The 56,768-nt window shown below is 61.1% G+C and carries 50 protein-coding genes and 1 pseudogene (1 of these 51 running past the window's edge); 31 read left to right on the top strand and 20 right to left on the bottom strand.

What is annotated here, in order from left to right; all coding sequences use genetic code 11:
- Nucleotides 1-128 precede the first annotated feature (128 nt).
- Genes NEZ08_RS16720 through NEZ08_RS16730 form a run of 3 tightly spaced genes read right to left on the bottom strand, consistent with a single transcriptional unit; the run spans nt 129 to nt 2,310 of the window.
- Nucleotides 129-1,400 (bottom strand): hypothetical protein, encoded by a 1,272-nt coding sequence (locus NEZ08_RS16720; RefSeq protein ID WP_298109049.1) that lies wholly within the window; start codon nt 1,398-1,400, stop codon nt 129-131.
- Nucleotides 1,397-1,747 carry a hypothetical protein gene (locus NEZ08_RS16725; RefSeq protein WP_298109052.1) on the bottom strand — a complete coding sequence of 117 codons (351 nt, stop codon included), beginning with the start codon at nt 1,745-1,747 and terminating at the stop codon, nt 1,397-1,399. Before NEZ08_RS16725 ends, NEZ08_RS16720 begins: the two co-directional genes overlap by 4 nt.
- A complete protein-coding gene (locus NEZ08_RS16730; RefSeq protein WP_298109054.1) occupies nt 1,747-2,310 on the bottom strand; it encodes a hypothetical protein in 564 nt (187 codons plus the stop codon). Before NEZ08_RS16730 ends, NEZ08_RS16725 begins: the two co-directional genes overlap by 1 nt.
- A 188-nt stretch (nt 2,311-2,498) precedes the next feature.
- Here NEZ08_RS16730 and NEZ08_RS16735 point away from each other — a divergent pair, with 188 nt between their 5' ends.
- The 5 genes from NEZ08_RS16735 to NEZ08_RS16755 all read left to right on the top strand — a co-directional run bounded on the left by NEZ08_RS16735 (nt 2,499) and on the right by NEZ08_RS16755 (nt 9,632).
- Nucleotides 2,499-3,335, top strand: a complete 837-nt coding sequence (locus tag NEZ08_RS16735; protein ID WP_298109337.1) for a DUF6088 family protein — start codon at nt 2,499-2,501, stop codon at nt 3,333-3,335.
- A complete protein-coding gene (locus NEZ08_RS16740) occupies nt 3,332-4,417 on the top strand; it encodes a nucleotidyl transferase AbiEii/AbiGii toxin family protein (protein ID WP_298109056.1) in 1,086 nt (361 codons plus the stop codon). Before NEZ08_RS16735 ends, NEZ08_RS16740 begins: the two co-directional genes overlap by 4 nt.
- 20 nt (nt 4,418-4,437) lie before the next feature.
- Nucleotides 4,438-5,217: a Hachiman antiphage defense system protein HamA gene (locus tag NEZ08_RS16745; protein ID WP_298109061.1), complete on the top strand. Its 780-nt coding sequence runs from the start codon at nt 4,438-4,440 to the stop codon at nt 5,215-5,217.
- The gene (locus NEZ08_RS16750) at nt 5,201-8,719 is read left to right on the top strand and encodes a DEAD/DEAH box helicase (RefSeq protein ID WP_298109064.1); all 3,519 of its coding nucleotides are present in this window, start codon (nt 5,201-5,203) and stop codon (nt 8,717-8,719) included. The genes NEZ08_RS16745 and NEZ08_RS16750 overlap by 17 nt, the downstream gene beginning before the upstream one ends.
- 643 nt (nt 8,720-9,362) lie before the next feature.
- A complete protein-coding gene (locus NEZ08_RS16755; protein ID WP_298109066.1) occupies nt 9,363-9,632 on the top strand; it encodes a hypothetical protein in 270 nt (89 codons plus the stop codon).
- Nucleotides 9,633-9,674: 42 nt separating this feature from the next.
- Here the strand turns inward: NEZ08_RS16755 and NEZ08_RS16760 are convergent, their stop codons facing one another.
- Complete coding sequence (locus NEZ08_RS16760) at nt 9,675-11,159, bottom strand: ATP-binding protein (RefSeq protein ID WP_298109069.1); 1,485 nt, start codon at nt 11,157-11,159, stop codon at nt 9,675-9,677.
- Nucleotides 11,160-11,333: 174 nt separating this feature from the next.
- Between NEZ08_RS16760 and NEZ08_RS16765 the strand changes: the two genes are divergently transcribed.
- Nucleotides 11,334-11,591, top strand: a complete 258-nt coding sequence (locus tag NEZ08_RS16765; RefSeq protein ID WP_298109340.1) for a hypothetical protein — start codon at nt 11,334-11,336, stop codon at nt 11,589-11,591.
- 205 nt (nt 11,592-11,796) lie between these two features.
- Here NEZ08_RS16765 and NEZ08_RS16770 read toward each other — a convergent pair whose 3' ends face one another.
- Both NEZ08_RS16770 and NEZ08_RS16775 read right to left on the bottom strand, forming a co-directional pair.
- Nucleotides 11,797-12,114, bottom strand: coding sequence for a DUF1634 domain-containing protein (locus NEZ08_RS16770; protein WP_298109071.1), 318 nt, complete (start codon nt 12,112-12,114; stop codon nt 11,797-11,799).
- Nucleotides 12,111-12,926, bottom strand: a complete 816-nt coding sequence (locus tag NEZ08_RS16775; protein ID WP_298109074.1) for a sulfite exporter TauE/SafE family protein — start codon at nt 12,924-12,926, stop codon at nt 12,111-12,113. Before NEZ08_RS16775 ends, NEZ08_RS16770 begins: the two co-directional genes overlap by 4 nt.
- Nucleotides 12,927-13,440: 514 nt before the next feature.
- Here NEZ08_RS16775 and NEZ08_RS16780 point away from each other — a divergent pair.
- The 5 genes from NEZ08_RS16780 to glgA all read left to right on the top strand — a co-directional run bounded on the left by NEZ08_RS16780 (nt 13,441) and on the right by glgA (nt 20,135).
- Nucleotides 13,441-13,899, top strand: coding sequence for a c-type cytochrome (locus NEZ08_RS16780; protein ID WP_298109077.1), 459 nt, complete (start codon nt 13,441-13,443; stop codon nt 13,897-13,899).
- 1,346 nt (nt 13,900-15,245) lie between these two features.
- Nucleotides 15,246-16,694, top strand: a complete 1,449-nt coding sequence (gene ltrA, locus NEZ08_RS16785) for a group II intron reverse transcriptase/maturase (RefSeq protein ID WP_367278426.1) — start codon at nt 15,246-15,248, stop codon at nt 16,692-16,694.
- Entirely contained in the window at nt 16,694-17,125 is a 432-nt protein-coding gene (tnpA, locus tag NEZ08_RS16790) for an IS200/IS605 family transposase (RefSeq protein ID WP_298109081.1), read from the top strand. Before ltrA ends, tnpA begins: the two co-directional genes overlap by 1 nt.
- Before the next feature lie 302 nt (nt 17,126-17,427).
- Nucleotides 17,428-18,690 (top strand): glucose-1-phosphate adenylyltransferase, encoded by a 1,263-nt coding sequence (glgC, locus tag NEZ08_RS16795; RefSeq protein ID WP_298109084.1) that lies wholly within the window; start codon nt 17,428-17,430, stop codon nt 18,688-18,690.
- Nucleotides 18,687-20,135, top strand: coding sequence for a glycogen synthase GlgA (gene glgA, locus NEZ08_RS16800; protein WP_298109087.1), 1,449 nt, complete (start codon nt 18,687-18,689; stop codon nt 20,133-20,135). Before glgC ends, glgA begins: the two co-directional genes overlap by 4 nt.
- A 4-nt stretch (nt 20,136-20,139) precedes the next feature.
- Here the strand turns inward: glgA and NEZ08_RS16805 are convergent, their stop codons facing one another.
- From NEZ08_RS16805 to NEZ08_RS16815, 3 genes are all read right to left on the bottom strand, one after another.
- On the bottom strand, nt 20,140-22,641 hold the full coding sequence (locus NEZ08_RS16805) for an ATP-binding cassette domain-containing protein (protein ID WP_298109090.1): 2,502 nt from the start codon (nt 22,639-22,641) through the stop codon (nt 20,140-20,142).
- Entirely contained in the window at nt 22,638-23,507 is an 870-nt protein-coding gene (locus NEZ08_RS16810; protein WP_298109093.1) for a branched-chain amino acid ABC transporter permease, read from the bottom strand. Before NEZ08_RS16810 ends, NEZ08_RS16805 begins: the two co-directional genes overlap by 4 nt.
- 85 nt (nt 23,508-23,592) lie before the next feature.
- Nucleotides 23,593-24,840: an ABC transporter substrate-binding protein gene (locus tag NEZ08_RS16815; protein ID WP_298109097.1), complete on the bottom strand. Its 1,248-nt coding sequence runs from the start codon at nt 24,838-24,840 to the stop codon at nt 23,593-23,595.
- Nucleotides 24,841-25,055: 215 nt separating this feature from the next.
- On the opposite strand from NEZ08_RS16815, the gene NEZ08_RS16820 reads away from it, so the two are divergent.
- Complete coding sequence (locus tag NEZ08_RS16820) at nt 25,056-26,243, top strand: glycoside hydrolase family 88 protein (protein WP_298109100.1); 1,188 nt, start codon at nt 25,056-25,058, stop codon at nt 26,241-26,243.
- Here the strand turns inward: NEZ08_RS16820 and NEZ08_RS16825 are convergent.
- Complete coding sequence (locus tag NEZ08_RS16825; protein WP_298109103.1) at nt 26,230-27,324, bottom strand: LacI family DNA-binding transcriptional regulator; 1,095 nt, start codon at nt 27,322-27,324, stop codon at nt 26,230-26,232. The genes NEZ08_RS16820 and NEZ08_RS16825 overlap by 14 nt on opposite strands.
- A 215-nt stretch (nt 27,325-27,539) precedes the next feature.
- On the opposite strand from NEZ08_RS16825, the gene NEZ08_RS16830 reads away from it, so the two are divergent.
- The 5 genes from NEZ08_RS16830 to NEZ08_RS16850 all read left to right on the top strand — a co-directional run bounded on the left by NEZ08_RS16830 (nt 27,540) and on the right by NEZ08_RS16850 (nt 33,678).
- Nucleotides 27,540-28,736: a CaiB/BaiF CoA-transferase family protein gene (locus NEZ08_RS16830; RefSeq protein WP_298109106.1), complete on the top strand. Its 1,197-nt coding sequence runs from the start codon at nt 27,540-27,542 to the stop codon at nt 28,734-28,736.
- A 37-nt stretch (nt 28,737-28,773) separates the two neighbouring features.
- Entirely contained in the window at nt 28,774-29,229 is a 456-nt protein-coding gene (locus NEZ08_RS16835) for a MaoC/PaaZ C-terminal domain-containing protein (RefSeq protein ID WP_298109109.1), read from the top strand.
- Between the two features lie 111 nt (nt 29,230-29,340).
- Nucleotides 29,341-30,531: a fumarylacetoacetate hydrolase family protein gene (locus tag NEZ08_RS16840; RefSeq protein WP_298109111.1), complete on the top strand. Its 1,191-nt coding sequence runs from the start codon at nt 29,341-29,343 to the stop codon at nt 30,529-30,531.
- A 184-nt stretch (nt 30,532-30,715) separates the two neighbouring features.
- Entirely contained in the window at nt 30,716-31,726 is a 1,011-nt protein-coding gene (locus NEZ08_RS16845) for a TRAP transporter substrate-binding protein (protein WP_298109113.1), read from the top strand.
- A 119-nt stretch (nt 31,727-31,845) separates the two neighbouring features.
- The gene (locus NEZ08_RS16850) at nt 31,846-33,678 is read left to right on the top strand and encodes a TRAP transporter large permease subunit (RefSeq protein ID WP_298109116.1); all 1,833 of its coding nucleotides are present in this window, start codon (nt 31,846-31,848) and stop codon (nt 33,676-33,678) included.
- Nucleotides 33,679-33,885: 207 nt separating this feature from the next.
- Here the strand turns inward: NEZ08_RS16850 and NEZ08_RS16855 are convergent, their stop codons facing one another.
- On the bottom strand, nt 33,886-36,228 hold the full coding sequence (locus tag NEZ08_RS16855) for a molybdopterin guanine dinucleotide-containing S/N-oxide reductase (RefSeq protein WP_298109119.1): 2,343 nt from the start codon (nt 36,226-36,228) through the stop codon (nt 33,886-33,888).
- A 90-nt stretch (nt 36,229-36,318) separates the two neighbouring features.
- Nucleotides 36,319-37,179, bottom strand: coding sequence for a fumarylacetoacetate hydrolase family protein (locus NEZ08_RS16860; RefSeq protein WP_298109122.1), 861 nt, complete (start codon nt 37,177-37,179; stop codon nt 36,319-36,321).
- 190 nt (nt 37,180-37,369) lie between these two features.
- On the opposite strand from NEZ08_RS16860, the gene NEZ08_RS16865 reads away from it, so the two are divergent.
- The 3 genes from NEZ08_RS16865 (at nt 37,370) to NEZ08_RS16875 (ending at nt 39,179) form a co-directional block, all read left to right on the top strand.
- Entirely contained in the window at nt 37,370-37,783 is a 414-nt protein-coding gene (locus NEZ08_RS16865; protein WP_298109125.1) for a hypothetical protein, read from the top strand.
- Nucleotides 37,784-38,163: 380 nt separating this feature from the next.
- Nucleotides 38,164-38,547, top strand: coding sequence for a carboxymuconolactone decarboxylase family protein (locus NEZ08_RS16870; protein WP_298109128.1), 384 nt, complete (start codon nt 38,164-38,166; stop codon nt 38,545-38,547).
- A gap of 341 nt (nt 38,548-38,888) precedes the next feature.
- The gene (locus tag NEZ08_RS16875; RefSeq protein WP_298109131.1) at nt 38,889-39,179 is read left to right on the top strand and encodes a septal ring lytic transglycosylase RlpA family protein; all 291 of its coding nucleotides are present in this window, start codon (nt 38,889-38,891) and stop codon (nt 39,177-39,179) included.
- Nucleotides 39,180-39,204: 25 nt separating this feature from the next.
- Here NEZ08_RS16875 and NEZ08_RS16880 read toward each other — a convergent pair whose 3' ends face one another.
- Nucleotides 39,205-39,999 (bottom strand): DUF72 domain-containing protein, encoded by a 795-nt coding sequence (locus tag NEZ08_RS16880; protein WP_298109133.1) that lies wholly within the window; start codon nt 39,997-39,999, stop codon nt 39,205-39,207.
- A gap of 387 nt (nt 40,000-40,386) precedes the next feature.
- Here NEZ08_RS16880 and NEZ08_RS16885 point away from each other — a divergent pair, with 387 nt between their 5' ends.
- Nucleotides 40,387-40,587, top strand: coding sequence for a hypothetical protein (locus tag NEZ08_RS16885; protein ID WP_298109135.1), 201 nt, complete (start codon nt 40,387-40,389; stop codon nt 40,585-40,587).
- Between the two features lie 95 nt (nt 40,588-40,682).
- On the opposite strand, the gene NEZ08_RS16890 is transcribed toward NEZ08_RS16885, so the two are convergent.
- Nucleotides 40,683-41,132 carry a DUF1810 domain-containing protein gene (locus NEZ08_RS16890; protein WP_298109346.1) on the bottom strand — a complete coding sequence of 150 codons (450 nt, stop codon included), beginning with the start codon at nt 41,130-41,132 and terminating at the stop codon, nt 40,683-40,685.
- A 171-nt stretch (nt 41,133-41,303) separates the two neighbouring features.
- Here NEZ08_RS16890 and NEZ08_RS16895 point away from each other — a divergent pair, with 171 nt between their 5' ends.
- The gene (locus NEZ08_RS16895; protein WP_298109137.1) at nt 41,304-41,696 is read left to right on the top strand and encodes a PRC-barrel domain-containing protein; all 393 of its coding nucleotides are present in this window, start codon (nt 41,304-41,306) and stop codon (nt 41,694-41,696) included.
- 183 nt (nt 41,697-41,879) lie between these two features.
- On the opposite strand, the gene NEZ08_RS16900 is transcribed toward NEZ08_RS16895, so the two are convergent.
- Nucleotides 41,880-42,239, bottom strand: a complete 360-nt coding sequence (locus NEZ08_RS16900) for a hypothetical protein (RefSeq protein WP_298109359.1) — start codon at nt 42,237-42,239, stop codon at nt 41,880-41,882.
- Here NEZ08_RS16900 and NEZ08_RS16905 point away from each other — a divergent pair.
- The 5 genes from NEZ08_RS16905 to NEZ08_RS16925 are packed head-to-tail and all read left to right on the top strand — an operon-like array spanning nt 42,141 to nt 48,245.
- On the top strand, nt 42,141-43,889 hold the full coding sequence (locus NEZ08_RS16905) for a thiamine pyrophosphate-requiring protein (RefSeq protein WP_298109349.1): 1,749 nt from the start codon (nt 42,141-42,143) through the stop codon (nt 43,887-43,889). The genes NEZ08_RS16900 and NEZ08_RS16905 overlap by 99 nt on opposite strands.
- On the top strand, nt 43,882-45,000 hold the full coding sequence (locus tag NEZ08_RS16910) for an enolase C-terminal domain-like protein (RefSeq protein ID WP_298109139.1): 1,119 nt from the start codon (nt 43,882-43,884) through the stop codon (nt 44,998-45,000). The genes NEZ08_RS16905 and NEZ08_RS16910 overlap by 8 nt, the downstream gene beginning before the upstream one ends.
- Complete coding sequence (locus tag NEZ08_RS16915; RefSeq protein WP_298109141.1) at nt 44,997-45,962, top strand: hypothetical protein; 966 nt, start codon at nt 44,997-44,999, stop codon at nt 45,960-45,962. Before NEZ08_RS16910 ends, NEZ08_RS16915 begins: the two co-directional genes overlap by 4 nt.
- Nucleotides 45,959-46,606, top strand: a complete 648-nt coding sequence (locus NEZ08_RS16920; protein WP_298109143.1) for a gluconate 2-dehydrogenase subunit 3 family protein — start codon at nt 45,959-45,961, stop codon at nt 46,604-46,606. Before NEZ08_RS16915 ends, NEZ08_RS16920 begins: the two co-directional genes overlap by 4 nt.
- Nucleotides 46,596-48,245, top strand: a complete 1,650-nt coding sequence (locus NEZ08_RS16925; protein WP_298109145.1) for a GMC family oxidoreductase — start codon at nt 46,596-46,598, stop codon at nt 48,243-48,245. Before NEZ08_RS16920 ends, NEZ08_RS16925 begins: the two co-directional genes overlap by 11 nt.
- A gap of 36 nt (nt 48,246-48,281) precedes the next feature.
- On the opposite strand, the gene NEZ08_RS16930 is transcribed toward NEZ08_RS16925, so the two are convergent.
- Both NEZ08_RS16930 and NEZ08_RS16935 read right to left on the bottom strand, forming a co-directional pair.
- The gene (locus tag NEZ08_RS16930) at nt 48,282-49,292 is read right to left on the bottom strand and encodes an SDR family oxidoreductase (protein WP_298109147.1); all 1,011 of its coding nucleotides are present in this window, start codon (nt 49,290-49,292) and stop codon (nt 48,282-48,284) included.
- A gap of 141 nt (nt 49,293-49,433) precedes the next feature.
- Nucleotides 49,434-49,868, bottom strand: a complete 435-nt coding sequence (locus NEZ08_RS16935; protein ID WP_298109150.1) for a peptidoglycan-binding domain-containing protein — start codon at nt 49,866-49,868, stop codon at nt 49,434-49,436.
- 207 nt (nt 49,869-50,075) lie between these two features.
- Here NEZ08_RS16935 and NEZ08_RS16940 point away from each other — a divergent pair.
- Nucleotides 50,076-50,184: pseudogene (locus NEZ08_RS16940) on the top strand (AsnC family transcriptional regulator); the annotation flags it as partial.
- Nucleotides 50,185-50,273: 89 nt separating this feature from the next.
- The gene (locus tag NEZ08_RS16945) at nt 50,274-51,638 is read left to right on the top strand and encodes an adenylosuccinate lyase family protein (protein WP_298109152.1); all 1,365 of its coding nucleotides are present in this window, start codon (nt 50,274-50,276) and stop codon (nt 51,636-51,638) included.
- Nucleotides 51,639-51,691: 53 nt separating this feature from the next.
- Here NEZ08_RS16945 and cutA read toward each other — a convergent pair whose 3' ends face one another.
- Nucleotides 51,692-52,012 (bottom strand): divalent-cation tolerance protein CutA, encoded by a 321-nt coding sequence (gene cutA, locus NEZ08_RS16950; protein ID WP_298109155.1) that lies wholly within the window; start codon nt 52,010-52,012, stop codon nt 51,692-51,694.
- Nucleotides 52,013-52,289: 277 nt separating this feature from the next.
- Here cutA and NEZ08_RS16955 point away from each other — a divergent pair, with 277 nt between their 5' ends.
- Together NEZ08_RS16955 and NEZ08_RS16960 are read left to right on the top strand one after the other, a co-directional pair.
- Entirely contained in the window at nt 52,290-52,883 is a 594-nt protein-coding gene (locus NEZ08_RS16955; RefSeq protein WP_298109158.1) for an ROK family protein, read from the top strand.
- A 43-nt stretch (nt 52,884-52,926) separates the two neighbouring features.
- Nucleotides 52,927-54,264, top strand: a complete 1,338-nt coding sequence (locus NEZ08_RS16960) for an MFS transporter (protein WP_298109161.1) — start codon at nt 52,927-52,929, stop codon at nt 54,262-54,264.
- A gap of 14 nt (nt 54,265-54,278) precedes the next feature.
- Here the strand turns inward: NEZ08_RS16960 and NEZ08_RS16965 are convergent, their stop codons facing one another.
- Nucleotides 54,279-55,793 carry a DHA2 family efflux MFS transporter permease subunit gene (locus NEZ08_RS16965; protein ID WP_298109351.1) on the bottom strand — a complete coding sequence of 505 codons (1,515 nt, stop codon included), beginning with the start codon at nt 55,791-55,793 and terminating at the stop codon, nt 54,279-54,281.
- A gap of 145 nt (nt 55,794-55,938) precedes the next feature.
- Nucleotides 55,939-56,768 carry the 3' portion of an HlyD family secretion protein gene (locus NEZ08_RS16970; RefSeq protein WP_298109164.1) on the bottom strand. Its footprint extends 385 nt past the window's final position, so 830 of the gene's 1,215 nt are visible here — the last part of the coding sequence; the start codon falls outside the window, past its right edge; the stop codon is at nt 55,939-55,941.

Genomic DNA, 56,768 nt, shown 5'->3' on the forward strand with positions numbered 1-56,768 from the left:
GCCTCGAAGACTCTGGTGCGGCGTTGCGGGTCGCGGCGTCCGACGGCGCCTCGCGGTACGCGCGCAGCACGGGCCACGGTTACGGCATTGGTCAGTTGTTTCGCGCCCTTGCCCATGATGCCGCCGAGCTAAGGTTTCGCAGTGGCGATCACGCGCTGCGGCTCTGGGGCGACGCCCCGAGCCTCACCGGGCAGGTGGAGTTGATGCAAAAGGCCTGGCTGGACGGCCTCTCCATTTGCGTTCGCTGCGCGCCGGATGCGGCGCGACGTCGGACGTAGTCGCACCGGGGGGCTTTCCGATGCCTCATAGGAAGCCCGGACGAGCGCGACATTGTGCGCTAGAAGGTCGTCGATCGGCGCGCCCTTCGGGGTCGGGAATTTCGCCCATTTGAGACGCCCGGACTCGGTCAAATAGGCGCGTCGCCGCCGCATGGTGCGGGAAAACGCTTCAGTCTCGATCAGAGAAACCTTGTCGAAATGGCACCGCAGCACGCCGAGTCTGCGGCCACCGCCCCGGATGACGAGCGCGAGCGGACGATTGACGCGGTCAGCGAGCGCACAGAGCTGGGCAACATGCCAGTCGAACCGCTCGCCGCGGCCGCAGCCCGTCGCGAACTCGAAGGCGAGAATCTCGATCTCGGGACGTTCGGCGATGAGGTTGCCCCAGCGGACGTAATCATGCTGCGTGCGGGCGTTGATGTGCAGCGCAGCCGGCAGGCCTGCCGCACCCATCTCCGTCCAGGCCAGCAGGATCCGCTTCATGCCGTGGAGATTGTCGGTACGCGGCACGTCGGTCAGCACGCTGTAATTCGGCGTGCTGATGAGCGCGACACCGAGCGCCTTCAGCGCGGCGAGAATCGCGCCGCGTTCCTTCAGCTCCCACCAGCGTTCGATCGGGTTATCCTTGTCGACACCCGACACGACGATCGTCGCGCCTTCGGTGAAGCGGAAGCGATCGGCGAGTTCGGCACGGGAGGTAACATGCGGCTTGCCGGTTGCGAGATTGACAAGCTCGTACAGCGACAGCGCGACCACCGCCTCGTCAAGGGCCGCCACACGCCGGTAGCCGTGGTCAACGAAGGGCACGATCATCGGCAGGTCGGGAACGCCGTTCGCCGGAACGCGCGGCGCGTTCTCGAAGCCCAGGCCACGCACTTCGCGCATGCGGGCGACGAAAAGGCTTGGATTGAACCGGCAGACCATGTCGCACTTGCTCTTGTCCTTGCAGGAGCAGAGGTCGCGGCAATCGACGATGCCGGCGTCGGTATGGACGCCGCCACAACGGTCACGCTCGAGGCAGGTCGGGCAGCCCAGCGACTGTGTGTGCTGCGTCGCATCATCCCAAAGCCGCTGCGGTTGCGGGAAACGGCGCGACGGTTCGTGGGGCGGCCGGTCGTTCATTTCACGCTGATCTCCGCGGTATCGCCGAACAGTCCGACGCGCTGGACCACGCCTTCGGCATAGCCGCCGCCGTCTGCGATGGCGGCGGTCATTTCGGACGAGGGATTTGCGATGTGTCCGACCGCGCGAAGGCCGTCACTGACGGTGAGGCCGTCGGGCGCGGTTTGGACGATCAATGTGTCACCCGCTTTGAGACGGCAACTGGCATCGAGCTGGGCGGTCACCGTGCGCGCTGTCTCGGACATGGTGAGTTCGAACAATGTCGGCAATTTCAGGCGGTCGAGACCACCGTTCCAGCGCTTGCGCCATGGCTTGCCAGTCTGCGCACGGATGTAATCGAGGCCCATCAAGCAATCTCCAGGAGGGGACTGAACGACTTGGATTTGCCCTGCTTGCGTTCGACAAGCAGGCCCTTGGATGCGAGCGCGGACAGCCGATTGTTCCAGGCGGTGGGGCCGATTCGCTGGTCGGTGAACCGCGCGGCAAGTTCGGGGGCCGTGATGGTGCCGAGCTCGCGAGCCACATCAAAGGTCGAGCGCTGGGCGGCATCGAGCTCGCCGATCAGCCGTGCGCTGATGACGGTGTCGTCCGCGTCAAGTTCGCAGCTCCAGAGCACGTCTCCGCGGGCGCGCACGAAGAAGTCGAGCTCCTCGGCGACAGCCGGCTGGAGATTGGCGACAACCGGGTAGACATTGCGCAATGACTGCCGGGCGTAGTCGCGAAAACCGATCACGGCTTCGCGCAGGAACGAGGCGGTAGCGACCTCGATTTGAGTGAAGTCGAGGAACGCCGGCGTCGGGGCCTCCGACGAAGGCGTCGCCGCGATCAGGGCACTCAGCAGCTTGCGTCCCGAGGTAGCGCCTGAAAGGACCGTTTGGCCGCCCGTTAGATCGAATAGTCGGTGCCGCAATTCATTATCCTCACTTCACGTAAGTGAAGATGGTGATTGAATCGGAGGCCGTCAAGGGTATCCGGGGGCGCGACTGGGTTTTCCCCAGTTTTCCGGGTGGAGGTATTTGGATGTTTGTCCGAAATTTGTATACGTATTTCGGACAGCCGGCTTGGCCATTGTCCGAAAAATGTCTACAAGTTTCGGACATGAGCGACCAGGCGCCCGACCTCAAAGCTGCCGTCCTGCAGCGCATCCAAAGCGATGTGCCACGCAAGGCGTGGACGCCATCGGACTTCCTCGACCTCGGCTCGCGCGACGCTATCGACAAGGCGCTCCAGCGACTGACTACGGCGGAGCAACTGCGCCGGATCGATCGCGGGCTCTATGATCGGCCCGGCTTCAACAAGCTGACGCAGAAATCCAATCCGCCAGATCCGCGCTCCGTAATCGAGGCGCTCGGCCGCCGCGACCAGGTCCGCATGCTGGTCGATGGCATGACCGCGGCGAATGACCTCGGCCTGACGGATGCCGTACCAGCCAAGATTGTCGTCCACTCCGACGCACGACGCCGCGCGCTGCGACTGGGCAATGTCACCATTAGTTTTCGCCCGACGGCGGCAAGCAAGCTCTTCTGGGCTGGACGGCCTGGGATGCGCGTCGTTCAGGCGCTCCACTGGATGCGCGATTTGCTCTCGCGCGAGGGCGAAGCCAACCGGGTGCGCCGCAAGCTTCGCAAGCTCCTCGATGATCCTGCGGCAGGTCCGCCCCTTAAGGCAGATCTGATTGATGGGCTGACGACGGTCCCGACCTGGATGCAGGTCTTTCTGAAACCCGTGCTCCAGGATGATCAGCATGTATCGGCAAATCCCGCCGCTGCCGACGATGATCATGATGATGACGATGATGATCATCATCGTCGCCGCCGACGTTCGGCGGCCAGTCGCCAGCAGGATCGCGCAGCCAGTCGGTCCCGCTCGAAGGCCGCCATCTCGTCCAGGCCATCGTCAGGACCGCGCTCAACTCGACGGACGCCGAACGCATGAACGCGGCTTTTGACGAGGTTTTCTCTGCAGGCACCGAGGCAATGCTGAGTGCCTTCGATACCACCGCGGCTCGGCTCGGCACGACCTCTCAAAACATCGAGAAGGATTTCTGGGTCTGTTGGACACTGGACGCGCTGTTTCACGGCCTGCCGAAAGGAAGCCCGCGCCTTCTCTTCAAGGGCGGAACATCCTTGTCCAAGGGGTTCGGCTTGATCAACCGCTTCTCCGAAGACGTCGACATCACCGTGTTTCGCGATGACATCGACGCCCCGGCGACGGTCGCCGAACTCGAGGCGCTCAGCGGCAAAAAACGCAAAGCGCGGCTCGATGCGATCAGGGACGCATGCCAAGCCTACATCGCTGGCCCCATGCGCCAGGCGCTGAGCCGGATCCTCTCGAACCGCCTGACCACCGCTGGCCTCACTCCGAATGGCGGGCGCATCGAGCTCGACGACACCGACCCCGACGGCCAGACGCTGTTGATCTGGTATCCCGCAACGACCCCCCATTCGGACTATGTGCGGGCCGCGATCAAGATCGAGGCGGGCGCAAAGTCGGCGCTCGATCCCAACCGCGAAGTGCCGATCAAACCCTACGTCGACGATGATCTGCCGGCGCTCGATTTGACGGTGCCGTCAGTGCGTACCGTCGAGCCCCAGCGCACCTTCTGGGACAAGGTCGCGATCCTCCACGGGTTACGTCGCTGGTTTGACAAGCGCGGTGAGCTCCGTGGTGGCGGACAGCGCGTATCGAGACATTATTATGATCTTCATCTTCTCGCGCAGGCGCCGGTCGGTATGGGGGCAGCGGCAGACACGGACCTCGGCGCTGACTGCGTCGCGCATGCACGAATGTTCTTCAACAGGCCGGACTTCGATCTTGCGAGCGCGGCGCCAGGCAGCTTCGCGCTCTTGCCGCATGACGGCATGGTCGATCAGCTGCGGACCGACTACCGCGCGATGCGCGGGATGATCTTTGGCGAGCCACCGACATTCGAGGATGTGCTTGCGAGCGTGGCAGCGATTGAACAGAAGCTCAACCAGGCACCACCCGGTCATAGCCCAGCCCGTCGGAACTATTGACCCGCAGGAGGGGCGCGCAGGTGGTACAGTTCAACGATTGGTGCGTTTCTGCCGATGGGCAGGTTGGACATCACTTCCGCAGAGTAATGACGGGCGAGGCTGCGAACCTCGCAACGGGCGTTCAGGCGACCGCGGCGGTCATCCCAGGGCACTACGCTTCCGAGGAGCACGTCGCCCGAGCACTCCGCCGGCTTGGAAAGCCCGCAGCCGCGGCCTTGATCGAGGGTAAGCTCCCGACGACGAAGGCCATTCGCTCGGGCGACCTTGGCGAAATTTATGCGACGGAATGGATCGACGGCCATAGTGGTGGTTATCACGCGCCGATTAAACGGCTGCGCTGGAAGGATCATCGCAACATGGCGATGCGCGGCGAAGACGTGATTGGCATTCTTCAAGATCCGCAAACCCAGCTACTGCGCTTCCTGAAGACAGAGGCGAAAAGTCGCGCCACACTCACGGCACAGGTTGTAGCCGAGGCGCGAGCTAACCTCGACAAGGATGGGGGGCTACCGTCGGCGCATGCCCTTTCATATATTTCTGCGCGTCTGCTCGAGCTCGGCAATTTGCCATTGGCGGACGCGATTGACGATGCCCTGCTCAAGCATGGAATTCCGCCTGCGAGTGTACGACACTTGCTATTCACTTTCTCCGGCAATTCACCGGAGGCGATGCTGACGACCTCACTTCAGGCTTACCCAGGTGCTTTCAACCAGTGGGGGATTGGCCTCCGCATCGACGGCCATGCTGCCTTTATCGGCGCTGTCTATGATCAGGTGATCGCCAATGCCAACAACGCCTGAGGCGATAGTCGCAGACATCAATGAAGCCGCAACCGCAGGCTTTCGCGGACGCCTGATCGCTCGCGGCCAGGCGCGAGCGATCATCTGGCGCGACGGCGTTTTGCCGGCGGGAGCTCCAGCGTTTGCACCTCAGCTCAGTCACGATCTGCACTCTTATGGTTATGCGCTTCTCGGGCTTGGCCTGCGCCTCCGCGAACTTGGCGGTGACGCTGCCCAAGCGCGCACCGCCTTCGAGCAAGCCGCCACTGCCCTTGAGGCGGTCATCGCCAAGGGCAACCGCCAGGAGATCGATCGCGACTTCCACTTCGTGATGACGGCCGCGAGCTATCATCTCGCGCATCTTTCCGCGCGCGCCTATTCCTTGCTTTCGATCGTCGAAGCCGATGAGAATTTCTCACCAATCGAACGTGTCCTGGCCCAGTTGATGCGGCGGAACTTCGGGGCTCTTCGCGCCAGCGTGCTCGACTACCGGGCCTCCGGCGAAGGTAGCGATGCTCGAATCGCCACTGCTATCCAGACCAACCTCGATCAGACCGAGGCCGTGGCCAATCCCATCGATAGCGGTAACGACTTCCTCTTCGACGGGCTCGATACTGCGCTGACCGACAGCTTCCTGGCGGCCATGTCGCTGTTTCTCCTAGCTTTGGAACGTGGTGAGCGGCCGCTGCTCGATCAGGCACTGGAGCGGCTTCGTGTGAGCCTCGTCGTTTGCAGCGAGTTGAACATGCTTCCGCAGTGGTGGGCGCATCGCATTGCGATTCATCTCCTGTCCGACCTCTGGTCGAGCACCTTCCACGAGAGGGTGCCGCTGCAACCGGCAGGCGGCGAAGCGGCCGATTGGCCGCGGCTGCGCGAGTTGTTTATCGCACTGCTTCAACGGCGTCCCAAGGCGGAGGTCGACCTCTGGCCATCGCAGATCGAGGCCGCAACCCGCGCTGTCGATCAGTCTGACGATCTGGTGGTTTCGCTGCCGACAAGCGCCGGCAAGACACGCATTGCCGAACTATGCATCCTGCGCTGCCTCGCCGGCGGCAGGCGGGTGGTTTTTGTCACTCCGCTACGTGCCCTCTCGGCTCAGACAGAAACGACCTTGCAGAGGACCTTCGGCCCGCTCGGCAAGACGATCTCGGCGCTCTACGGCAGCATTGGTGTAAGTGGCTTCGACGAGGACGCGATCCGGGAACGGGACATCGTGGTGGCGACGCCGGAGAAGCTCGACTTCGCGCTCCGTAACGACCCATCTCTTCTTGACGACGTCGGTCTTCTAGTCTTCGACGAGGGGCATATGATCGGGCTCAACGAGCGCGAGGTCCGCTACGAAGTGCAGATCCAGCGGCTTCTTCGCCGTCCGGACGCGCTCCAGCGGCGAATTGTGTGCCTTTCAGCGATCTTGCCCGACGGCGATCAGCTCGACGACTTTGCCGCGTGGCTGAGGCGTGATCACCCTGGCGGCCTGATTAAAAATGACTGGCGACCGACCCGGCTGCGGTTCGGCGAGGTGGTGTGGACGTCGCCCTCCGCGCGATTGAACCTCCGGGTGGGCGACGAACGTCCGTGGGTACAGCGTTTTCTCACCGGGGCCGCGCCGCCGAACTGGATTCCGCCAAAGCGCCAACGAAAGCGCCTCTTTCCCGACGACCAGCGCGAACTCTGCCTGGCGACGGCTTGGCGGTTGGTTGAGGATGGGCAGACCGTCCTGGTCTTCTGCCCGGAGCGACGAAGCGTCGAACCCTTCGCCGACGTGATCGTGGATCTTCATGAGCGCGGGGCGCTGCGTTCCCTGCTTGAAGCCGATCCTGCGGTTTTAAGTACCGCGATCGCATTGGGAGAGGAGTGGCTGGGGCCGAATAGCGCAATCCTCAAATGCCTTCGTCTAGGTGTTGCGCTCCACCATGGCGCCCTGCCAACCGCGTACCGCAAGGAGGTGGAACGACTGCTCCGCGACAATGTGCTCAAGGTGACAATCTCCTCGCCGACCTTGGCGCAGGGCCTCAACCTGTCGGCCACGGCCGTCGTCATGCACTCTCTCCACCGCAATGGCGAAAGAATAGAAATCTCCGAGTTCAAGAACGTGATCGGGCGAGCCGGCCGCGCCTATGTCGATGTCGAAGGCATCGTGCTCTTCCCGATGTTCGACGATATCGCAAAGAAGCGGCGTAACTGGGAAGCGCTCATCAACGATCTCGGCGCGCGAAACATGGAAAGCGGGCTGGCGCTTCTGGTTTGGACGCTTTTGTCTCGTATGCATGCACGGATCGGCGGTGACCTAAATCAGCTCGTCGACTATGTCGTCAACAATGCCGCGGCCTGGACTTTCCCGGAGATCGCGAATGAGGAGGCCGAGGATCGCGAGCGCGCTCTTGCCGACTGGGAGCGCCATGTCGCGACGCTCGACACGGCCATCCTCAGCCTGATCGGCGAAAATGACATCCCTGACGAGGGAATCGAGGCCGCGCTGGACGACATCCTTCAATCCTCCCTCTGGCACCGGCGTTTACTGCGTCAGAACGAGCAGGTACAGCAGGCCCTCAAGGCCGGCCTTGTCTCCCGCAGCCGGCTTATCTGGAGCCAATCGACAGCAGCGCGCCGCCGAGGCTACTTCCTGGCTGGGGTTGGACTGACGACCGGACATGCGCTCGATGCGATCGCGGCGGACGCCAATCTTCTCCTGATCCAGGCCAATGGCGCGATTCTTCAAGGTGACGCCGAGGCGGCGATCGCGGCCATCACGGCGCTGGCCGAGCGCGTCTTCACCTTCTACCCCTTCACGCCGGATCCCATGCCCGCAAATTGGCGGGATATCCTGCGTGCCTGGCTTCTTGGCGAGCCTCTTGCCGGCATCGCTGCCGGTCAGGAATCAGAGACGCTGCAGTTCATCGAGGGCGGCCTGGTCTATCGCCTTCCTTGGGCCATAGAGGCGATCCGCGTCCGTGCGGCCGCAAACGGCGATACGGTCGGCGTCTTTGATCTTCTCCTCGAAGACCATCAGCTTGGCCTCGCCGTTCCCGCTGTCGAAACCGGCACGTTGAATCGCTCCGCGTCCATCCTTATCCAAGCCGGCTTCAACTCGAGGCTCGCTGCCATCAAGGCCGTCACCGACACCGGCGCCACCTTCCAAACGGGTCAGGAGCTTCGGCAATGGCTCAACTCGGAAGCTGTCGCGGCATGGAGCGCGCAGGCGGATTGGCCGACAGCGGAAACCAAGGCGATGTGGGCGGACTTCGTCCAGAGCTTCACGCCGCGTGAAAACCGCACCTGGGCGGATCGCCGCTACTGGGCGAACGTGGCATGGCTTGGTGCGCCGCCGCTGCCGGGCACGTCCGTCCAGATTCATCACTGGGCCGGTCAACCGCGTGTCCTCTCGACCGATGGCTCGCCGCTTGGCACCGTTCAGGCCGCACTTAACCCTGGGAGAGCCGGGCTGTTGCGCGCGCAGGTGGCCCAGGACGTCGGCCGGATCAACATCACCTATTTGGGGCCTGCTGACCTGTCTGGTGGCTGAAGCGCGACTAAGGGCCCGCCGATCACGCATGCACCGCCTCCTCGACAAGCGCAGTGCAACTAAGCACTATGATCGTGCGACGAATGCCCATTTTCGGCCGGATAAGGCCGGTGGTGCGACCGGCAAGTCACTGATTGTTCTCAACCCGTGGCTGTCCTTAATCAGCGAGTCGGAGGCTCGAGCCCCGGTACGTCCACCAAGGAAAAATCCCTCTTCCCAATGGCTTCGCGGGATGACCGCTCAGGACAAGACGGGTCTCGTGCGACGTTTTTGTGGTCGGACGTCGCACGCCGCTAAGCAGCGCGGCTAGTGCACTTTGCTACATGAACAAGCGCACGGCCCCCAAGAGCTTCGATGCGGGACGCGCCTAGCATGGGCGCGTCTCTTTGAGGCGCGCTCGGCCATGACATGGTGCAGGTCTGGTCGCCGACCGTGGACAATTATCTCGGGCGCGTCTGCAAGGAACGCTTCCTTGGGCCGTCTGCGAAGGGGTACAGCTCGGAAAATTTGCGTTCAGCGATGCAAAAAGACTTTTTCGACAACATCGGTCAGACTCGGAAAAGCTCGGGCTGAGCAAAACGAGTCCGCATTACCCCCGAGCAGCGGACATAAGTGCAGATTCTGCAGGAAGTCGGCGTCGGGCATGGCGGACCTCAAAGCTCCGGCGTTTGATCCACAGAAGCTCGCGAAGTGCTGGATGATGCTCAGCTCGGGAACGACGCCCCTCGCTTTCCAGCCCTTGGCCTCGGACGACGAGGTGGCCTACATCGGTCATTCCGACGAGGGCTTTTGCTTTGGAATCAAAGATGGAATCAAACGGGCGGGCCGCAATGGAAAAATCCTTGTGTGGCAACGGATTATTGCAGGGTTCGATCCCTCCCGCCCCAGCCAGAGCGTCAGACGCCCAACTTGAGATAATTCCCATCAGGGGCGCTACGTTAGCGAGAATCTTCCACTATAGCGCGCAGCTTTCGCTCAGCGCTTCATCTGCGTTCGGGTCGCCCGGCGCCGTCGTCCAGGGCGGTTCGACAAGCGTCACGGTCCGCCGTCCCATGCCGTCGAGCTGACAAATCACGAGGCCTTGTTCCTCGATATAGGCCAGCGTCCGGCGCGCGCGACGGAGCGAGTGCGTACCGTAAGCGCGGGCAATGGCCGTATCGCTTGGACACGGCAGGTTCTCTCTCGCGGCACGGGCCATCAGCAGGAAGACGCCTTGCATATCCTCCGGCAGGATCCGGGCGTGGAGCGAGACCTTCTGCCATTCGGCGTCGTCCTCCATGCTGCTGGGAAGTCCGGCCCGGGCGCAGGTCAGCATGCGCCGGAACAGGCTGAGGCTTGGCGCCGAAGAACCGAGACCTTCGATCCGGCAGCGGACCACGAATTCCTGATAAAGAATGTCGATGGCGCGAAACCCGGCGTCGGGTTCTGCAAGGATGGCGCCGAGAATCTGGTCCAGTCGTTCGCGCCGCTCCGCCTGTTCTTCCGGCGTGAGGGACGGCTCCATCGCTTCGGAAGGCGTCACCTTCGCCGCCATCAATTCGCTGACGATATCGGCCGCAGGTCTGCGCACCGGCCGGTTCACCTCGGGCGGCGGAGTTGCCAGGATGATGGCGCGTGCGTCGGCTGTTGCCTCCGGGAGAGGCATCAGCCGCGGCGAGGCGTTGCGCGGACACGTCTGCGTAGGGCCGATCTGCACACTCATTGGACGGCGCGACAGTGCGGACCCCAGTGCCATGAACTGTCCTCGCTCGAGGTCACGAAACGCGTCCGCTTGCCGGCGTTCCATGCCAAGAAGATCCGCGGCACGCGCCATATCGATGTCAAGGAAGGTTCGGCCCATCAGGAAATTGGCGGCCTCGGCCGCCACGTTCTTGGCAAGCTTGGCCAGCCGCTGCGTTGCGATGATCCCCGCAAGCCCGCGCTTGCGGCCGCGGCACATCAGGTTGGTCATGGCGCCGAGAGAAAGCTTGCGCGCTTCGTCCGAAACTTCTCCCGCCACCGCGGGCGCAAACAACTGTGCCTCGTCGACGACTACCAGCATCGGGTACCAGTGGTCCCGGGCGACCTCGAAAAGCCCGCCAAGGAACGCCGCAGCCCGCCGCATCTGGTTTTCGGCGTCGAGCCCCTCGAGATTGAGCACGGTCGAAACCCGGTGCAGGCGGACGCGCTCGCCGGCAACCTGAAGGCCGCGCTCGGTGTGTTCCTCGGCGTCGATGACGAGATGGCCGAATTGTTCGGCGAGCGCCACGAAGTCACCTTCGGGATCGATCACTGTCTGCTGCACCCAGGGAACGCTCTGTTCGAGAAGCCGGCGCAGCAGGTGGGATTTGCCTGAGCCGGAATTGCCTTGCACCAAAAGGCGCGTCGCCAGAAGTTCCTCGAGGTCCAGACTGGCCGGGTCACCCGTTGCGGTGCGTCCAATTTCGATGGCAACGGTCATGTCCCGACTCAAATCCCACTTTGGGAGATCGCGTTTATCAATCTGGCCGGGGGCGGTCGAGCGCTCCGGGAGAGGAAACCGTGGAAAGTGAAAAGTTGGTGACAAGCTTGCTGCGGAGGTTGAAATTGGACGCATCACTGCAGCCTGATTGACGGCGTCCACCGTTTGCTTTCGATGACGAACCCCGCAAATTCTCAAACGCCGCTCAGGGCATCATTCAAAATCAGGTTGAATGGCGAGCCGGTGACCATCGAGACCATTGGACAAGCATACCGCTTCATCACCAGCCTCAGCCCGATCGAATGGATGGAGTTTCGATCTCTGCACGCCGAGGCGAAGGTCGCGTTGGAGCAGGCAGACAAGAACGCGATGCTGAGCATTCAGGCGACGCAGGCGTTACGTGTGTTGTTCAGGAGGGCGCGGCTGCTTTGATTTCGATAATCGCTCAATCTCAGCATCGCGAATCGCCGTGCTGCTGTCGAAGCGAAATCGCACGGATGTCGGCTTTCAGGGTGCAGCGGAAGCGGACGGCGATGCCGAATCGCGCGACTTCTACCGTTGCTGATATTGACGCGCAGTTCCACTGCCGTTTGCCAGCGGCCAGTTCTCAGGTCTTGCAGTTGCAGAACGTAACCGGCTATTGGGGGAGCAAAAGACCAACGGCTAGGCTGGCGGCAATAATGGCAAGGACGGCCGCCGTTGCGCCGGCGAAGCGATAATCACGCTCGACCGCGAAGGTCGCAAGCAGCACGGCGAGCCTGAGAACGGGTAGCCCTATCAAAAGTGCAATGCCACCGCTCACCATCCAGAGGCTCCAGTTTGCGTAAAGGCCGGAATTGCCTTTCCACGATAGAAGGAGGCCGAGAGCGATGGCCGTGCAGCCAAGGTAGGAGCCGTAGCGCAGAAGGAAAGCGAGCAAGCGTTCGCGCTGGCGTTCCAGGGCCAGGTCGATCATGCGGGGGCCCGTACGAGGTCAATGCCGAAGGCGCCGAGAAGCATCTGAACGGCAAGAATGAGCAAAACACCAACGAAGAGAAGCCGAAGCTTTTCGCCGGGAATGACCAGGAGGATCCGCGCTCCCAGGATCGCGCCAATGACAGAACCCAAGGCGACCGGCCCGGCCACGGGCACGACGATTTCACCGCGGACGAAATAGGCAATAGCACTTGCGGCCGCGGTAACGCCGATCATGAAGTTTGAGGTAGCCGATGAGACCTTGATCGGAAGCTTCAGGGCCGTGTCCATGGCCGGTATCTTCAGCACGCCGCTGCCGATGCCAAGCAACGCGGAGATAAGACCGGCCCCATACATGAGAGACATGCCTGCGGGGATCCTCTTCACTTCGTAAGCGATGTCCCGCCCGAGCTGCACGTCGGGATAGCTTGAATCGAGCCGCCAGTGAGCCCAGCGTCCGTCTGCCGGAGCGAGGAACTCCCGCCGTCGTGACAGCATCTGGACTGCCGACACCACCAGGATGATCGAGAAGAGAACGAACAGGAAAGGAACCGGAATAATGCCTGTCAAGAGGACACCGGTCAGAGCTCCCAGGGTCGTGGCGATCTCCAGGACGACGGCCAAGCGAACGTTGGTCAAGCGGCTATAGAGATAATCAGCCGCGCTTCCGCAGGAGCACGCAATGACGGACACCAGGCTCGCACCGATCGCGGTGTGAATATTGACGCCGGCTACCATCGTCAGGAGAGGAACGATGAAAATGCCGCTTGCCATGCCAAGCATACCGCCAAGCGCGCTCGCCCCGAGAGCCATGACAAACAACCAGAATTCAAGGCTCGTGCTTATCGCCAAACGCTGTTCTTTCCAAAGCAGAGCTTTTTTTCGTCGTGGGCGCTGCTTCGAATCAGCGCGGGGAGCCTCTGATCGCCAATGTTAGCCAGTTTGCCAGAATAAACGCAGCAAGTCAGCTGTCTCTGTCCGCTCGTTGGCCCGGACCGACGATGGCCGTCTTTCAAGGTTAGGCCAGAACCTCCAGGCCGCGCGCCGAAGACGCACGCAACCGATTCAGATGTGGGCGTCGCGTGCCATCCCCTTGTGTCCGGCCTTTCCTCAAAACCCCGGCTGGCGTCCCCAGGCTGGGCCGAGCCATTTTTTCCGCGCTGAACAGGCCTCGTTTCATTTCCGGATGCTGATCCTTGATCGCCGTCTTTCCGGCAAGCTTCGCTTAAAATCACGCCTCGGAAATATTCTTCCGGGACGACTCATTACATCGGTCCTGACAATCTGATACACCTGTCCCAACAGACCTGATCCGAAAGGATGCAAGATGGGTTCTTTTATAGAGCGCGACCATAAGAAAGTGAGCTTCATAGCGGCGCTTCTATTAAGCTCAGGACTTTGCACTGCAGGCGTTCACCAAGCTGCTGCCACCGAGCCCCACCTGGAAAAAGCCATACGAGACGGGGAAGCGCTGTTTGTTCATGAAACTTTCGGCGGCGCGGGCAACACCTGCCAAACCTGCCACGTTGAGGGCGGCGCGGGGCCCGGCAAATCCAGCAAGGGCGATGCCATTCCGAGTCTTGCTAACGCCGCAACGATCTATCCTCGTTTCAACCCCAAAGCGAACAAGGTTGAGACATTGGAAGACAAGATTGGACACTGCATCGCAGGAGCGCTTAGAGGGAAACCGCCGGCCTATGGCAGCGAGCAAATGACGCAGCTTGTCAGCTACATCACGTCGCTTGCGCAGGGCAAGCCGCTCGATATGGGCGGCAAGCCGCAGTAATTGAGGCGAATCCACAGAGACGAGATAGGCGCGCATTCTTGATTGACCCCGACTCAAAGCCGGGTGCACGTCCTGATAATTGACGCGAACGACGTGAATGGGCTCATAGTTGGCTTGTCGTTCGCCCCGGCTCGTATGTCCGTTCACTCGCGCCCCGAATGACCGCCAACGCCTGCGATCCGCTCTCTCCGCCGTCATTCCGGGATAGTCCGAAGGACCAGGACCGGGATCCATTCCTCCGCACCTTCATGCCTCACGATGGAGGTGCAAAGAGGGGCATCAAAGCTCGCTCACGTCGCAGCGCCCTCGAAGTTCAGTTCGGAAGCTTCCGCTCGTCTCGAAATAGCCGCCGGCCACTGCGCCAAAGATCCAATTTCTTCAGCTCGATCAAACCCGAGTCTACTGTCCACTCATTGACGAAGAAATATTTCGCTTGTGGTGTCGGGCAAATCAGAAGCACTTTGCCGCGTATCCCGTGCCCACCATGAGGGGCGTTTCGCGATCGTCACGGACGTTGGACACGGGAGGCGACGGCCGCGGATGCGCAGCAGACGAATGCGTTTCCGCGGACGACAAAGCCGCGTGGTCTTGACGCCTCGACGCTGGCGTTAAGTTGGCGACAATGCCTTTGCGCCAACGACGGTGACAAAAAAGCCCGATCGCCGGAGAGAGCGTGGAATAAGTCGTCAACCCGTCGTGCAGGGAATGCCGGACTGTCGGCGAACCCGTGGTGACTAACCAAACCTGCTAAGCCCCCGCCTATGGCGGGGCGAAAACCGGAAGTTCGACAACTTCGGGAATAGAGTCATGAAGTCTCCTTGGGGAACCGCCAAGAACCCTCAAGGAGACCATGATGGAAGCAGAGTTCAATCATCTTAATCACGCGACCTGGGAGTGCAAGTATCAGTGCGCCAGGTCAAGCTGGCGCGATCCAGCCGGTGAAAGTCCGGCCCAGGTAAGGCCGTAGCGGGTCGCCTGGCAGCGAGTGTTGCGCGGTCGTCGGTGACGGCGGACGCGAAGCGTACACAGCAGTCATGTGGGGTGTGGGAATGAGCCACGAAAGGCACAACATCGTAGGGGCCGAGACCGTTGGTATAGTCGAAGGCAACATGTGCGGCACCGTTACGCGAGGTGCTGACGCCCTACCGGGGTCGATGGCCACATCACGCACGAAAGGATCGCATCGGAACCTGGGAGATCCCGCGTTTGACCAGCGGCAGTGCTGCCGTGGTCCGCATCGGGAAGGCGAGGAGCCATAGCCGATGATGCACGAACACGGGAAGTCAGCCCCCGCTATAGTAGCTGTGAAGCCGACGAACAGGGCCGGGCGACCGGTTACGGAGCCGGTGGAGCCAAGGGCGGGGACCAAGGGGAATGCGGACCAGCAAAACGCGCGCCGGGCACAGGACCGGGAAAGCGCGTCAAATGCGCTGGACCGCATACGACGAGTCGCAAGGGAAAGGAAGAAGGAACAGTTCACCTCGCTCTTCCACCACATCAGTGTCGAGCTGCTCGAAGAGGCGTTCTATGAACTTGAGAAGAACGCCGCACCCGGTGCGGACGGGTTGACGTGGCAAGAGTACGAGACAGACCTCGAGTGCAATCTCGAGGACTTATACGCTCGACTCCATCGGGGAGCATATCGGGCACTGCCGTCACGGCGTGTATACATACCGAAGCCGGATGGGCGGCAGCGCCCCCTCGCGGTCGCCGCTCTAGAGGACAAAGTCGTCCAACGAACAGCGCTCGCAGTGCTGAACGCGATCTACGAGGAAGATTTCCTCGGGTTCTCGTATGGGTTCCGGCCAGGGCGCGGCACGCATGACGCGCTGGATGCGCTCATCGTCGGAATCAGCACCACAAAGGTGAACTGGATATTCGACGCCGACATCCGAAGCTTTTTCGATTCGGTCAGCTGGGAATGGCTGGTCCGTTTCATTGAGCATCGGATCAGGGACTCGCGGATGATCCGCCTGATTCAGAAATGGCTCAAGGCGGGTGTCCTCGAAGAGGGAGTCGTGACTGTCAGTGATAGGGGGACTGGACAAGGTTCGGTGATCTCACCGCTCCTCGCCAACATCTACCTACACTACACCATCGATCTTTGGGCCGAACGCTGGCGACGGCGCGAGGCCACAGGCGACATGATCATAGTGCGATATGCCGATGACCTAGTCGTGGGCTTTGAGCATGAAAGTGACGCCCGCCGCTTCTGGGACGCAATGCGCGAGCGGTTGCAGGAGTTTTCACTGTCGCTGCATCCGGACAAGACCCGACTGATTGAGTTTGGCCGCCATGCGGCGATCAAGCGAAAGCAGCGTGGACTTGGCAAACCGGAGACCTTCAACTTCTTGGGCTTTACTCTGATCTGCGGCAAAACACGCCGAGGATCCTTCCAGATTCATCGGAAGACCCGACGTGATCGCATGAAGGCGAAACTCAAAGAGGTCAAAGGAGAATTGCGACGGCGTATGCACAGGCCAATCCCCGAACAGGGGAAGTGGCTCAAGCAAGTCATCACGGGCTTCTTTACCTACCATGCAGTGCCGACAAACTTTCGAGCCCTGCTAAGATTCCGCGCTCATACCAAGGATCTTTGGCTGCGAACGCTACGTCGACGCAGCCAGAAGGATCAAACGAACTGGGAGCGGATTACAAAGCTCGCCGATGACTTCCTCCCACAACCTCGGATTCTTCACCCCTGGCCCAATCGGCGATTTGCCGTCACCCACCCGAGGTGGGCGCCGTATGCGGGAAAGCCGCACGTACGGTGTTATGCGGGGGGCGCCCAGTAATGAGCGTCCCTACCGCAATCGTCGTGTTTACGCCGAAGTGGCGCAAGAAGATGCTGTTCGGGAAAATAAAGCGGCATCTAGGCCAGGTGTTTCACGATCTGGCGCGCCGCAAGGAATGCCGGATCGAGGAGGGGCATCTGATGCCCGATCACGTCCATATGTTGATCTCGATCCCTCCCAAATACTCGGTGGCACAGATCATCGGATATATGAAAGGGAAGAGTTCGATCTGGATCGCGCAGAATGTCGAACGCAAGATGCGAAATTTTCTCGGCCACAAATTCTGGGCGCGAGGATATTTTGTCACGACTGTTGGGCGGGATGAGGAGGTGATCCGAGCCTACATCAGAAACCAAGAACTGGCCGACCAGGAATTGGATCAGCTTGAGCTGAAGATCGCAGCCACCCCAAAATCCAGACAATCATCCTAACATCCCTTAAAACCGCCTTTGGCGGTTCCCAATCAAACCTCCAGCTCTGCTGGAGGTTATTGGCTTGTGTGCTTTCTACCTTGCGCACGAGGCTGCGGGTGCGCCTTGCACCCGGCATTCCCTGCGCCCTCTGGCTTTGAGGGACACAAGCAGCTCAAAGCTCGGGCGAAGTTCGTCGCGAGAAAGCGGGAGTGTGTCTAAGGGCGATTTTCCACCTTGCCGATTGGTCCCCGCCATTCCAGCCGCGCAAGTGGAACCACGCGTCGCTGCCCGGAGTTGTGAGCGGGGAGGTAGAGGCCAACATGCGCGAAGACGCAAACGAACCCCTGGCTCGGCACGCCCTTGCCTTCGTTCTTGCAGGCGGCCGGGGCAGCCGGCTTTTGGAGTTGACCGACCGGCGTGCGAAGCCCGCCGTCTATTTCGGCGGCAAGTCGCGGATCATCGACTTTGCGCTTTCGAACGCGCTGAATTCCGGCATCCGCCGCATCGCTGTGGCCACGCAATACAAGGCTCATAGTCTCATTCGCCATCTGCAGATGGGCTGGAATTTCTTCCGCCCCGAGCGGAATGAGAGTTTCGACATCTTGCCCGCCAGCCAGCGCGTCTCCGAAACGATGTGGTATGTCGGGACGGCCGACGCGGTCTACCAGAACATCGACATCATCGAGAGCCATGCAAGCCGCTTCATCGTCCTGCTCGCCGGCGACCACATCTACAAGATGGATTACGAGATCATGCTGAAACAGCATGTTTCGACCGGCGCAGACGTCACGGTCGGCTGTCTGGAAATGCCGCGCGCGGAGTCGAGCGCATTCGGAATCATTCATGTCGACGACAACGACGTCATCCTGTCGTTTCTCGAGAAGCCCGCCGATCCACCTGCCATGCCCGGCAAACCCGACAAGTCGCTCGCCAGCATGGGCATTTATGTCTTCAATACGGAATTTCTTTTCGACCAGTTGAGGCGCGATGCGGCTGATCCGAATTCAGCCCACGATTTCGGCAGGGACATCATTCCTTATATCGTGAAGCACGGCCGCGCGGTGGCCCATCAGTTCAGCCGGTCCTGTGTTCGAGCGGGCACCGATCAGCCCAGCTATTGGCGCGACGCCGGGACGGTGGATGCCTATTGGTCTGCCAATATCGACTTGACGGCCGTGGTGCCGGAACTTGATCTGTATGACCGGTCCTGGCCGATCTGGTCCTACGCCGAGATCACGCCGCCGGCAAAATTCGTGCACGACGAGGACGGAAGGCGCGGCGAAGCTTTCAGTTCTCTCGTGGCCGGTGGCTGCATCGTATCGGGTGCCTCGTTGCGCCGTTCGCTTCTCTTTTCCGGCGTGCACCTGCATTCGCATGCGCAAGTCGAAGGGGCGGTTATCATGCCGGATGTTGACGTCGGGCGGTATTCGAGATTACGAAACGTGGTGATTGATCGCGGCGTGCGGATTCCCGACGGGCTTGTCGTCGGCGAAGACCCCGATTTCGATGCGCGTCGTTTCCGAACCACGTCGCAGGGAATTTCTCTGATCACGCAGCCGATGATCGACAGGCTCAATGCATGAAGCCGATGCGCGTCCTTTCGGTCGTCTCGGAAATCTATCCCATCATCAAGACCGGAGGACTCGCCGATGTAGCCGGCGCATTGCCCGTCGCCCTCAAGGCGGCAGGCGTCGATATCCGGAGCCTCGTACCCGGCTATCCGGCGGTGATGGCCGCCCTCGAACGCGCCGAGTGTCTGCATGAAACGCCGGCCTTTGGTGGTGCGTCTCGTCTCCTGGCGGGATCGGCGGGAACGCTCGATCTGTTCGTGCTGGACGCGCCGCACCTCTTTGCACGGCCGGGCAATCCTTATTTGTCCCCGGAAGGCGTGGATTGGCCGGATAACGGTTTGCGGTTTGCAGCGCTCGCGCGAATGGCTTGGCACATCGGGATTGGTGGGGTGTCATCCTTCGAGCCTGACATCATCCATGCGCACGACTGGCAAGCCGCTCTGACGCCCGCTTATCTTCACTATGGTGGTCAGCGGCGGCCCAAAACTGTGCTGACGGTGCACAATCTGGCCTATCAGGGCATCTTTCCCCGGCAGATCATCGAAGAGATAGGTTTGCCGGCGGAATCCTTCACTATCGATGGGGTCGAATATTACGGGGATGTCAGCTTTCTGAAAGCTGGACTGCAATTTGCGGACGCCATCACGACGGTTTCACCGACTTATGCCAGGGAGATCCAGAGCGATGAGGGCGGGATGGGTCTCGGCGGTCTGCTGCGCGCGAGATCAGGTGTGCTGCGGGGTATTCTCAACGGCATTGATACGGACGTCTGGAATCCGGCAACGGATCCGAGCATCTCTCAACGGTTCAGCTTGCACACGATCGATGATCGGTCGGCGAACAAGATGGCACTGCAACGCCGGTTTGGGTTTGAACCAGACGACAGCGCATTGCTCCTCGGCGTGATCAGCCGCTTAACACCGCAGAAAGGACTGGACCTTTTGCTGGACTGCATTCCCACGCTGCTGAAGGAGGGAATGCAACTCGTTCTGCTCGGCAGCGGGGAGGCCGACCTGCAGGATCGCTTCGAGGCTGCCGCGAAAGCCAATCCGAAGCAGATCGGCGCTACAATCGGATTCGACGAAGCGCTCGCCCATCAGATCCAGGCGGGTGCCGACGCCCTTGTCGTGCCGTCACGGTTCGAGCCCTGCGGCCTGACCCAGCTTTGCGCCCTTCGGTATGGCGCCGTTCCGATCGTCTCCGCGGTCGGCGGATTGCAGGATACCGTCCGTGATGTCGATGAAACAGACCGGGGGCAGGCGACCGGATTCACGTTCAAGCCGGTTACCTCTGCGGAGCTATCGGTTGCTTTGCGCAGAGCGCGTTCCGTGTTTCAGGACAAAGCAGCGTGGCGATGGCTGCAAACGAACGGCATGTCGACCGATGTTTCGTGGCGGGGGCGCGCCCGACAATACGCCGAAGTTTACAGTCAAATTGCGGGCGAGGGTGCTGCTTGAGGATTTATCCGACTCCCAAGAACTTCGTCTGGGTTTCCACGTCATCGCGAAGGGCATGGCTTTCGCCCGTATAAGCGATCTGCCCGTTGACCATCACGTAGGCGCGGTCGGCGAAGTCAAGAACGAGGTCCACCTTATGCTCGACGAGCAGAATGCTGGTCTTGTGGCGCAACTGCTCGATGGCCGCCAGCACTTCGGCGACAACCGAGGGCGCAAGACCCTCGAAAGGTTCGTCCAGCAGAATCAGGCGTTGCGGCGCGCAAAGCGCCCGTGCGATCGCAAGCATCTGCCGCTCGCCGCCGCTGAGGTTTTCGCCCCTGGCATCCCGCCGCATCTTCAGTTTCGGGAACAGTTGATAGATCTCGTCGATGGGCCAGCCGCCCTCGCGCTGGGCAAGCGTCAGATTCTCGGCCACCGTGAGGTTCGGGAAAATGCGCCGCCCTTCCGGCACGATGGCAATGCCGCGCCTGTTGACCTGATCCGGCGAGAGCGAGGCGATATCGTGGCCCGCAAAGGTGATATTGCCGCGGCTCGGCTTCAGCAGCCCCATGATGGTCATCAGCGTCGTGGTCTTTCCGACACCGTTACGGCCGAGCAGAGCGACCACTTCGCCTTCGCGGACTTCCAGATCGACGTTCTGCAGGATGTCGCTGGTATTGTAGCCCGCGCCAATCCCGCTCAGCGTCAGCAGCGGCGGCCGATCGGCCTGTGCTGCGGCTTTGAGCGCCGGCTGCGAACGGCGTGCGCCGTGGCGACCGAGATAGGCTTCGAGCACGGCCGGATCGTTGGCGATCCTGGACGGCTCGCCTTCGGCGATGACATGGCCCTGGTGGAACACCGTGATCTGATCGGACAGCGACAGCACCCGATCGATATCGTGCTCAATCAGCAGCACCGTGTGGTGGCGGGACAGGTTGCGGATCAGCGTTCCGATGCGTTCGCGGTCTGCATCGCCAAGACCGGCGAGCGGTTCGTCGAGCAGAAGCAGTTCGGGATTGGTGGCCAGCGCAACAGCGATCTCGAGCAGACGTTGCTCGCCATGGGCGAGATTGGAGCAGCGCTCGCGGGCGCGATCGACGAGGCCGACGGTGGCCAGCAGCGCCCAGGCTTTCTCGCAAACGTCGGGCAACCGATAGGCGTCACGCCACAACGATGCGCGGTACGGCGAGCGCGCCTGCGCGGCGATCCGCACCGTCTCGAACACGGTCAGATGCCTGAACACGCTGACGATCTGGAACGATCGCGCCAGGCCGCTGTCGATGCGCTTGTGGGCGGCCATGTGGGTAATGTCGCGGCCAACAAAGCTGACCGTGCCGCCGTGAAACGGCATCAGGCCGGTGAGAATGTTGAAGAATGTGGTCTTGCCGGCGCCGTTCGGGCCGATGATGGTGTGCAGCGTGCGCGCCTTTACCGTCAGATCGATCCGGTCCGCCACGACGAGTGAACCGAACCGCTTCGACAGGCCACGCACCTCGAGCACCGGCGCAAGGGCCTCGACGGAGGCCACCGATTCGACATCGAGCAGGCTCGTGAACTTGCCGGCGGGCGGAATTTCCTCGTCGGTGAGCGTCCAGCGATCACCGCGGCCCCTCAGGCGCATCCAGATGCCCGACACGCCTTCCGGCGACAGCAGGATGAAGGCGATTAGGATCAGACCGAACACCAGCCACCAGTGCTCGGTATAGGAGCTGAGCTTGTCGCTGAGCGTCAGAAAGATCACCGCGCCCCAGCTCGAGCCAAGGAAATGGTGGATACCGCCCAGGATCGTCATCATCACGGGATCGCCGGCGTGCTGCCAGTTGAGGTTATCCGCGTAGACGCTCTGGATCATGAAGGTGAGCAGGCTTCCGCCGAGCCCGATGAAGGTCGCCGACAGCACGAAGGCGATCAGCTTGAAACGCTTGGTGTCGTAGCCGAGGCAACGGACGCGCTGCTCGTTGTCGCGGATGGCCTGCAGGACACGGCCGAACGGCGAATGGACGATGCGCCATATCGCATACATGCCGCACAACACCATTGCGACGACGAAGTAATGGTAGGCGAGGGGAGAAAGGAGGCTGTTGCGGGAGATGCCTTGCAGGCCATTCTCGCCGCCGGTCACGTCCGTCCACTTGAACGCGATTTCGTAGAACAGCTGGGTGAAGGCGAGCGTCAGCAGCGAAAAGTAGATGCCGCGGCGGCGCAGGATGAGCAAGCCGATGATGAGGCCGAGCACGGCAGCGGCTACGGTGCCAACGAGGATCGACAGGTAGATGTTGTCGAAGAAGTGAACCATCGACAGGCCGGCCGCGTAGCTCGCGGCGCCGAAGAAGGCGGATGCGCCGAAGGAGACGAGCCCGGTGTAGCCGAGCAGCAGATTGAAGCCGAGCCCGTAGAGCGCATAGATCGCGATCTCGGTGGCGAGACTGGCAGAAGAGCCGATTAGCGGCAGAACGAGGGGCAGCACGGCGAAAACGACGCCGGCCACCAGGATCGGATGCAGCAGGACCTTGGAGGCGGACTTCATTCGAACCGCTCCCAGCTTTCGCCGAGCAGGCCGCGCGGTCGGACGAGAAGGATCAGGATCATCAGCGCGTACATCACCGCAGTGGATGCCGCCGGCCAGAACTGGATCGACAGCGCAACCGAAATGCCGACGAGAAGGCCACTGATGACGGCGCCGCCGAAGCTGCCGAGACCGCCGATGGTAACGACGACGAATGCCGGCATGATCGCGGATTCCGACATCGACGGCACCACGCTCCAGAGCGGCGCGGCGAGCACACCGGCAATGCCGGCGACCGCCGTTCCTAACCCGAAGACGGCGGTAAACACCCGCTTGAGATTAATGCCGAGCATGCTGACCATCTCAGGGTCGCGGCTGCCGGCGCGAATGATGCGGCCATAGCGCGTGCCGTGCAGGAACAGCCAAAGCGCAAGCAGGATCAGCACCGTCACGACGAGCACGAAGAGGCGATATTTCGTTACCAGCACCGGTCCCCAGATGATGAAGCCGGACAGCCAGGCCGGTGCGTTGAAGGGATGGCCGGTTGCGCCCCAGATCGTGCGAATGAGTTCTTCGACGAACAGCGCGATGCCGAAGGTCATAAACAGACCAAGCAGCGGCTCCTTGCCATAGAGCGGCCGCATCAGGGTCATCTCGATCAGGATGCCGACGATGCCGACCCCGACCGGCGCGAGAAAGATGGACCAGGGGCCGAGACTGTCGTGCAGCGTCAGTGCGAAATAGGCGCCGAGCGCGAAGTAGACGCCGTGGGCGAAATTGACGATGCCGAGCATTCCGAAAATGATGGAAAGTCCGATGGCGATCAGGACGTAGAGAAAGCCCAGGACAAGGCCGTTGACGACCTGCGAGATGATCAGCTCGGTCATGTGGGTTGATACCGCTGCAAGAATGAGGACGAGCGCGGCGGCGTTTGACAGCCTCGCTCGTCAGAATGGAGAAAAACCGGCGGGCTCAGCTCTTGAAAGTACAGCCGATCTCCGCCTGGCTTCCATAGGCCGTATCGAGGGCGGCAGCGTCCTTCGGATATTCGCTCTTGATGTCGAAATAATCGTACTTGTCGGTGATCTTCTGCTTCACTTGCGCGACCAGCAGCGGCTGGACGAGCTGATGGTCGAAGTTGCGGAAGAAGATCGGCATATCCTTGTAGCCCTCGAACTTGTGCTCTTCGAGAAAGCCGATCAACTTGGCGGTATCGGTCGACTTCGTCTCCTTGATCGCGGTCAGGATCGACGTCATGCCGAACCAGTCCTGCCATCCCTCGGATTCCGGCGGCTGGTTGTACTTCTTCCTGAAAGCCTCCACGAAATCGGTGCTGCGCTTGGTCATATGCGCGCCGGTGTAGTTCCAGATCTTCGGATAGGTACCGAACGCCGCATCCGGACCCGCGGCCCAAAGATCGGTGTCGTTCACGATGGGAGATGACAGCGCCACCTGATTGGTGAGCCCGATTTCCTTCATCTGCTTTAAGAAGTTGGTGAGATCGGTGCCGCCCAGACCCACGTAAACGACGTCCGGCTTGGCCTGGCGCACCTTGAGCAGGTACGAACTGAAGTCGGTCGTTCCGAGAGGCGCCTGATCGTAACCGACAACGTTGCCGCCGTCCTTGACCAAGACCTCCTTCATTTGGTTGTAGGCGTCGATGCCCCAGGCATAGGACGCCACGACGAAGTACCATTTCTTGCCGCGCTCCTTGAGCAAAGGATAGACGGCGTTGACCGTGACCTTGTTCGGCAGGTCGACGCGGAATGTGTACTTGCTGCAATTCTTGCCGGTGATTTCGGTTGCATTCGGACCGGTGGCCATGAGCAACTTCTGCGCCCGTTCCGCGACCGGCATGATTGCGAGCACGTCGCCGCTGGAGACGCCGCCTTGGACCGCGACCACCTTCTCTTCGTCCAGAAGCTTGTGCATGTTTTGCTGCGTCGCCTGCGGCGTGGATTCGTCGAGCCACACCAGCTCGATCGGACGGTCGAGCACATGGCCGCCGAAATCATCGATCGCGATCTGTGCGCCGTGCTGGCCTATTTCACCCTGCACGGCATAGGAGCCGGCCTTCGGCAGCAGCAGCCCGATTTTGACAGATTCCGCGGCGCGCGCGGTGATCACAAATGGGTTCGCAAGCTGCACGGCGCCGACCGCCGCGCCCGCCAAGAGGGTGCGGCGGCTAATGCCGGATCCGCTGGTGATTTTCTTCTTCATAGTTCCTCCCGTTTTTCGATTGGATCACCTTGGTGGTGCCCTTTGCCGTTGATGCTGAACCGAAGATACGCGCTTCGGAGGCGGTCCGCATACACATTTGTCCCAACATTCTGAAATCGTTTACAACCAAATTGCTTTCTGCGATAGGCACTATCCTGAGCCGGATCATGGGGGGCATTTTCGGGCCGGTGCAGCCCACGTCGGAGGATAAGGCATTGACCGAGAGGCTGTTTTTGGAAGCGCTGGACCTCAGCGCGGCAAAACTTCTCGAAGATGAGAAGACGCTTGGCGTCAGCTTCCCATACGTCACCCTTGCCTCGGGTGCGTGGGATACCATGCCGGCATCGCTATCGGCGGGCTATCAGGGCGCGAATTGGAGCCACGGCAACTGGTTCTGCGGCTTTTGGATCGGACTTTTGACCGCGGCCTATTTGCGGACCCGGGACGAAAAATATCTCAACCTCGCGCGGGAACGAATGTTGCTCGTCGCGCCGCGCGCCAACGACGGCAATACGCACGACATAGGCTTCATCTTTTATCCCAGCGCGATCGCTCTCTTTCATGTGACCGGCGAGGAGCAATATGCCTCGCTGGCGGCGCGGGCGGCGGACCGGCTGAGGCGACGGCTGATCCTGACGCCGCGCGGCAGCTATATTTCCGCGTGGGGGCCTCTCAATGATGTGCGCGGCCGCCGCTCGTCCGCGATCGACACGATGGCAAACCTGCCGTTGCTTTATTGGGCGGCACAATATGAGGATGATGCCAGCTTCACCCTCGCGGGCGAGGCGCATGCAATAATGACGCGCGGATCCTTTATCCGCCCCGACCATTCGACCTATCATGCGGTCGAGTATGACATTGCCACCGGTGTGTGTGCACGCGGGTTTACCTTCCAGGGCTATGCGGACTCGTCATGCTGGCCGCGAGGGCAGGCGTGGGCGATCTACGGCTATACCCGGACCGCCGAAGCAACGGGCAAGCGCTGTTATCTTGACCTTGCCGAGCAGCTCTCCGAGTATTTCCTCAAGCGGACCGGCTCTTCGCTGGTGCCGCCATGGGATTTCGACGATCCGTTGGTCCCCAACACCTTGATCGACACCTCCGCCTCGGCGATCGTGGCATCAGCATTCGCCGACATGGCGGCGCTGCACCCTGATCGGAAGAAAGGCGAGGTCTGGGCGCAGCGTTCCCGCGACATCCTGACCATTCTCTGTGAGCGGCATCTGGCACGGGACGATGCGCATCGGGGTTTGCTGCGGCACGGCTGCTATTCGAAGCCCCACAATCAGGGCATCGACAGCGCGGTGATGTTCGGCGACTTTTTCTTTGTTGAGGCGCTGTGCAGCATGGTGATGCCTGGCGAGTTGCGGACCGCACCGAAGCGCCTGTCTAGCGATTCCTGAGAGCGTTCGTCTTGGCGCTCTTGCGGGCGAGCGATGGCGGTGCCGGCGCGGTCGAGCCGCGCATGATGATCCGGTACGGCAGCTGAATATTTTTCGGCACCGAAAGGCCGGAAATGGCGTTGATGAGATAGTCGGCCGCGCCGCGTCCGATTTCACCGGCAGGCACGCCGACGGTCGTCAATGGCGGATCGACCTGGGAGGCAATCTCGATATCATCGAAGCCTGTGATCGACAGATGTTGCGGCACTTTGAAGCCCAGCTTGCGGGCTTCGGCCGCCGCGCCGATCGCCAGCGTGTCGGTCGTACAGATCACAGCCGTGATCTCCGGGTGATCGGTAATGAGCTGGCGAAAGGCGCTGCGGCCTTGCGCCAGCGAATGATCAGCCTTGATGATTTGGGTCGGCTTCAGTTCGATCCCGGCCTGCATCAGTGCCTTTTGCACGCCGGTGAGTCGGGACCGCGAACGGTCGTTGGATGGCGGCACATTGGCGATGATGCCGAAGGACAAATGACCGATGTCCAGCAGATAGCGAGTCAGTTCGCGGGTTGCCGCTTCGTTGTCGATGCCAATCGCAGGCATGCCGTTCGATGCTTTCGAGACATAGGTGGTGATGACGGGAACGCCCGCCTGCCGGATCAGTTCGCGGAGCTCTGGACTGTGCGACCCGCCGACCAGCGCCGCGCCGTCGATGCCGCGCTCGAGAAGGCTTCGCATTTCCTGCAACTCGCGCTGCTGGTCATATTGAGCGTTTCCGATGAGGAGCGTGTAACCCGCTTCGCTCAGGCGGTTTTGCAACGCTTCGATGCCGTCGGCGAAAATGCTGAGCCCGAGCGTCGGGACGACCGCGCCGATCGTGCGCATCCGTCCGGACTTCAGCGCGCGCCCCGCACTGTCGCGCGTATAGGACAACTTGGCGATGGCGCGAGCCACCTTGTCCCGGAGTTCGGGCCGAACGACGGCCGGGTGATTGAGGACGCGCGACACGGTGGCGGAGGACACGCCGGCCTCGCGCGCGACATCCTCTATCTTTGCGCGCCCCGTGGGACGGCTCCAAGTCGTCGATGAGGATTTGGGCGCCATGGCTGCTCGATTCGCATCCCGAGCAGTCAGGACTCTCGGATGCACGACAGGTCAGAGAACCCGGCGAACTTGGTTCATTCTCCGCTCCTTGTACAGGTCCAGTGTCGCTGGCCGCTTGACAGCGGAGGCGGACTGCGTAGAAGTCTGAAAACGATTTCAAGGAAGTGATAGCCGCGGCCGGTCCGCTTTATCGGTCGGCGCGGCAGCGGTGCCGCATGGTCGATCTTCTGAAGGGCATTCGCGTCCTCAGTTTCAATCATTTTCTGATGGGGCCGGTCGGCGTCCAGTTTCTGGCCGATCTGGGCGCCGACGTGATCGCCGTTGAGCCGCCCGACGGGGCCTTTCAGCGCAAATGGAGTGGCGCCAACAACAAGCGTGTCGATGGACAGAGCATGTTGTTTCTGGTCGGCAACCGCAACAAGCGCAGCCTTGTGCTCGACCTGAAAAAACCGGAAGCCCTCGAGATCGCACGCAAGCTGATCGCGACCGCGGATGTACTCACCGAGAATTTCCGGCCCGGCGTGCTCGACAAGCTGGGCCTCGGCTTTGCAGCGGCACGTGCGATCAAGCCTGACATCATCTACGCCACTGCGTCGGGCTTCGGCGCTGATGGGCCCTACGTGAACCGGCCAGGACAGGATCTGTTGGTGCAGGCGTTGTCGGGACTCGCCGTGATCACCGGCACTCGCAAGAGCGGTCCGCGCGCCATCGGCGTTTCTGCCGTCGATCATCACGGGGCTGCACTGTTTGCGGCCGGCATCCTTGCTGCGCTGGTCAAGCGGGCAAGAACCGGCGATGGCGGCCGGATCGACGTCAATCTGTTGTCGGCGGCACTCGATTTGCAACAGGAATCCTTGACCTGCTACATGAATGGAGAGCCGCCGGACGACACGCACCAACCGGAGCATGTCTCTGGCTGGTACTACAGTGCGCCGTATGGGATATACGCGACCCGCGACGGCCACGTCGCGATCTCGCTCGGATCGATCGAGGTGCTGGCTGAGGCGCTCGATCTTCCTCGCGAGCAGCGCTTTGCAGACAGCGAGGCATTTTCGCGACGTGACGAGATCACGGCGGCCATTGCGGCAAATGTTGCAAGTCGGACGACGGCGGAGTGTCTGGACAGATTCACCTCGCTGGGAATCTGGCATGCGCCGGTCAATGATTACTCGAAGCTCGCCGACGATCCGCAGATCAAGCACAACGGGAGCTTTCAGACCGTTCAGGGTGCCACCGGCGCGCCGATTACGCTGGTCAGCCATCCGATCCAGTATGACGGCCAGGTGCCGGAGGTTCGGATGCCGCCGCAGAAGCTGGGCGCGCAATCTGAAGACGTTTTGACCGAACTTGGTTACGACCAGGATGCCATTCGCACGCTCTACGGCACTGGCGCGATCGGTTCTGCTCCGTGATGTCCACCTCGCATTTCCATTGAGAAAGGATCATTCCATGGCTGTCATGCACGCCAAGATCGGCGACACCGTTACCTTCTCGAAAACAGTCAGCGAGTCCGATGTCTACACCTTTGCCGGATTGACCGGCGATCTGTCGCAAAATCACGTCGATGAACAGTTCATGAGTCATTCGATCTATGGACATCGCATTGCGCACGGTGCGCTTCTCGTCGGCTTCATGTCGAATACGTCGACCCGCATGATCGAGGACAGCTTGAAGAGAGGCATCGATTCGACTCCTGTGTCGTTGGGTTACGACGGGGTGCGCTTCCTCAAGCCGGTATTCTTCGGCGATACCATCACTGTCAGCTACGTCATCAGCGAGATCGACGAGCCGCGCCGGCGTACGCTCGCCAACATCGAGGTCAAAAACCAGCGTGGTGAGCTGGTCGCCGTCGCCAAGCACATCACGAAGTGGACTGAGAACCTGACCGTTCGGCCGGCGGCCTGATATCGCCGATCTGAGGTGTCGGCTGTTTGTCCTGGACCAGGATTCTTTGTTGGCGCGCAGCCTTCCTGAATCAACTGAGACAGATTATTGCGGCATAATGCGTCGTAAAAGATGAAACGGGAGAAGCGTGTGATATCGCTCAATGCTGCATCGATCCTGCCGGATGACGGTACCGCAGGGACCCTGGTCGGTCGGGTCTGGTTGCCTTCCGCGGCGGGCCCCTCCGTTGTGGCCGTCCGCAATGACGGCGTCTATGACGTCACCGCAGACTTTCCGACCATAAGCACGTTGGCGGAGAAAGCCGATCCGGCAGCATCGCTTCGCAACGCGAAGGGGACGTTGATCGGCGAACTTGATGAATTGGCACGCAATACGCCGCCCGATGGCCGCGATCCGGGCAAGCCCTGGCTTCTCGCTCCCGTCGATCTGCAAGTCCTCAAGGCCGCCGGGGTCACTTTCGCCGTCTCGATGCTGGAGCGCGTGATCGAGGAGAAGGCGCGGGGCAACCCGGCTGCTGCGGCCGCCATTCGTGCTGAGGTCGTCCGACTGGTCGGCGATGACCTGTCGAAACTAAAGCCAGGCTCCGAACAGGCGATGCATCTAAAGGAGGTGCTGATCGCGCAGCAGGCCTGGAGCCAATATCTGGAAGTCGGCATCGGTCCGGATGCCGAGGTCTTCACCAAGGCGCCGGTCATGTCGTCCGTCGGGGCCGGCATGGATGCCGGACTTCACCCGAAGTCCACCTGGAATAACCCGGAGCCGGAGGTCGTGCTCGTAGTGTCGAGCCGCGGCAAGATCGTCGGTGCGACGCTTGGAAACGACGTCAATCTGCGCGACTTCGAAGGCCGCTCGGCGCTGCTGCTCTCGAAAGCCAAGGATAACAACGCCTCCTGCGCAATTGGGCCATTGCTTCGTCTGTTCGACCGCACTTTCACTCTCGACGATGTGCGCAAGATGGACCTGAACATGACGGTCCAGGGCGAAGACGGATTTGTCCTCGAAGGCCATTCATCGATCAGGAAGATCAGCCGCGATCCGGAAGATCTTGTGGCGCAGACGATCGGGCCCATTCATCAATACCCGGATGGTTTTGCGTTATTCCTCGGCACGATGTTCGCGCCGGTGAAAGACCGCGACGTTGCGGGGCAGGGCTTCACCCACAAGCCTAATGATGTCGTTATCATTGAATCGCCCAAGCTCGGAAAGCTGATCAACCGCATGCGCCCGAGCGACGAATGCGAGCCTTGGAACTTTGGGCTGACCGCGTTGATGAGAAACCTGGCCGCGCGGAAATATCTTTGAACCGCGCCAACAGGCCGCGGCGATTAGGCAGAAAGTCAAAGGGAGCAGCAGTTGATTTTAGGGAAAATCCCCACTCTGAATGAGGATTAGGGCTGGTTTTTCCTGACTGCCTACGGGTAATACGAACTGGCCAAAATCAAAATAAGCGTCGCGCTTTCGCGGCGATCCCGGGGAGGAATGTTCGATGATCAACCGACGCACGCTGCTGAAGGCCGGCACCTTTGGTGCGGGTCAAGCGATCGCACTACCCTATCTTGCGCGCGAGGGGTTTGCCCAGACGCCGGCCTACACGTTGAAGCTCACGATGGCCGACACCAGAGTGCATCCCCTCTACCAGGTGCTCGTCCGGTTTGCAGACAACGTGAAAAAGAAGACAAACGGAGCCATCGATATCCAGGTTTATGGCACGGGCGAACTCGGCAGCCAGCTCAATATCCTGACCGGGTTGCAGACCGGCATCATCGACTTGAGCGCGCACACGTCGGGGTTCATCGACACCCTTATTCCGCAGTTTCAGGTCATGGATCTGCCGTTCCTGTTTCCCGATCTCGCCAGCGCGGAGAAGGTTCTGGACGGGCCGACCGGCAAGCAGCTTGCGGACCTGATGCCCTCGAAAGGCATCTACGCACTGGGCTACGGCTATTGGGGCTGGCGGGTGACCTCGACGATCGACCGCAAGGTTCCCGAGCCGAAGGACATGCAGGGACTCAAGATCCGCGTGCAGCCCGGCCCGATCTTCGCCGCGATGTATCGCGCCTTGGGCGCCAATCCGATCGCGATCGACTTCAGTGAAATCTATCTCGCGCTGTCGCAGCACACGATCGAGGCAATCGAGACGCCGATCATTTCGCTGCCTGCCGCAAAGCACTACGAGGTCGTCAAAGTCATCAATCTTACCAACCACGTCTACAATGCCGGCGTATTGATGGTCAGCAAACGCAAATTCGACTCGCTTCCGAAAAACTTGCAGGAGAACTTGCGCGAGGCGACGGCGGAACTGACGCCCGACTGGCGCAAGACGATGGTCGCCAAGACCGCCGAGACCAGCGACTTCCTCAAGCAGAAAGGTTTGAGCATTCTCGAGGTAGATCGAGATGCCTACAGGAAGCAGACGCACAGCGTTTATGATAGCTTCCGCAGCATCATCGGTGCAGACCTATTCGACTCGGTCCTCAAGCAGGTCGAAAAGGCCTGAGCGAGGGCCGGAGGGGCGATCCGTTGGCGCTCGCAGAAGAAACTCCAGTCCCGAGCTTGCACCATTCGCTCACGCCCCACGCCGAGCGCGGGGTCGTTTGGCGCAGCAGGGCGCTCGCAATGGTTGTCCGGCGGACGCTGGACCTGATCGATGTTGTCGGCCGCGTCGTCGTCGTCGCTGCCTTGATCGGCGAACTTTCGGTCGTCCTTACCGACATATCGATACGGTTCATTTCCTCCGAGTCTTTGCTTTGGTCAGACGAAGCTTCCAAGCTTTGTTTGACGACCGTGGCTTTTCTCGGAGGAGCGCTAGCCTATCGGGCGCGTCACCACACGGCGATCCAATTCGTGACTCGCTTCTTCGCGCCCGGAGCACGCGAGGCCACGGCGGCCGCGGTAGATGCCTTTATCCTCTGCGTCGCCCTGATTACGCTGTGGGTCTCCTTCGATCTGTTCAAGGTGGCGTTGACCGCCTACACGCCAATCCTGCAGATCAGCAACGCCTGGATCGTGCTGCCCTTCAACGTCGGGCTCAGCTTGATTGCGGTCTTCTCGGCTGAGCGGCTGCTGTTCGAACATTCCGCACGTCATACCGGCATGATGGTGCCGCTTGTGGCTGCGGTCGTGGCCATCGTCGCCACAGGCGCTCTTCCGCGACCAGACATGGCCGTCGGCCTGACAATCATGCTGCCGCTGTTTTTCGTCGCGGTTCTGCTGGGCCTCCCCGTCAGTTTTTCGATGCTGCTCGGCTCGCTGTTCTTTCTCCAGATCACGGACGCGGCACCGCTGATCGCTGCGGCACAAAATACCGTCGATGGCACAGGCAATTTCATCCTGCTGACGCTTCCATTCTTCATTTGGGCCGGGCTGATCATGGAGAAGGGCGGGATCAGCCTGCGGCTGGTCCGTTTTGCCACCGCCCTGGTCGGCCACCTGCGCGGGGGACTGCTCCAGGTCGTCGTCGTCACTATTTATCTCGTCTCCGGCATTTCCGGGTCGAAGGCAGCGGACGTCGTCGCCGTCGGATCGGTGCTGCGGCGCGAACTCAAGAGGCAAGGCTATCGTGCCGAAGAGGGCGCCGCCGTTTTGTCAGCGGCAGGCGCAATGTCCGAAACGATCCCGCCCAGCATCGCCATGCTGGTTCTCGGCTCGGTGACCTCGATTTCGATCGGAACATTGTTCATCGCAGGTCTTCTTCCTGCAGCGGTGATCGCTCTTTTCCTGATGGTGGCGATCTACTTCTTTGCATGGCGCCGCGATACGCCGCGCGCCACGCGCGCCAGTCTGGGCGAAGTGATACGGGCGAGCGGAAGCGCAATCCTGCCGTTGATCATGCCGGTGATTATGATCGTCGGAATCAAGTTCGGATATGCAACCCCTACCGAAGTATCGGCCGTCGCCGTGTTCTATGGCCTCGCTCTCTCCATCTTCGTCTACCGCAGCATTGGACTTGCGACTTTTTTTTCCATTGCCGTGGAATGCGGCCTGCTCGCGGGGATGGTGCTGTTCATCATCGCCTGCGCAGGTTCGTTCGCATGGACGCTGACGGTCGCCAATCTGCCTGCGGTGCTCATTCACCTTCTGCACACCGTCGGCGACAGCCCTACCTTCTTCCTGATCGGCTCGATCGTCCTGTTGATCGCGATTGGGTCGCTCCTGGAAGGTTTGCCGGTGCTCATCATTCTGGGTCCCCTGCTTCTGCCCATCGCGGCCCAGCTTGGAATCGACAGCATCCATTATGCGATGGTGATGCTGCTGGCGATGGGCATCGGCATCTTCATCCCGCCGATCGGAATCTGCTTTTACATCTCATGTGCCGTGGCCGAGGCGGACGTCGAAGCGACCTCCAAGGCGATGCTGCCTTATCTGATCGTGCTGATCGCGGGCGTGCTGGCGGTCGCCTTCGTGCCGTGGTTCACCCATATCGTGCCCTATCTGGTCGAAGGGCATTGACCGGCCTGATCCGTCTCCTCCGCCTGCCGGCTCATGCTCGGTGGCCTGGTGCCTACTTTCCGAAGTTCGTGTTACACCTCAGCACCCACTTTCACGAAACTTCGGAAAGTCATGGGCACTAATTTACCAATTCTAGTTCCGCTTTATCGATCCGAAGTCCCTGATCGAATTCGCCGCTTGTGGTGCAGGGACTTCAGATCGGCGGTACTAGGCGGCCGCAGTATCCGACGGTATCGGCGGGTCGAAAGCCTGGATCGGCGGCAGGTTGCCGTCGAAACGCTGCACCTGAACCGTCGTCAATTGGCCGGTGCAGCCCTGCGCCAGTGCCGACGTTCCGATGTCGCGCGTCAGGACATTCGGATTGCCGTGAACACAGAGTGGCTTGTCTTCTTGCGGATCGGCAGGGTCATACCAGGCGCCGGTTGGAAGCTGGATCACGCCGCGCCGAATGCCGTCCGTCAGGGTGACGCCCGCGAGGCAGGCGCCGCGTTCATTGGATAGCTGGATGATGTCGCCCTCTGAAATGCCGTGCAGCTTTGCATCATCGGGGTGCATGGTTGCCACCTCGCGACCCCGGTGCTTCAAGGCGCTGCTGTGCGCGCCGAAATCGAGCTGGCTGTGCAACCGCGTGCGCGGCTGGTTGGCGATCAGCACGTAGGGCGTGGTCTTGTCGGGGACGTAGGCCGGTCCGAGCCAGGTGGGATGGCCCGGACAGTCGGACTCCCCGAAGCTCGCGATGGTCTCGGAATAAATCTCCAGCCTGCCGCTGGGCGTTGGCAGCGGATTTGCGCCGGGGTCGTCGCGAAAGGCGCGAAGATAACCGCCGTCGTCGGGTTGCTGCGGCAGGAGATAGCCCTTGCTGGCCCAGAACTCGGTAAAGCTCGGCGCGGGCAATCCGGCGGCAGCGAGTGCCTCGCGGGTCGGCTCATAGAGATGTTCGAGCCACTGGCGCACGCTGCGCCCCTCGGTGAAGGCTTCGCGCGCCCCGAGCCGCTCGGCAAGATCGGCGAAGATTGCGTAGTCGTCACGCGCCTCGCCATAGGGGGCAGCGACAGGATGCATCGGCACAAGCAGCGGGTCGTTCGAGTTTGCGCCGATATCTTCCCGCTCGAGTGTCATCGTGCAGGGCAAGACGATGTCGGCGTGGCGGGCTGTTGCGGTCCAGGCGAGCTCGTGCACAACCAGCGTGTCGAGGCGCGCGAAGGCCTTGCGCAAGCGGTTGAGGTCCTGGTGGTGATGGAAGGGGTTGCCTCCCGCCCAGTAGACCAGCTTGATCTCGGGATAAACCCGGGTCTGACCATTGTACCGGTAGGTTTCGCCGGGATGGAGCAGCATGTCGGCGATACGCGCTACCGGAATGTAGTCGCGCACGCCGTTTTTCTCCTGCGAGAAGGTCGGCACGGGCACCGCATTGTAACGGCGCCCGTAATAGGCGATCGCGCCGAGCGCATAGTTATAGCCGCCCCCGGGCAGGCCGATCTGCCCGAGCGCCGCCGCAAGCACCATGCCCATCCAGACCGGCTGCTCGCCATGCACGGCGCGCTGCAGCGAATGCGAGACGGTGACGAGCGTGCGTTTGCCGTGCAGACGGCGGGCGAGCGCAACGATCGCATCAGCGGCGACACCGGTGAGAGCTGCCGCCCACGCAGCATTCTTCGGCTGGCCGTCCGTCTCGCCGAGCAGGTAGCGCTCGAAGACCGGCCAGCCCACGGTAAAGCGCTCCAGGAAAGCACGATCGTGCTTGCCTTCGGTGACGAGGGTGTGGACGATTCCCATCATCAGCGCGGTGTCGCTGCCGGGAATGCACGAGAGCCACTCGGCTTTTGCCTCGTCCGGCAAATCGACGCGCAGCGGACTCACCAACACGAAATCGCAGCCGCGCTCCGCCGCCCGCCGCATCGCGCCGCGTTCGACGTGCTTGCTGACGCTACCGCCTGCGACCATCGAATTCTTCAAGGCCATGCCACCGAAAGCGAGCACAATCTCGCTGTGCTCGGCAATCTGCTCCCAGGTGACATTGCGCTTTGTCAGACCCTCGTAATCACCAATGATGTGCGGGATCAGGACCTGGGACGAGCCCGACGAATAGCTGTTGACCGATTTTACATAGCCGCCGCAGGCGATATTCAGAAAGCGATGGATTTGACTCTGGGCGTGGTGAAAACGGCCGGCGCTTGCCCAACCGTACGAGCCGCCGAAGATGGCGCCCGGCCCGGCGCCGTCGCGAACGCGGGCAAGTTCCTTGCCGAGCAGGTCGAGTGCCTCATTCCAGGATAATGGAACAAATTCATCGCGCCCGCGCCGCTCGTCCGCACCCGGGCCGTTCTCAAGCCAGCCCCTGCGCACCATCGGCCGGGCGATCCGCGCCCGATGACGCAGCGCGGCAGGAAAATTCTGGATGATCTGGTTCGGATCCGGATCGTCCTCATGCGGCCGGACCTCAAGCTCGCCAGCCCGCATCCGGGCCGAAAATGCGCCCCAGTGGGACGTGTGTGGGGCGAAACCTGTCTCAGTTTCCCTGTTCCTTTCGGCAGTTTTGGAATCGAGCATGGTAAGGCCTCGGCTTGCGCTGGTCTGTCGGAAGCGGAATTTGGCTGGACTTCAGAGCCGGCGCAACCCTCGGGAATACACTGCGCCGCGCTAGGTCTCGGCAACCACAGCGTTGCGGAGCACGCCGATGCGCGACGACTCGACTTCGACCACATCTCCAGGCTTGAGCCAGCGCGGCGGATCGAAGCGCGCCCCGGCGCCGGTCGGTGTGCCGGTCGCGATCATGTCGCCCGGTTTGAGGGTTGCAAAGATGGAGAGATAGGCGATCAGGAAGTCAAACGGGAACATCAAGCGTTCGGTCGTGTCCTGCTGCCTGATCTCGCCGTTGACACGGGTAACGATGTCATGGGGCCCGCGGGGATCACATTCGTCGGATGTCACGATCCACGGGCCGATGCTGCCTGACCGGTCGAAATTCTTGCCTTGCGTGACGTTGAACTTGCCGTGACGCAGCCAGTCCCGCACGCTTCCCTCGTTGCAGAGAGTGATTCCAAATATATGCGACCATGCCTGTTGGCGCGGGATGTGGCGGCCTGGCTTGCCGATGACGATCACGAGCTCGCCTTCGTAGTCGAGCTGATCGGACACTTTTGGCTTTTCGATCGGCTGACCTGCGCCGACCACGGAAGAAGCATTGCGGACAAAGAGGCTCGGAAATTTCGGCAGATCGGAATTGTCCTTGTACTCGGCATTGCGGTCCATGTAGTTCACGCCGATGCACCAGAGCTTTTCCGGCGTATCGACCGGCGGCAGCAAGACCATGTCTGCGAGGAGGTGATCGGGAGCCTGGCCGGCGATCGCTTCCCGTGCGGCGCTCAGACCCTCGCGAGCGATAAGGGCTTTCAGGTCCGGGAAGTCGCGGCCGATGCGACGGGTGAGGTCAACAATTCCTGTTCCGACCACCGCGCCGTAATGTCGCGTGCCGTTCCGGAGATAGCTTGCCAGTCTCATTCATTCGCCCCCCTCGAGTAATATCCAATGACACGACGAATAGGTCATATCATCATTCGAGGACCTTTACTCTGATCGGATTGTGCCAGTTTTTTCTACCTTGTGAGGTGACGCAGGATGGCTCGACGGGGCGGCAAAAAATGTCCGGGACGGCGCCGAGCAGGGGGCTGAAGCCGCGCGATCTGAGCTGGTGGACGCAGAAGAATCGTCGGTCGGATCAAGCTTCCTTTCGACGACATCGCCGTGCCTTGATCCGGTTGCGCTGCGGTATCCGAGCGGGCAACCGGCCGATCATGCGACCGCTAATATTAATTTGAGAATGGAGGTCTTTGGAACCAAGGCATGGCGCATATCGTTTTGTTCGGCGGTCTTTTTCTGGAGTAGTGTCTCGATGAAGATTGGCGACGGCTTCAAAGCGCGGCTCGAGTTCGTGCTCGAGCAGGTCTTCGCAAACCTCTCTCACGGCGGCGATCACGAAACGCGTGCATTCGTCGCCCAGCGGCTCCTGAAGGCAGCCCAGGCCGGCATCGTCAGACTGGATGATTTGAAGCGGGTCGCCGGGGAGGCGTTGCTTGATGCGCTTCAAGCTCCCAAATCAGCCTGATCCAAAAAGACGGCGCCCCAAGCCACTATCCTGATCTTGCACGCTTGCGCTCCGCTGCGTCGGTACCGCGCTCGCGGCTTAGCGAGAAAATCTGCATTTCCGCAACGTGCTTCAAACGAGCCCACCCAGGCCAAGTCGATGAGGGTCCTCTTGCGACTTCGAGGCTGGGCGCTCCTGTTGTTGAATTGACGAGGCGAGCCCCTGCAACTTTTTGAGTTGTCTGGCAGTCCCGCCGGGGAGGGGAATTTGCGGTCGACACTGATCCTTGCCGCGGACTAGGATTGCTACGGCAAATGGGGAGCAAATCGCTCCGGGTGGATGCACTCGGCGCGGCGAGGAATCCAGGTGCGCCGAATCATCAAGAAAATGGAAGATTGATCATGAGCAAGACCGAATTGTTCGAAAAGGGCCTCAAGGTTCGCAAGGAAGTGCTTGGCGAAGACTACGTCAACAAGTCGATCGCGGGCGCAGACGAATTCACCCGAACCATGGCGGAATGGTCGACCGAGTTTTGCTGGGGTGCGCTGTGGACGCGACCGGGACTCGATCGGAAGACGCGCAGTCTCATCAATCTTGCGATGCTGAGTGCACTCGGCAAGACCCACGAGTTGAAGCTGCACGTCAGGGGCGCTCTGACGAACGGGGTCACTGTAGAAGAGATCAAGGAAGTCTTGCTTCAGGTCGCAGTCTACTGCGGTGTCCCTGCGGGGATGGATTCCTTCCGTAACGCGCGCGAAGCCATCAAGGAAGTGCAGGGCAAGTGATCTCTGGTTGAACGAGTGGGACGTGGATGCCGCGGCGCCTCCACGTCCGATTTGGTTTGGGCCTCAGTGGCGCTTCGCTGGCGAATTCACAAGCCGGTCCGTCGTTGTCCGCGCATCCAGATCGTTGGCTCCTGTTCCGATAACCGCCGGCTATTCCAGAGCTCAGCAATCGCGGGCCATCGCTCCACATCCCCCGCAGTCGGGTGCAGCGGTGCAGCCCACAAACGCCGGGCATGGGATCCGCGTCTACGACACGTGGTCGCCAGATTTTGGTCAAGTCGCGGCCACGGTTTTCGGCTTAGAGAGCAGCAGGCAGGGAACCCGCATAGGCGAGAACCCTCATGCATCTGACAACCTTGCTGGCTGCTCTCTCGATTCTCCTTGTCTCGTCTGCCCACGCCGAAACCGGTTTGGCTTCCTATTATGGCGGCCGCGGTCACGGCATGACATGCGCTCACCGCACGCGACCTTTTGGAAGCATCGTGACCGTGAGCTACAGAGGCCGCTCGATCCATTGCCGCGTCAATGACCGCGGCCCCTTTGTGCGCGGGAGAGTCATCGATTTGTCTCTCAGCGCGGCTCGGGCGCTCGGAATGATGAGAGCCGGCATTATTCGCGTCTCAGTCGAATAACGGTGCACCAACGTTGACATCGACTTCACGCTCGGCGGCCCTTCCCGGCGCCCGCTCGAGACTTGTCGCGATCAGCGGTTCGCCTGCTGACTGCCGGGTCCAGGAGCCGCTTCAGTTTCAGCGCATCCGCGGGAGCTGCGCTTTTCTGGTCGTTGTCGAAAAACACAAAGACGTCATAGCCCTGCTTCTTCCACGATTTGATCCGTGCCGCCCATCTCGACAAGGTTGGGCCTCGATAATGATCCCGATACTGCCCTCCCGGGCCGTGGCCGCGAATGTAGACGAAGTCGGCGGTGCGCTTCCAAGGTGCGGGAGCGTCGTGGTGATCGGACAGGCAAAGCGCTGCATTTTTCTGCGACAGAATTCTCAGGATGTCTGGCTGATACCAACTCGGATGCCGAAACTCGAAGCTGTAGCGGCGCTGTTTCGACAGCAGCTTGAAAAACGACAGCAGCCGATCTGCGTCGGCTTCGAAATTCGGCGGCAACTGAAACAGGACCGGTCCGGCTTTTTCGCCCAGAATGGCGAGCCTTTCTTCAATCAGGGCGAGGCTGTTGGCCGAATTGTCCGACAGCTTCTTCCAATGCGTTATGAATTTCGACGCTTTCCACGTGAAGACGAAGTCCTTGCCGGTCTGAGACCGCCAGGCCTTGACGGCATCAAGGCTTGGCGTCCGGTAGAAGACGCCGTTCAGCTCCGTGGTTTGAAACTGACTGGCGTAGTATTGCAGCTGGCTCTTGAGTGGCAGATCGGCTGGAAAGAAAGGTCCGCGCCACGACGTGTAGTGCCAGCCAGATGTGCCGATGAGAACGCGCGCCATGATACTCGCGATAGAAGGCCTGTCAGCCGCGGAATGCAACTCAAGGCTGGGAAGGGGCATATTGTTCCCCCGCCTGAGCTTACAGCGAGGTTCTTCTTCGCTCATCGGCGAGGGCGGAGACGGCTGGATGGACCCGACGATACGCTTGAGGCAGATGCGTGCTGCCATTTCGCAACGGCATTACGAACGAAGACATTACTCAAGATGAGCTGGTTACCAAAGGGTCTTGTTAGCGGTAAGGTTGCGGAGCACGTGCGAATACAGCCTTCTGCTCGTTCAGTGCTTCCATCAGCGCGTTTTTTATCGACCTTAACCTAGGTTGTCGCGGAGCGAATCCGCGGCCCATAGTCTGACGCCATTGACGGCTCTGTGTGGATGGAGTGGGCCATGAAAAAGAGACGACGGTTCAAGCAAACGACCCCGTTGAAGGAGCGGCTGATGGCGTTTGCCGAAGAAGTGCGCGAGCAAGCGTCCGCGCTACCTCCGGGTCCCGAAAGAGAAGACCTCTTGAAGAGGGCAAGCCGCGCTGACACGGCGGCACACATCGACGAGTGGGTCAATTCGAGCGGCTTGCAGTCGCCGACCTAGGCCATGTCGGGAACTCGGAGGAATGATGTGGCTCACCTCCTGATGTGCCGGCGCAGCCGGAAAAGCCAAAGACCGGGCCGCCGCTCAGCGGATCCTTAGGACGGCCAATTCGCCATGATCGCCAACGTGGCCTCGTCGGGAATACCCTCATAGAACCTGTCGATCGCGGTCTGGAAAATAGCCCGCGCGCTAACTGCGCTGAACAGCGTCATGGACGAGCGAAATTTCATATCGTCCGGCGATCCAAAAATATCATGCGCGGTCTTTTCGGTGTTTCCGAGGACCAACTCCGTACATTCCAGGAGACGCCCGCTCAAAAGCGGGTGGGCAAGATAGGCCGACGCTTCCTCGCGCGAGCGAATCGCATAACGCGTTGCCATCGAGCTGCGCCCAAGACCAATGACTTGCGGAAAAATGAACCACATCCAGTGCATTTGCTTGCGTCCCCGGCGGAGTTCGGCGGTGACAGTCGAATACAAGGGATCCTGGGCCGCGATAAAGCGCTGAAGCTCGAAAGGATCCTGATGCAAGCCCGAAGGAGTCATGATGGTGCAACGAGTGCGGATGTGAGGAACGTAAGAAACAACTGGGGCCAAGGTTCCTGTGTGCAGAAGTGGGCGGACCACGTCTGTCCGGAGGCGCTGCAATGGCCGCTCAGCCGCGGAACGTTTATTGCGCTGTTCCGTTTCACACAGGCAAATCTGGAGGAGGTTTTCATGAACAGGATTGCTATTGCGTGCTTTGCCGCCACAACTCTGGTTTCGGGTGCCTATGCGGCGACCACGGCGATGTCGACCGCGCCGTCTGACAGCGTCACGATAACCGACTACTACAAGCAGGACGTCTACAATCCTCAGCAATCGAAGATTGGGAGTGTTGACGACGTGCTCGTGGATAAATCCGGCAAGGTGACCGCGCTTGTGATCGGCGTCGGCGGCTTCCTTGGCGCCGGCGAAAAGGACGTGATCGTGCCGTTTACGGCTGTGAAGAACGAAAAGAAAAACGACAAGTGGTACCTCACGCTGGACGAGTCGAAAGACAGCCTGAAAGGCGCGCCCGGCTTCCAATACAACAAGACCACCACGTCTTGGGAGCCGCAGAAGCGATAATTGTGCTCAATGTGAAGCCTCCGGCCGGTCGCGGCCGGGGGCTTTCAACCAAGCTTGGCAGAACCCGGGCGGACAATTCCGCCCGGGTTCTGCCGGACTCGGTTTGTTTCAGCGGACAAAACTGGTCTAAGGGACGCGCTCTTCTCCCGTGAGCGTTTTGCGGCTTCGACGCCCATGGCCTTGTCATGAGGCAGGCGGTGCACCAAACCCCAGGCCGCCACTGCCGGTTATTTTCTGGGTGTCATCATCGTCTGAGTCCCCATCATTTTTGTCGGCATCATTTTTCGATTCGACACTTCTGCGTGACCACAACAAACCGATCAGGCGCGAGGGAACGGAGCCCGCGCCGCTCTGTTGGTCCTTCAAATACATCAATCTGCGAAAGGTGATCAGATGGCGCAGACCGTCGGCGATTTCCTTGTTGAACGTTTGCACGCCTGGGGCGTGCGAAAGATATTCGGCTATCCCGGTGATGGCATCAACGGCGTATTCGGTGCGCTCAACCGGGCACGAGGCAAGATCGAGTTTATCCAGGCGCGGCATGAGGAAATGGCTGCTTTCATGGCCTCCGCGTATGCGAAGTTCACTGGAGAACTCGGCGTATGTATTGCGACGTCCGGCCCCGGTGCATCTCACCTTATAACAGGGTTGTACGACGCAAGGCTCGACCACATGCCGGTGCTCGCGATCGCGGGGCAGCAGGCGCGAACAGCGATCGGCGGCCACTATCAGCAGGAGGTCGATCTTCCGGCGATGTTCAAGGATGTCGCCGGTGCGTTTGTCCAGCAGGCGTCCTCGCCGGCGCAAGTGCGCCACCTTGTTGATCGGGCAGTGCGGACCGCGATCGGCGAACGCAGGGTGACGGCGATCATAATGCCGAACGACTTGCAGGAACTCGCCTACGTGGAGCCTCCCCGTGCGCATGGCACCGTTCACTCCGGCGTCGGGTTTACCCGGCCGAAGACCGTTCCGTATGAGGCCGACCTGCGCAGAGCCGCCGATGTGCTTAATAGCGGCAAGAAAGTCGCACTCCTTGTGGGCGCTGGCGCACTGGGCGCGGCCGATCAAGTCATTGCGGTCGCCGACAAGCTCGGCGCGGGCGCAGCAAAGGCGCTGCTTGGCAAGGCGGTGTTGCCGGACGATCTGCCGTGGGTCACCGGCTCGATCGGCATGCTCGGAACCGAACCGAGCTATGACCTGATGATGGAATGCGACACGTTGCTGATGATCGGCTCAGGCTTTCCATACTCCGAATTTCTTCCGAAGGAAGGAAAGGCGCGGGGTGTTCAGATCGATATCGCGCCGGACATGCTGTCGTTACGCTATCCAATGGAAGTCAATCTGGTCGGCGATGCCGCTGAAACGCTGAGAGCGCTGTTGCCATTGCTGGACCAGAAAGCAGATGGCACATGGCGGAAGCGGATCGCATCCAATCTGGACAAGTGGTGGAAGACGCTCGAAGAGCGCGCGATGCAGCCGGCGAAGCCGGTCAATCCGCAGCGCATAGCCTGGGAGCTTTCGCCGAGGCTTCCCGACCGCGTCATTCTGACCAGCGACTCCGGATCCTGCGCCAATTGGTACGCGCGTGACGTCAAGATCAGACGCGGCATGATGGGTTCATTGTCGGGCGGCCTTGCATCGATGGGCGCCGCAGTCCCCTACGCCATCGCGGCCAAGTTCGCTCATTCGGATCGGCCGGTCATTGCGATGGTCGGTGATGGTGCGATGCAGATGAATAACATGGCTGAATTGATCACTGTCGCGAAATACTGGCGCCGGTGGATTGATCACCGCTGGATCGTGTGCGTGCTCAACAACGAGGACCTCAACCAGGTGACCTGGGAGCAGCGGGTCATGGAAGGCGACCCGAAATTCGAGGCTTCGCAGCAAATTCCCAACGTTCCGTATCATCGCTTTGCCGAACTGATCGGCTTGAAGGGAATTTATGTCGACAACCCGAACCGGCTTGGCGCGGCATGGGAGGAGGCGCTCGCCGCCGACCGTCCGGTCGTGCTCGAGGTCAAGACCGATCCGGAGGTGCCGCCACTGCCGCCTCATATCACGTTGCAGCAGGCCAAAAAGTTTACTGAAGCCTTGATCAAGGGCGATCCAAATGAATCTCGGGTAATCGCAGGTGCGGCCCGTCAGGTTCTGGAGTCGATTTTGCCCGGAGGGAGCAGGGACGATGGATGAGCGCTGTGGCGCGCCGATCACTGCGGTCCGCGCGGCAGCCTATCGCATCCCCACCGATCGGCCCGAGGCGGACGGCACGCTGGCATGGACGTCAACGGTCCTGGTTGTCGTCCGTGTTTACACCGGCAGCGATCGCGGGATCGGCATGACGTACGCACATTCCTCGGTGGTTGGTCTCATTGAGGAGATGCTTGGGCCGGCCGTCAGCGGCTACGACTGCTTTGATATTGCCGGTTGCTGGATCGCGATGCAGCGCGCAGTGCGCAATCTCGGTCGTTCTGGAATCGCCGGTTGCGCGATCTCGGCGATCGACCTCGCACTTTGGGACCTCAAGGCAAAAATCCTGTCGGTATCCCTTGCAAAGCTGCTCGGGTGCTGTCGCGACCGGGTGCCGGTCTACGGCAGCGGCGGTTTCACCTCATACTCGGACAGCGAACTGCGTGAGCAACTCGGGCGTTGGGCGCAGGTTGATAAGTGCCGTTTCGTCAAGATGAAGATCGGCAGCGAACCCTGGCGTGATCCGAAACGTACCGAGGTCGCCCGCGCCGCTATCGGCGAATGCCAGCTGTTTGTTGATGCTAACGGCGCGTTTGCCGTGCAGCAGGCTTTACGGTTCGCAGAGCAGACGCGGGATATCGATCTCCGTTGGTTCGAGGAGCCGGTTTCGTCCGACGACGTGCAGGGGTTGCAGGACGTCCGCAAGGGGGCGCCCGCCGGCGTGGACGTGGCCGCTGGCGAGTATATCTTTACGCTCGATGACGCGCGCGTTTTGCTGGGCTGCGATGCGGTAGACGTGCTTCAAGCCGACGTGACACGCTGCGGCGGCATAACGGGCTTTCTCACGGTATCGACCCTTGCCGAGGCGAGCCACATCGACACATCGGCGCATTGCGCGCCATCGATGCACCGGAACGTCGCCTGCGCCATCCCGAAATTGCGCCACATCGAATGGTTTCACGATCATGTCCGCATCGAGCAGATGCTGTTCGATGGCGCGCCGACCATCGAGGATGGAACGATCGCGCCGGACTTTACCCGGCCCGGCCACGGGCTCGAATTCAAGGCTTCCGACGCTGCACGCTATCTCGCGTCGGGGGAGGCGCTGACATGAGGGCGGCGCGAATAACCAGAAGGCAGCAAGACTCGCTGACCTCCCTTCATGAGGCGGCGAGCAATCTGCGGCAAAAATATGCCGTGCCGGATGTGCTGCGAACCCATGTGCGGCCCGTGACCACCTCGTCTCGCGAAGCCCAATGGCGGAATGCCGCGGGCAGACAGCTCAATCTCGGAGCGGCGCTGCTTTCGTTGTCGGTGCTGGCGGACAGTGGCATCGAGCATTATCGCGGGTCATTCCAGAACCGCGCGATGTATGTCCCTTTGGGCGTCTCGGCGCTTGCACTGGCTGCCAGTTTGTTTGGTGTCCTCGACACGCGCGCAAGGTCGCATGTTCTCCGCGACGGCCTCTATGGTGTTGCGGCGATGACGGGCGTGATCGGCCTGGGCTTCCACGGTTACAATATTCTGAAAAGGCCTGGCCGCTTCTCGTGGCTCAACCTGTTCTACGCAGCTCCCCTCGGTGCGCCTGTGGCGCTGCTGCTGGCCGGCGCGCTCGGCCGGGGTGCGGAAAAGGTGCGGGAAGATCGCTCGTCCAGGATCTTGGGCCACCCAGCCGGTCAGACGCTCGGCCTCCTGACATCAGCGGGGTTGGCGGGGACCGCTGCCGAGGCGGGATTGCTGCACTTTCGCGGCGCGTTTCAGAATCCAGGCATGTTTCTTCCAGTCACGCTGCCGCCCGTGGCTGCCGGCCTGCTTGCCGCGAGCGTGATCAATCCCGGCAACGCTCTCCGGCGCGCGGCGAAGGCCTGCCTCAACCTCACGGCGCTGCTCGGCTTTGCCGGCGTAGCGTTCCATGCTTACGGCGTCTCGCGCAGCATGGGGGGCTGGCGCAACTGGAGCCAGAACCTGCTAGGCGGACCTCCCTTGCCGGCGCCCCCGTCCTTCACGGGTCTTGCGCTCGGCGGACTTGCTGCACTTTCGCTGGTAGACAAGGAACAACGAAGCCCATCGACATGACCGAGCGCTACCCCGGCTACAACGTTCTCAACAAGCGCAACTCGCCTTCCTGGAATGACCAGACGCGCGAGGTCATCGACGCGCGGCTTGCCATCGATGAGGATTTTCACCGGTTCTGCGATCAGGCCGAGTGGCGAGCCCTGCGTGCGATCTGCGAACAGATCGTTCCGCAGCCGGCTCATCATTTTCCGAAGGCGCCGATCGCGGCGATGATTGATCAAAAGCTCTATTCCGGCAAAGGCGATGGCTATCGCGACGCGCGGCTCCCCGCCCAGGGCGACGCGTGGCGGAAAGGTCTTGCGGCGATCGATGCCGAGGCTGCGCTCGAAAGCGGCAAGTCGTTTTGCGAATTAGGGCAGGAGCAACAGCGTGCGGTGCTGCGCAAGGTGCAAAAGGGAGAGGTTGCCAGCCCCGCCTGGGCGGGACTTCCAGCGCAGCTGTTTTTTGCCAAACGCCTGCTGCACGACATTGTCACTGCGTATTACGCGCATCCCGCCTCCTGGAGCGAGATCGGGTTCGGCGGCCCGGCAAGCCCGCGCGGTTATGTCCGGATGAACTTTGATCGCCGCGACCCGTGGGAAGCAGCCGAGGCAAAAGTCGGCCGCGAAGAAGAGGCGCGCCGGGACAACGAACATGTCGGCTGAAACCGCACCTCGTGCCCTCAACGGGCGCGCCCCCGACGTATTCCGGCCAGGCGGCTGGGTAACGATGCGCGAGTATCGGGAAGACCAGCCCGTGGATTTCGCGATTGTCGGTACCGGCGCCGGCGGCGGAACGCTGGCCTGTAAGCTGGCCGAGTACGGCTTTTCAGTCGTTGCGTTCGACGCCGGGCCCTATTGGCGTCCGCTGGAGGACTTTGCTTCCGACGAGATGCATCAGTCTAAACTCTATTGGACCGACGAGCGCATTGTCGATGGTGAAAATCCGCTCCAACTCGGATCCAACAATTCAGGAAAGAGCGTTGGCGGGTCGACGGTTCATTTCGCGATGGTCTCGCTGCGCTTCCGGCCAGAATGGTTCAAGTCGCTGAGCATACTCGGCTATGGCGCGGACTGGCCGATCGATTGGCGCGAGATGTGGGACTATTACGCCGAGGTTGAGCAGACCCTGAAGGTCTCCGGTCCGATCAATTATCCATGGGGGCCGAAACGCCCGCGCTATCCCTATCGCGCGCATGAACTGAACGCGGCTGCCCTGGTGCTTGCAGAAGGGGCCGAGGCACTTGGCATCGGCTGGACGGCGACCCCGCTTGCAACGCTTTCCGCCCCGCGCGGTCTGGCACACCCCTGCGTCTATCGCGGCATGTGCGTGATCGGGTGCTCGACCAATGCCAAGCAGAGCGTGCTCGTGACCTGGCTGCCACGTGCGCTTGAGGCCGGGGCGGAGATTCGCGACCTCGCCATGGTTGGCTCGATCGAACATGACTCCCGCGGCCTCGTCACCGGCGTGCACTATCTGCGCGAGGGACGCTGGCGCTTCCAGAAGGCCAGAAACGTCGTGGTCGCCGGCTATTCCATCGAGACCCCGCGGCTTCTTCTCAATTCCGCGAGCGGAAAATTCCCGCAAGGCCTTGCGAATTCGTCCGGCCTTGTCGGCAAGAATCTGATGGTCCAGGCGAATCAGGCGGTCTGGGGCATCAGCGACCGCGAGATACGCTCATACAAGGGCCCGCCGTCGTTGGCCATCACGGAACACTGGAACTATTCCGATGAAGGGAAAGACTTCCACGGCGGCTATAGCTATATGAGCCAGGGACCGCTTCCGATGTTATGGGGAGCCACGCAATCCAGCAAACGCGGGCTATGGGGCCAGGCGCTTCTCGATGAGATGGAAAAGTACAACCATCAGGTTGGCCTGAAAATCGTCGGGGAAACCTTGCCGCAGGAGCGCAACTGCGTCACGCTGACTGACGAGCGCGACCAATATGGCTTGCGCATCCCCCGCGTTACCCATTCCTACTCCGATAATGACAAGCGATTGATCGCGCACTCGCTCCGGTTCATGCGGCAGGCGCTTCAAGCGACCGGGGCTCGCGACATCTGGGATGAAACAGATGACACTTGTCATCTCAACGGGACGGCACGAATGGGGTTCGACCGCAAGAGTAGCGTCGTCAATGCAGATTGTCGCTCCTGGGATATCCCAAATCTCTGGATTTGCGACGGTTCGGTGTTTCCGACGGTGGGCGGGGTCAATCCTTCGCTCACCATTCAGGCCATCGCATGCCGCACGGCCGACCGGATCAGGGCCATGGCGCGGCGCGGAGAACTTATCACCACTTAGCCGCAGCTGTTGTCCGGTCGAACCGCTCACCTACATTCATCGACCCTGTCGCCGGGCAGCCAAGGCGCCGAGTGCGAAGAACACAGCTGCGCCGGCGATGACGCTGCCCGCCCGCGCTACTTCTCCGCTCACCAGTGGAGCACGTGAAGCAGATATCGCGTCGAATGAGCCGTGGGTGCGATGGAGCCGCGTGACGGGGTGATCGAGATTGTCTTCGCGTCCGGGCACGAGTCGGGTGTTCGTCTGCTGGCCCGCAATGGCCTTCTGCGCGAGGTAGTGATCCAGCCATGCAGGCGCGATGGTATTGGCCAGAATGGTCGTGAGCGTTTGCCACCCGAGCCAATATTCCCGCGCCGAGCGCCGGGCCACGCGGAACACGGCGTCAGCGACGACTTCTGGCTGAACCGGTTGTCCCATGGGGCGCGGGCTGTTGCGCGTGTGCGCGCGCGCCCAGTCGAACTGCGGCGTATTGACAGCGGGAAGATCGACAATGCTGACGATGATGCCGGACCCCTCATGCAGCAGTTCCGTGCGAAGCGCATCGGTGAAGCCGCGAATGGCATGCTTGGCTCCGCAATATGCAGCCTGAAGCGGGATGCCGCGGTAGGCGAGCGCTGACCCGATCTGGATGATGCGGCCGCGTCGTCTCGGCCGCATCGACTTCAGGGCCGCCATCGTTCCGTGTACGAAGCCAAGATAGCAAACCTCAGTAACCCGCCGGAATTCGTCGGGATGAGTTTCGGCAACCGTTGAAAACAGCGTCTCCATGGCGTCGTTGACCCAGATGTCGATCTTGCCGAGGCGTTGTTCCAGGCGCTCGGCAGCTTCAAACATGGCGTCGGCGTCGGCGACGTCGATGGCCTCATACTCCGCTTCCGCTCCCATGGCCTGCAATTCCTGCTGGACGTCCCTCAATGCCGCCTCGTCACGGGCTATCAGGCCGATGCGATCGTGGGCGCGAGCAAAGCGGTGCGCAATCGCGCGGCCGACGCCGGCTGAAGCGCCGGTGACAATGATGGTGCGAGACGACTGGCTGTAGGGCGACATGACGTTTGATCCCGGTTTCAACCAACCAACGATCTCATCTTCTCATCGTTTCATCTGGAGCCTGAAAGCGAAACAGTTTCACAAACAAAAAATCGGTCGCGCGAGGTCTTCGCGCGGCCGATCAGTCTGGAGGGAGCCAGATTACTTCTGTTGCGATTGCGAGAACTTGGACGTATCCAGGCCGAGATCTGCGACGGTCTGTTGGTCAAGCTGACCGTTCGCCTGGATCTTTTTGCTTTGCTGAAACTGCTTCACCGCGCCCTCTGTACGCGGTCCCCAGCGTCCGTCGGCTGTTCCAGCGTTGAACCCGTCCTTGTCGAGTACCTTCTGAACCTGCCGGATTTCGCCGCGGGACAAGCTGTTCGGCTGGATCGGTTGGCTGTTTTCGGCGCTTTGCTGGTTCTGCTGGCTTTGCCGGTTCTGAGCGCTCTGGTCCTGGCTATTCTGCTGGGCTTGGTTGTTGTTTTGAGGTTGTTGCATCTGCGCGCCTTGCGGCTGCGGATTGTGGTTTGATGCCGCAAATGCCGGCGTACCGATCATGGCTGTTGTCAGCATCGCAATGGCGATTTTCTTCATCCGATTTCTCCTTTGTGAGAGCCGTATCGCTCGGTCCCGGATCAACGCATCTCAGTCGGTGGCGTTGCTGGAACAGGCAGGAGCGAAAATGAAAAATCGGTAAGGGGAGTTCACGCCTTTTTAAACTGAAATGGAGTTCTTCAATGATGGTAGCCTCGCGGGCTGTGGCGAGCTGAATAGCGAACGCAACAGAGGCTTACTAGCCGCTTCAACCGGCTGCACGGGGAGCAACTGATTGCGCTGCCGCGCTTCCGGCAGACCCGCACCTTCTTTGTCATGAAGGTAAGTCGTCGACAATGCGCCGCTGGACTTTTAGGGGATTTATTCCGACATTCCCATCCCTTAGGCAGCTAAATTAAAATCCATTCCATGTAGTAGCCTGCTGACTCTAAAAGGAAGGTCGCGATGTCATCGCCGCTCGCAAGCACAGTTATCGATTCCGTACTGTTCCGCGATTCATTCGGGACGCAAGCGATGCGCGAACTCTTTTCGGATCGCGCACTGGTGCAGCGCTATATCAACGCCGAAATAGCGCTTGCCAGGGCGGAGGCTCGCGTCGGCGTAATTCCAGATGATGCCGCTGACACCATCGCCTGCGAGTCCAGGATCGAGCGCATCGATTTCGACCATATGCGGCGCGAAACTGAAATCGTCGGGTATCCGATTTTGCCGCTGGTGCACCAACTCGTTGCGATGTGCGGCGATGCCGGTCGCTATGTTCATTGGGGTGCGACCACGCAGGACATCATGGATACTGCCGTGGCGCTCCAGGTTCGCGACGCGCTTGACCTGATCGACGGCGACATCCGCGAATTGCGCAGCATCCTGGCAGATCTCGCCGTCAAGCATCGCGACACGGCGATGGCGGGGCGTACGCATCTGCAGCAGGCGCTTCCCATAACCTTCGGCTACAAGGCCGCCATCTGGCTTGCGATGTTTGACCGCCACCAGCAGCGGTTGGCCGAACTGCGGCCTCGCATCGCCCTGGTCGAATTTGCCGGCGCGGCGGGCACGCTAGCCTCGCTCGGGGACAGGGGGTTCGACGTGCAACGGGCGATGGCTGAGGAGCTCAAGCTCGGCGTGCCGGCTACCACGTGGCACGTCGCCCGAGATGGGTTCGCCGAAGCGGTGAACTTCCTGGCCCTGGTCACGGGAACGCTTGGCAAGATCGCGCTCGACATCATGATCATGGCCTCGACCGAGTTTGCCGAGGTGTACGAGCCGTTCGTCAAGGGCCGCGGGGCGAGCAGTACGATGCCTCAGAAGCGCAATCCGATTTCGAGCGAGCTGATGCTTGCGGCCGCAAAGGCCGTACGGCAGCACGCCGGATTGATGGTCGACGCGATGATCCATGATTTCGAGCGGGCAACAGGGCCGTGGCACGCGGAATGGATCGCTATTCCCGAGAGCTTCATCCTGACAGCAGGCGCGCTGAATCAAGCCAAATTCGCTCTCGGCGGTCTCACGGTCGATGCAAAGCGGATGACGCAGAACCTTGGCATCAGCAAGGGACTCATCGTCGCGGAAGCCGTCATGATGGGCATGGCCCCCTTCGTCGGACGTCAACAGGCGCACGACATTGTTTACGAGGCCTGCCGCAAGGTCAACGAACACGGCGGTACGTTGGCAGAAGCGCTCGCCGCTATACCGGTGGTTATGCAGCACTTTGACCGGGCCGCGATCGATCGCCTGACGGACCCTGCCAACTATCTGGGACTGGCTCCCCAGATGGTGGACCGCGCCGTCGAACTGTCGCGCGGGATTGCGTGATTCCGAGAGATCGGAAGGCTTCAGACAGCGCGACGCTCGGCTGAAAGGCGCTCCTAACCGGTCTCCTTTCGCATCCATTGGAGATACTTTTCGAAACCTGCCTCGACGCCCAGTTGCAGGATTTCCGGCGTGTCGTAGCTGTGATTGGCAATCAACAGTGCCTCCAGCGCCTGGTATTTGTCCCCGGTGGTCTTGAGATAGAGCAGCTGCTCGGTATCTTGGTTTATCTTGCCGTCCCACCAATAATAGCTGGCAACCTCCTGAATCTGCACGCAAGCCACAAGGCGAGCCTCCAGGACGGTCCTCACCAGCTTTTCCGCCTGCCCCCTGTTGGACACCGTTGTCATGACCACGCAGGCTCGTCTGCTGTTCATCGTCGGTCACCTCCGCTCCGGTTCTGGGCTGCCACATGGCCGGATTGTTTGACGAAAGTTTCGCTGACATGGCAACTGAAGAGCTGTGCCCGTGTTTCCTTTTCGGAACTTCACAAGCCATGTGAGACCAGCCGTTGAGGGGAAAGTTCTTGGGAAAACGAAAGCCGCGGCAAACCGTGCTCGCGGTCGACGTCGGAGGCTCCCACGTCAAGGTCATGGATAGTCGCGGCCTGACCAGGCGCGAATTCGTTCCGGACCGCATCTGTCGGCAAGAGAGATGGTGAAGCAGGTCAAGCGCCTTACCGCCGATTGGTCTTATGAAGTCGTTTCTGTCGGTTTTCCCGGTCCGGTGATCCAGAACCGGCCTGTGGCGGAGCCTCACAATCTGGGCACCGGATGGGTTGGCTTTGATTTTGCAAAGGCCTTCAGCCACCCGACGCGCGTGGTCAATGATGCCCTGATGCAGGCTCTCGGCAGCTATGAGGGCGGCCGGATGCTGTTTCTTGGATTGGGGACGGGGCTCGGCTCGGCGATGATTGTCGACGGCATCCTTGAACCGATGGAGCTTGGCCATTTGCCTTATCACAAGGGTCGGACTTTCGAAGATTATGTGGGTGAGGCCGGGCTCGAGCGCCTCGGCAAGAAAAAGTGGAGGCGCAAGGTCGCCGATGTGGTCAATTACTTCGTTGCGGCGCTGGAGCCTGACTATGTCGTGCTCGGAGGCGGAAATGCCCTGAAGCTTGGACGCTTGCCAGCAAAGGCCCGATTGGGAGACAATGGCAACGCGTTCAGGGGCGGTTTCAAATTGTGGGATACACGCACCGTCAAAAAGCCGCGGATCGCAGCCAAGGCCTCTCGGCGCAGACACTGACCGCACGGACCTTCCTTTCGATTCTTTGAGAGACGATCAGATCATGGCCGCCGCTTCCGATCGGGTGCATCCGCCTTCGGGCGAAGCGACAGATGAGGGCCTGACCTTCGGCGCCGTTCTCGGCGCGACGATCGGGAACATGCTCGAGTTCTATGATTTCGTTACGTACAGCTTCTTCGCCACGCAGATCGGTCATGCGTTCTTCCCGTCGAAAAGCGAGTTTGCCAGTCTTCTATTGTCGCTCGCGACCTTTGGCGCCGGTTTTGTAACCAGGCCCATAGGCGCGGTCGTCATCGGGTCATATTCGGACAGGGCGGGGCGCCGGCCGGCGATGATCCTGAGTTTTTCGATGATGGGCATCGCCATCCTTGTGCTGGGGCTCACGCCCTCCTATGAGGCCATCGGGGTCGCCGCTCCGATCATCATCATTCTGGCGCGGCTGACACAGGGCTTCTCGCTTGGAGGCGAAGTCGGTCCGACTACCGCCTACCTCATGGAAGCCGCGTCGGCCAGGCATCGCGGCCTGGCGGTCTCGTTTCAGCCTGCAAGCCAGCAGATCGCGGCGACGGCGGGTGCGTTGGTCGGGGAAATTCTCTCGCTGACCATGACCAGCGCCGCGCTGGATACCTATGGCTGGCGCATCGCTTTTCTTCTCGGCGCCGCGACCTTGCCTTTTGGATTGTGGCTGCGCCGTGCCTTGCCCGAAACGCTGCACCGCGCCGAGACACCGGCAATCACGGCTGCCAATGTCGGCACTGCCAAGAAATTGCGCAGCAGCACCCGCCTGCTGGGCCTGGGCCTCGTTATTCTCGCCAGCGGAACGATCATCACTTACGTGACGCAGTACATGACGACGTACGCGCAGCACACCTTGCACGTGGGCGCTCCGCTTGCCTTTGCAACGACCGTGGTCAGCAATGCGATAGGGATCGTGGCCGCTTTCTTCGGCGGTTGGCTCGCCGACCGCGTCGGCCGCTGGCCGATCATGGTCTGGCCGCAGCTTGTGGCACTGCTTTTAACCTATCCGATCTTCCTGTGGGTCGTCGAGAGCCGCAACTCGGCCGCGCTTCTCGGCGGTCTCGGCCTGCTCGCGCTGATCGGCTCGATACCTTACAGCGCGTTTTATGTCGGTCTCGCCGAAGGCTTGCCCAAGAGCATCCGCGGCGGCGCCTTTGCGACCATCTATGCGGTTGCGATCGCGATCTTCGGCGGCACCGCGCAACTGGCCGTCGCCTGGCTGACCGAAGTGACCGGCAATGCGCTTGCGCCCGCATGGTATTTGCTGCTCGCCACAGCTGTAGGGCTGTGCGCGATGATCTTGATGCCGGAGACTGCGCCTTCAAAGGCCACGGCCTCCGTGAAAACATCCGGGACCGTCTGACGAGAGGATCAGGTTCAGTGGCCGCCGCCGGCCGCAGACGCGCCTTTCGGTTTTCCGGTGAGCAGGATGAAAATGCCAGCGATGACCAGCACCACGCCGACCACTGCAAAGCTGTCGCTGAACCCCATCACAAGGGCCTGTTGCTTGACGGCATTGCCCAGCGCAACGATGGCCTGCCGATGCGCGGCGGCCGGATCCGTCACGCCGTGCGCGATGAAGAAGTTGGTCATCTGTTCGATCCGGGCGCGGACTTCCTCGCGACCGAGATGAACCGATTGGCCGATGATGTTGGAGTGAAACTGCTCGCGCTTGGTGACGATCGTCGAGAGAAGCGCGGTGCCAACGGCCCCGCCCAGGTTTCGCATCATATTGGAGATGCCGGAGGCTGCAGCCGCATCCTGCGGCGCCACGCTGCCGAGCGAAATCGCGCTCAACGGCGCCAGCGTCAGAGCCTGCCCGACTGCGCGAACGACGTTCGGCAGGAACAGTTGGTCACCGGAATAATCCAGCGACATCGTCGTGTTCATGAACGCGCTGACAGCAAACAGGCTCATGCCGGTAAAGGCGATGAAGCGGATGTCGAAGCGCTGCATCAGCTTGGGTATCAGCGGGATCAAAACAAGCTGTGGCAGGCCGGTCCAGGCAAGCACAGCGCCGATCTGCTCGGCATTATAGTGCTGCACCTCGCCGAGATAGGCGGGCAGCAGATAGACCGTGCCGAACAAGGCGAAACCGAGGAAGATAGCGGAGGTTGTACCGAAGCCGAAGCTGCGCCGGGTCAGAAGGCGCAAGCGCACCAGCGGCTTCTCCACGAGGAGTTCGTTAGCGAGAAACACCGAGAGGCTGACGGCGGCGACAACCGCGAGCTTGACGATGAAGGGAGATCCCAACCAGTCGTCCTTGTTGCCTTCCTCCAGCACGGCCTGGAGCGAGGCAAGCCCGATCGCCATGGTGAGGATGCCGAACCAGTCGCCTTCGGCCAGCAGGCCTAGCTGCATCGGCTGTCGTTCGAGCGTGAAATAGAGCGTCGTCACCATCGCGACGGTCGGGATCACGTTGACGAAGAAGATGGTCTGCCAGCCGTAATTCTCAGTGAGATAGCCGCCGATGGTCGGACCAATTGCAGGAGCAAAGGTGACTGCGAGCGAAAACATCGCGAGCCCGATCGGTTGTTGGGGCTTCGGCAGCCTGGTGAAAACCAACGTGAACGCCATCGGGATCAGCACGCCGCCGAAAAAGCCCTGGAAGCCGCGCATGACGATCATCGATGGCAGGTCGTGAGTGAAGGCGCATGCCACCGAAAATGCCGCGAACAAGCTCGCAAAGGCAAGGATGACATTGCGGTACGAAAACGTGCGGCTGAGATAATCGGTCAGCGGAATAACGACGATTTCGCCGATCAGGTAGGATGTCGAAATCCAGGAACCGTTGTCGACGCCGGTGCCGATGCCGCCCTCGATGTCCAGGAGTGAGGCATTCGTGATCTGGATGTTGAGGATCGCCATGAACGCGCCGATCATGGCGGCCATCACCGAAATCCATACGGTGGCGCTCGCCCGGTTCGCGGTCGCTGGCGTCGCCGCGGCGGTCACGCTGCGGCGAGGAGTTGCGGAGGAGGTCGAGAGTACGAGGTCTGACATGACGTCACCTGTGTCTTGCACCGTTTCCCGGTCGTCACTTCGGCGATGCGAGCAGCGCCACGCTGGCCTGCGTGTTGGAGAGCGCGCTTGCCGACAAGGGCTGATGCTGGTGCGTCCAAATGGTCGGGATCACGGACATTCCCGGGCGCAACGGGACGCTTGACGAATCCAGGACGATCTTGACCGGGATGCGCTGCACTACCTTGGTGAAGTTGCCGGTGGCATTGTCAGGCGGCAGCAGCGCGAATTCCTGGCCGCTGGCGGGTGCGAGGCTGTCGACATGGCCGTGAACCGGCTTGCCGGGGAACATGTCTATTTCGACGTCGACCGGCTGCCCGGCCCGCACATTGGTAAGCTGGGTTTCCTTGAAATTGGCGACCACATAGGCGCCGCTCACAGGAACCAGCGACATCAGTTGCGTGCCCGCCTGCACATATTGGCCGGCGCGCAGTGTCCTGTTTCCGACCACGCCGTCGATCGGCGCGATGATCGTGGTATAGGAGAGATTAAGCTCTGCCTGTTGCTGCAAGGCTTCGGCGCGGGAGGCGGTCGCGGTGGCTTGCACGATCTCGGCCTTGAGCATTTCGACTTGCTTCAAGGCCGAGGCGAGGTTTGCCTTGTCGCGCTGGATTGCAGCAATCGCACCGGCATCGCGCGATTGCGCAGCCTGCGCATTCTGGACGCTGCCGTAGCCGGTGGCGGCAAGATCGCTGTAGCGCTTGTTCTCCTGCCTGGCGAAAGTCGCCGACGCCGTATCGACGTCGAGTGTTGCCCTGGCCGCATCGATGATCGCCTGCTGCACGTCGAGCTGGGCGCGCTTGCTGGAGATGGTAGCCTCGGCTGCGGCGACATCTGCCTTGGCCT

This window comes from Bradyrhizobium sp., from assembly GCF_027451485.1.
Lineage (GTDB): Bacteria > Pseudomonadota > Alphaproteobacteria > Rhizobiales > Xanthobacteraceae > Bradyrhizobium.

Excerpts from the sequence above, each read along its gene's own strand:
- NEZ08_RS16750 (WP_298109064.1), top strand. The coding sequence starts at position 5,201 with ATGCCAACAACGCCTGAGGCGATAGTCGCAGACATCAATGAAGCCGCA.
- NEZ08_RS16770 (WP_298109071.1), bottom strand. The coding sequence starts at position 12,114 with ATGATCGACCTGGCCCTGGAACGCCAGCGCGAACGCTTGCTCGCTTTC.
- NEZ08_RS16900 (WP_298109359.1), bottom strand. The coding sequence starts at position 42,239 with ATGCCGCGCCTGGATAAACTCGATCTTGCCTCGTGCCCGGTTGAGCGC.
- NEZ08_RS16895 (WP_298109137.1), top strand. The coding sequence starts at position 41,304 with ATGAACAGGATTGCTATTGCGTGCTTTGCCGCCACAACTCTGGTTTCG.
- NEZ08_RS16875 (WP_298109131.1), top strand. The coding sequence starts at position 38,889 with ATGCATCTGACAACCTTGCTGGCTGCTCTCTCGATTCTCCTTGTCTCG.
- NEZ08_RS16915 (WP_298109141.1), top strand. The coding sequence starts at position 44,997 with ATGAGGGCGGCGCGAATAACCAGAAGGCAGCAAGACTCGCTGACCTCC.
- NEZ08_RS16840 (WP_298109111.1), top strand. The coding sequence starts at position 29,341 with ATGAAACGGGAGAAGCGTGTGATATCGCTCAATGCTGCATCGATCCTG.
- glgA (WP_298109087.1), top strand. The coding sequence starts at position 18,687 with ATGAAGCCGATGCGCGTCCTTTCGGTCGTCTCGGAAATCTATCCCATC.
- NEZ08_RS16965 (WP_298109351.1), bottom strand. The coding sequence starts at position 55,793 with ATGGCCGCCATGATCGGCGCGTTCATGGCGATCCTCAACATCCAGATC.
- NEZ08_RS16845 (WP_298109113.1), top strand. The coding sequence starts at position 30,716 with ATGATCAACCGACGCACGCTGCTGAAGGCCGGCACCTTTGGTGCGGGT.
- NEZ08_RS16885 (WP_298109135.1), top strand. The coding sequence starts at position 40,387 with ATGAAAAAGAGACGACGGTTCAAGCAAACGACCCCGTTGAAGGAGCGG.
- NEZ08_RS16930 (WP_298109147.1), bottom strand. The coding sequence starts at position 49,292 with ATGTCGCCCTACAGCCAGTCGTCTCGCACCATCATTGTCACCGGCGCT.
- NEZ08_RS16725 (WP_298109052.1), bottom strand. The coding sequence starts at position 1,747 with ATGGGCCTCGATTACATCCGTGCGCAGACTGGCAAGCCATGGCGCAAG.
- NEZ08_RS16810 (WP_298109093.1), bottom strand. The coding sequence starts at position 23,507 with ATGACCGAGCTGATCATCTCGCAGGTCGTCAACGGCCTTGTCCTGGGC.
- NEZ08_RS16720 (WP_298109049.1), bottom strand. The coding sequence starts at position 1,400 with ATGAACGACCGGCCGCCCCACGAACCGTCGCGCCGTTTCCCGCAACCG.
- cutA (WP_298109155.1), bottom strand. The coding sequence starts at position 52,012 with ATGAACAGCAGACGAGCCTGCGTGGTCATGACAACGGTGTCCAACAGG.
- NEZ08_RS16850 (WP_298109116.1), top strand. The coding sequence starts at position 31,846 with ATGGTTGTCCGGCGGACGCTGGACCTGATCGATGTTGTCGGCCGCGTC.
- NEZ08_RS16765 (WP_298109340.1), top strand. The coding sequence starts at position 11,334 with ATGACGAACCCCGCAAATTCTCAAACGCCGCTCAGGGCATCATTCAAA.
- NEZ08_RS16925 (WP_298109145.1), top strand. The coding sequence starts at position 46,596 with ATGTCGGCTGAAACCGCACCTCGTGCCCTCAACGGGCGCGCCCCCGAC.
- NEZ08_RS16835 (WP_298109109.1), top strand. The coding sequence starts at position 28,774 with ATGGCTGTCATGCACGCCAAGATCGGCGACACCGTTACCTTCTCGAAA.
- NEZ08_RS16805 (WP_298109090.1), bottom strand. The coding sequence starts at position 22,641 with ATGAAGTCCGCCTCCAAGGTCCTGCTGCATCCGATCCTGGTGGCCGGC.
- NEZ08_RS16830 (WP_298109106.1), top strand. The coding sequence starts at position 27,540 with ATGGTCGATCTTCTGAAGGGCATTCGCGTCCTCAGTTTCAATCATTTT.
- NEZ08_RS16890 (WP_298109346.1), bottom strand. The coding sequence starts at position 41,132 with ATGACTCCTTCGGGCTTGCATCAGGATCCTTTCGAGCTTCAGCGCTTT.
- NEZ08_RS16860 (WP_298109122.1), bottom strand. The coding sequence starts at position 37,179 with ATGAGACTGGCAAGCTATCTCCGGAACGGCACGCGACATTACGGCGCG.
- NEZ08_RS16780 (WP_298109077.1), top strand. The coding sequence starts at position 13,441 with ATGGGTTCTTTTATAGAGCGCGACCATAAGAAAGTGAGCTTCATAGCG.
- NEZ08_RS16825 (WP_298109103.1), bottom strand. The coding sequence starts at position 27,324 with ATGGCGCCCAAATCCTCATCGACGACTTGGAGCCGTCCCACGGGGCGC.
- NEZ08_RS16870 (WP_298109128.1), top strand. The coding sequence starts at position 38,164 with ATGAGCAAGACCGAATTGTTCGAAAAGGGCCTCAAGGTTCGCAAGGAA.
- NEZ08_RS16910 (WP_298109139.1), top strand. The coding sequence starts at position 43,882 with ATGGATGAGCGCTGTGGCGCGCCGATCACTGCGGTCCGCGCGGCAGCC.
- glgC (WP_298109084.1), top strand. The coding sequence starts at position 17,428 with ATGCGCGAAGACGCAAACGAACCCCTGGCTCGGCACGCCCTTGCCTTC.
- NEZ08_RS16960 (WP_298109161.1), top strand. The coding sequence starts at position 52,927 with ATGGCCGCCGCTTCCGATCGGGTGCATCCGCCTTCGGGCGAAGCGACA.
- NEZ08_RS16740 (WP_298109056.1), top strand. The coding sequence starts at position 3,332 with ATGAACGCGGCTTTTGACGAGGTTTTCTCTGCAGGCACCGAGGCAATG.
- NEZ08_RS16735 (WP_298109337.1), top strand. The coding sequence starts at position 2,499 with ATGAGCGACCAGGCGCCCGACCTCAAAGCTGCCGTCCTGCAGCGCATC.
- NEZ08_RS16755 (WP_298109066.1), top strand. The coding sequence starts at position 9,363 with ATGGCGGACCTCAAAGCTCCGGCGTTTGATCCACAGAAGCTCGCGAAG.
- NEZ08_RS16935 (WP_298109150.1), bottom strand. The coding sequence starts at position 49,868 with ATGAAGAAAATCGCCATTGCGATGCTGACAACAGCCATGATCGGTACG.
- NEZ08_RS16760 (WP_298109069.1), bottom strand. The coding sequence starts at position 11,159 with ATGACCGTTGCCATCGAAATTGGACGCACCGCAACGGGTGACCCGGCC.
- NEZ08_RS16775 (WP_298109074.1), bottom strand. The coding sequence starts at position 12,926 with ATGGCTCTCGGGGCGAGCGCGCTTGGCGGTATGCTTGGCATGGCAAGC.
- NEZ08_RS16815 (WP_298109097.1), bottom strand. The coding sequence starts at position 24,840 with ATGAAGAAGAAAATCACCAGCGGATCCGGCATTAGCCGCCGCACCCTC.
- tnpA (WP_298109081.1), top strand. The coding sequence starts at position 16,694 with ATGAGCGTCCCTACCGCAATCGTCGTGTTTACGCCGAAGTGGCGCAAG.
- NEZ08_RS16920 (WP_298109143.1), top strand. The coding sequence starts at position 45,959 with ATGACCGAGCGCTACCCCGGCTACAACGTTCTCAACAAGCGCAACTCG.
- NEZ08_RS16880 (WP_298109133.1), bottom strand. The coding sequence starts at position 39,999 with ATGGCGCGCGTTCTCATCGGCACATCTGGCTGGCACTACACGTCGTGG.
- NEZ08_RS16855 (WP_298109119.1), bottom strand. The coding sequence starts at position 36,228 with ATGCTCGATTCCAAAACTGCCGAAAGGAACAGGGAAACTGAGACAGGT.
- NEZ08_RS16955 (WP_298109158.1), top strand. The coding sequence starts at position 52,290 with ATGGTGAAGCAGGTCAAGCGCCTTACCGCCGATTGGTCTTATGAAGTC.
- NEZ08_RS16945 (WP_298109152.1), top strand. The coding sequence starts at position 50,274 with ATGTCATCGCCGCTCGCAAGCACAGTTATCGATTCCGTACTGTTCCGC.